This is a genomic window from Curtobacterium sp. C2H10 (genome assembly GCF_025407985.1).
GTDB lineage: Bacteria > Actinomycetota > Actinomycetes > Actinomycetales > Microbacteriaceae > Curtobacterium.
The window spans coordinates 1-55287 of the sequence record NZ_JABXGF010000004.1 but is presented as its reverse complement, the minus strand read 5'-3'; the positions used below and the strand labels follow the sequence as shown (position 1 = coordinate 55287).

At 71.8% G+C, this 55287-nt stretch carries 52 protein-coding genes and 1 other RNA gene (1 of these 53 only partly in view); 23 read left to right on the top strand and 30 right to left on the bottom strand.

Translation table 11 applies throughout. The features are described 5' to 3' along the window. Window positions 1-159 carry the 3' end of a MarR family winged helix-turn-helix transcriptional regulator gene (locus tag HWD93_RS03455; RefSeq protein WP_261646041.1) on the top strand. The gene continues 288 nt to the left of window position 1, outside the view, so 159 of the gene's 447 nt are visible here — the last part of the coding sequence; its start codon lies beyond the left edge, outside the window; the stop codon is at window positions 157-159. 63 nt (window positions 160-222) lie between these two features. On the opposite strand, the gene soxR is transcribed toward HWD93_RS03455, so the two are convergent. Then, the gene (soxR, locus tag HWD93_RS03450) at window positions 223-711 is read right to left on the bottom strand and encodes a redox-sensitive transcriptional activator SoxR (protein WP_261646040.1); all 489 of its coding nucleotides are present in this window, start codon (window positions 709-711) and stop codon (window positions 223-225) included. A 125-nt stretch (window positions 712-836) separates the two neighbouring features. Between soxR and HWD93_RS03445 the strand changes: the two genes are divergently transcribed. Then, complete coding sequence (locus tag HWD93_RS03445; protein WP_261646039.1) at window positions 837-1061, top strand: hypothetical protein; 225 nt, start codon at window positions 837-839, stop codon at window positions 1059-1061. A gap of 27 nt (window positions 1062-1088) precedes the next feature. Here HWD93_RS03445 and HWD93_RS03440 read toward each other — a convergent pair whose 3' ends face one another. Further along, window positions 1089-2117 (bottom strand): aldo/keto reductase, encoded by a 1029-nt coding sequence (locus tag HWD93_RS03440; RefSeq protein ID WP_261646038.1) that lies wholly within the window; start codon window positions 2115-2117, stop codon window positions 1089-1091. Window positions 2118-2305: 188 nt separating this feature from the next. Between HWD93_RS03440 and HWD93_RS03435 the strand changes: the two genes are divergently transcribed. Then, a complete protein-coding gene (locus tag HWD93_RS03435) occupies window positions 2306-3550 on the top strand; it encodes an MFS transporter (protein ID WP_261646037.1) in 1245 nt (414 codons plus the stop codon). Between the two features lie 60 nt (window positions 3551-3610). Here the strand turns inward: HWD93_RS03435 and mnhG are convergent, their stop codons facing one another. The 7 genes from mnhG to HWD93_RS03400 form a co-directional block, all read right to left on the bottom strand. Continuing rightward, the gene (gene mnhG / locus HWD93_RS03430) at window positions 3611-3967 is read right to left on the bottom strand and encodes a monovalent cation/H(+) antiporter subunit G (protein WP_261646036.1); all 357 of its coding nucleotides are present in this window, start codon (window positions 3965-3967) and stop codon (window positions 3611-3613) included. Next, complete coding sequence (locus HWD93_RS03425) at window positions 3964-4308, bottom strand: hypothetical protein (RefSeq protein ID WP_070417260.1); 345 nt, start codon at window positions 4306-4308, stop codon at window positions 3964-3966. Before HWD93_RS03425 ends, mnhG begins: the two co-directional genes overlap by 4 nt. Beyond that, window positions 4305-4892: a Na+/H+ antiporter subunit E gene (locus HWD93_RS03420; RefSeq protein WP_070417259.1), complete on the bottom strand. Its 588-nt coding sequence runs from the start codon at window positions 4890-4892 to the stop codon at window positions 4305-4307. Before HWD93_RS03420 ends, HWD93_RS03425 begins: the two co-directional genes overlap by 4 nt. Then, window positions 4889-6589 (bottom strand): Na+/H+ antiporter subunit D, encoded by a 1701-nt coding sequence (locus tag HWD93_RS03415; protein ID WP_070417258.1) that lies wholly within the window; start codon window positions 6587-6589, stop codon window positions 4889-4891. Before HWD93_RS03415 ends, HWD93_RS03420 begins: the two co-directional genes overlap by 4 nt. Further along, window positions 6586-6996, bottom strand: coding sequence for a Na(+)/H(+) antiporter subunit C (locus HWD93_RS03410; RefSeq protein WP_022907807.1), 411 nt, complete (start codon window positions 6994-6996; stop codon window positions 6586-6588). The genes HWD93_RS03415 and HWD93_RS03410 overlap by 4 nt, the downstream gene beginning before the upstream one ends. Beyond that, window positions 6993-9881 (bottom strand): Na+/H+ antiporter subunit A, encoded by a 2889-nt coding sequence (locus HWD93_RS03405; protein WP_261646035.1) that lies wholly within the window; start codon window positions 9879-9881, stop codon window positions 6993-6995. The genes HWD93_RS03410 and HWD93_RS03405 overlap by 4 nt, the downstream gene beginning before the upstream one ends. A gap of 109 nt (window positions 9882-9990) precedes the next feature. Further along, window positions 9991-10935: a zinc-binding alcohol dehydrogenase family protein gene (locus tag HWD93_RS03400; protein WP_261646034.1), complete on the bottom strand. Its 945-nt coding sequence runs from the start codon at window positions 10933-10935 to the stop codon at window positions 9991-9993. Window positions 10936-11008: 73 nt separating this feature from the next. On the opposite strand from HWD93_RS03400, the gene HWD93_RS03395 reads away from it, so the two are divergent. From HWD93_RS03395 to HWD93_RS03375, 5 genes are all read left to right on the top strand, one after another. Beyond that, a complete protein-coding gene (locus tag HWD93_RS03395) occupies window positions 11009-11425 on the top strand; it encodes a MarR family winged helix-turn-helix transcriptional regulator (protein ID WP_070417255.1) in 417 nt (138 codons plus the stop codon). 99 nt (window positions 11426-11524) lie between these two features. Further along, a complete protein-coding gene (locus tag HWD93_RS03390; RefSeq protein WP_083403493.1) occupies window positions 11525-12160 on the top strand; it encodes an SIS domain-containing protein in 636 nt (211 codons plus the stop codon). Continuing rightward, window positions 12135-12653 (top strand): HAD-IIIA family hydrolase, encoded by a 519-nt coding sequence (locus HWD93_RS03385; RefSeq protein ID WP_071296431.1) that lies wholly within the window; start codon window positions 12135-12137, stop codon window positions 12651-12653. The genes HWD93_RS03390 and HWD93_RS03385 overlap by 26 nt, the downstream gene beginning before the upstream one ends. A gap of 24 nt (window positions 12654-12677) precedes the next feature. After that, window positions 12678-13718: a D-alpha-D-heptose-7-phosphate kinase gene (locus HWD93_RS03380; RefSeq protein WP_071296430.1), complete on the top strand. Its 1041-nt coding sequence runs from the start codon at window positions 12678-12680 to the stop codon at window positions 13716-13718. Beyond that, window positions 13691-14401: a sugar phosphate nucleotidyltransferase gene (locus HWD93_RS03375; RefSeq protein WP_139199417.1), complete on the top strand. Its 711-nt coding sequence runs from the start codon at window positions 13691-13693 to the stop codon at window positions 14399-14401. The genes HWD93_RS03380 and HWD93_RS03375 overlap by 28 nt, the downstream gene beginning before the upstream one ends. Before the next feature lie 28 nt (window positions 14402-14429). On the opposite strand, the gene HWD93_RS03370 is transcribed toward HWD93_RS03375, so the two are convergent. After that, entirely contained in the window at window positions 14430-15242 is an 813-nt protein-coding gene (locus HWD93_RS03370; RefSeq protein WP_261646033.1) for an SDR family NAD(P)-dependent oxidoreductase, read from the bottom strand. 61 nt (window positions 15243-15303) lie between these two features. Here HWD93_RS03370 and HWD93_RS03365 point away from each other — a divergent pair, with 61 nt between their 5' ends. Both HWD93_RS03365 and HWD93_RS19420 read left to right on the top strand, forming a co-directional pair. Next, complete coding sequence (locus tag HWD93_RS03365) at window positions 15304-16026, top strand: SDR family oxidoreductase (protein WP_261646032.1); 723 nt, start codon at window positions 15304-15306, stop codon at window positions 16024-16026. Then, window positions 16023-16676 (top strand): FadR/GntR family transcriptional regulator, encoded by a 654-nt coding sequence (locus HWD93_RS19420; RefSeq protein WP_071296426.1) that lies wholly within the window; start codon window positions 16023-16025, stop codon window positions 16674-16676. The genes HWD93_RS03365 and HWD93_RS19420 overlap by 4 nt, the downstream gene beginning before the upstream one ends. A 3-nt stretch (window positions 16677-16679) precedes the next feature. On the opposite strand, the gene HWD93_RS19415 is transcribed toward HWD93_RS19420, so the two are convergent. Both HWD93_RS19415 and HWD93_RS03350 read right to left on the bottom strand, forming a co-directional pair. Next, window positions 16680-17642, bottom strand: coding sequence for a glycosyltransferase (locus tag HWD93_RS19415; RefSeq protein ID WP_071296425.1), 963 nt, complete (start codon window positions 17640-17642; stop codon window positions 16680-16682). Next, window positions 17639-18607: a GDP-mannose 4,6-dehydratase gene (locus HWD93_RS03350; RefSeq protein WP_071296424.1), complete on the bottom strand. Its 969-nt coding sequence runs from the start codon at window positions 18605-18607 to the stop codon at window positions 17639-17641. The genes HWD93_RS19415 and HWD93_RS03350 overlap by 4 nt, the downstream gene beginning before the upstream one ends. Before the next feature lie 81 nt (window positions 18608-18688). On the opposite strand from HWD93_RS03350, the gene HWD93_RS03345 reads away from it, so the two are divergent. The 5 genes from HWD93_RS03345 to sucB all read left to right on the top strand — a co-directional run bounded on the left by HWD93_RS03345 (window position 18689) and on the right by sucB (window position 24850). Then, entirely contained in the window at window positions 18689-19837 is a 1149-nt protein-coding gene (locus tag HWD93_RS03345; protein WP_261646031.1) for a glycosyltransferase family 4 protein, read from the top strand. A 61-nt stretch (window positions 19838-19898) separates the two neighbouring features. Beyond that, window positions 19899-20777 (top strand): SMP-30/gluconolactonase/LRE family protein, encoded by an 879-nt coding sequence (locus HWD93_RS03340; protein WP_071296422.1) that lies wholly within the window; start codon window positions 19899-19901, stop codon window positions 20775-20777. A gap of 71 nt (window positions 20778-20848) precedes the next feature. After that, entirely contained in the window at window positions 20849-21994 is a 1146-nt protein-coding gene (locus HWD93_RS03335) for a glycosyltransferase (RefSeq protein WP_071296421.1), read from the top strand. Window positions 21995-22001: 7 nt separating this feature from the next. After that, window positions 22002-23153, top strand: a complete 1152-nt coding sequence (rlmC, locus tag HWD93_RS03330) for a 23S rRNA (uracil(747)-C(5))-methyltransferase RlmC (protein ID WP_261646030.1) — start codon at window positions 22002-22004, stop codon at window positions 23151-23153. A 335-nt stretch (window positions 23154-23488) separates the two neighbouring features. Further along, entirely contained in the window at window positions 23489-24850 is a 1362-nt protein-coding gene (sucB, locus tag HWD93_RS03320) for a 2-oxoglutarate dehydrogenase, E2 component, dihydrolipoamide succinyltransferase (protein ID WP_306576915.1), read from the top strand. A 73-nt stretch (window positions 24851-24923) separates the two neighbouring features. Here the strand turns inward: sucB and HWD93_RS03315 are convergent, their stop codons facing one another. Further along, on the bottom strand, window positions 24924-25712 hold the full coding sequence (locus HWD93_RS03315; protein ID WP_071295245.1) for a hypothetical protein: 789 nt from the start codon (window positions 25710-25712) through the stop codon (window positions 24924-24926). Window positions 25713-25838: 126 nt separating this feature from the next. Here HWD93_RS03315 and HWD93_RS03310 point away from each other — a divergent pair, with 126 nt between their 5' ends. Continuing rightward, window positions 25839-26567, top strand: a complete 729-nt coding sequence (locus HWD93_RS03310; RefSeq protein WP_071295244.1) for a DUF4191 family protein — start codon at window positions 25839-25841, stop codon at window positions 26565-26567. Between the two features lie 445 nt (window positions 26568-27012). On the opposite strand, the gene HWD93_RS03305 is transcribed toward HWD93_RS03310, so the two are convergent. Beyond that, window positions 27013-27480 carry an RDD family protein gene (locus tag HWD93_RS03305; RefSeq protein WP_070418788.1) on the bottom strand — a complete coding sequence of 156 codons (468 nt, stop codon included), beginning with the start codon at window positions 27478-27480 and terminating at the stop codon, window positions 27013-27015. A gap of 141 nt (window positions 27481-27621) precedes the next feature. Between HWD93_RS03305 and glnA (HWD93_RS03300) the strand changes: the two genes are divergently transcribed. Beyond that, window positions 27622-29046, top strand: coding sequence for a type I glutamate--ammonia ligase (gene glnA, locus HWD93_RS03300; RefSeq protein WP_092387442.1), 1425 nt, complete (start codon window positions 27622-27624; stop codon window positions 29044-29046). 270 nt (window positions 29047-29316) lie between these two features. Here the strand turns inward: glnA (HWD93_RS03300) and HWD93_RS03295 are convergent, their stop codons facing one another. From HWD93_RS03295 to HWD93_RS03270, 6 genes are all read right to left on the bottom strand, one after another. Further along, on the bottom strand, window positions 29317-30735 hold the full coding sequence (locus HWD93_RS03295; RefSeq protein WP_070418786.1) for a UDP-glucose/GDP-mannose dehydrogenase family protein: 1419 nt from the start codon (window positions 30733-30735) through the stop codon (window positions 29317-29319). Beyond that, window positions 30732-32276 (bottom strand): glycoside hydrolase family 26 protein, encoded by a 1545-nt coding sequence (locus HWD93_RS03290; RefSeq protein WP_261646028.1) that lies wholly within the window; start codon window positions 32274-32276, stop codon window positions 30732-30734. The genes HWD93_RS03295 and HWD93_RS03290 overlap by 4 nt, the downstream gene beginning before the upstream one ends. Then, a complete protein-coding gene (locus HWD93_RS03285; protein ID WP_070418784.1) occupies window positions 32269-33867 on the bottom strand; it encodes a glycosyltransferase family 2 protein in 1599 nt (532 codons plus the stop codon). The genes HWD93_RS03290 and HWD93_RS03285 overlap by 8 nt, the downstream gene beginning before the upstream one ends. 505 nt (window positions 33868-34372) lie before the next feature. Further along, window positions 34373-37345 carry a bifunctional [glutamine synthetase] adenylyltransferase/[glutamine synthetase]-adenylyl-L-tyrosine phosphorylase gene (locus HWD93_RS03280; RefSeq protein WP_261646027.1) on the bottom strand — a complete coding sequence of 991 codons (2973 nt, stop codon included), beginning with the start codon at window positions 37343-37345 and terminating at the stop codon, window positions 34373-34375. 22 nt (window positions 37346-37367) lie between these two features. Continuing rightward, window positions 37368-38705 (bottom strand): type I glutamate--ammonia ligase, encoded by a 1338-nt coding sequence (glnA, locus tag HWD93_RS03275; protein WP_070418782.1) that lies wholly within the window; start codon window positions 38703-38705, stop codon window positions 37368-37370. A 45-nt stretch (window positions 38706-38750) separates the two neighbouring features. Continuing rightward, window positions 38751-38930 (bottom strand): SPOR domain-containing protein, encoded by a 180-nt coding sequence (locus tag HWD93_RS03270; RefSeq protein ID WP_070418781.1) that lies wholly within the window; start codon window positions 38928-38930, stop codon window positions 38751-38753. A 158-nt stretch (window positions 38931-39088) separates the two neighbouring features. Between HWD93_RS03270 and map the strand changes: the two genes are divergently transcribed. The 3 genes from map to rnpB all read left to right on the top strand — a co-directional run bounded on the left by map (window position 39089) and on the right by rnpB (window position 41221). After that, window positions 39089-39952 (top strand): type I methionyl aminopeptidase, encoded by an 864-nt coding sequence (gene map, locus HWD93_RS03265; protein WP_261646026.1) that lies wholly within the window; start codon window positions 39089-39091, stop codon window positions 39950-39952. A gap of 22 nt (window positions 39953-39974) precedes the next feature. After that, the gene (gene ppgK, locus HWD93_RS03260) at window positions 39975-40724 is read left to right on the top strand and encodes a polyphosphate--glucose phosphotransferase (protein ID WP_070418779.1); all 750 of its coding nucleotides are present in this window, start codon (window positions 39975-39977) and stop codon (window positions 40722-40724) included. Between the two features lie 136 nt (window positions 40725-40860). Beyond that, window positions 40861-41221: RNase P RNA component class A (gene rnpB, locus HWD93_RS03255), an RNA gene on the top strand. Between the two features lie 212 nt (window positions 41222-41433). On the opposite strand, the gene HWD93_RS03250 is transcribed toward rnpB, so the two are convergent. The 9 genes from HWD93_RS03250 to HWD93_RS03210 all read right to left on the bottom strand — a co-directional run bounded on the left by HWD93_RS03250 (window position 41434) and on the right by HWD93_RS03210 (window position 50816). Further along, on the bottom strand, window positions 41434-42168 hold the full coding sequence (locus HWD93_RS03250; RefSeq protein WP_070418778.1) for a zinc ribbon domain-containing protein: 735 nt from the start codon (window positions 42166-42168) through the stop codon (window positions 41434-41436). Window positions 42169-42170: 2 nt separating this feature from the next. Further along, complete coding sequence (locus HWD93_RS03245) at window positions 42171-43016, bottom strand: Nif3-like dinuclear metal center hexameric protein (RefSeq protein WP_261646025.1); 846 nt, start codon at window positions 43014-43016, stop codon at window positions 42171-42173. Window positions 43017-43119: 103 nt separating this feature from the next. Next, window positions 43120-44211 (bottom strand): hypothetical protein, encoded by a 1092-nt coding sequence (locus HWD93_RS03240; RefSeq protein WP_261646024.1) that lies wholly within the window; start codon window positions 44209-44211, stop codon window positions 43120-43122. A 106-nt stretch (window positions 44212-44317) separates the two neighbouring features. Beyond that, the gene (locus tag HWD93_RS03235) at window positions 44318-44881 is read right to left on the bottom strand and encodes an alpha/beta hydrolase (protein ID WP_261646023.1); all 564 of its coding nucleotides are present in this window, start codon (window positions 44879-44881) and stop codon (window positions 44318-44320) included. A gap of 26 nt (window positions 44882-44907) precedes the next feature. After that, window positions 44908-45867 (bottom strand): helix-turn-helix domain-containing protein, encoded by a 960-nt coding sequence (locus HWD93_RS03230; RefSeq protein ID WP_070418774.1) that lies wholly within the window; start codon window positions 45865-45867, stop codon window positions 44908-44910. Between the two features lie 116 nt (window positions 45868-45983). Next, complete coding sequence (locus HWD93_RS03225; protein WP_070418773.1) at window positions 45984-46397, bottom strand: ATP-binding protein; 414 nt, start codon at window positions 46395-46397, stop codon at window positions 45984-45986. After that, window positions 46394-46732 carry an STAS domain-containing protein gene (locus HWD93_RS03220; protein ID WP_070418772.1) on the bottom strand — a complete coding sequence of 113 codons (339 nt, stop codon included), beginning with the start codon at window positions 46730-46732 and terminating at the stop codon, window positions 46394-46396. Before HWD93_RS03220 ends, HWD93_RS03225 begins: the two co-directional genes overlap by 4 nt. A 55-nt stretch (window positions 46733-46787) precedes the next feature. Next, entirely contained in the window at window positions 46788-48008 is a 1221-nt protein-coding gene (locus HWD93_RS03215; RefSeq protein ID WP_261646022.1) for a multidrug effflux MFS transporter, read from the bottom strand. A gap of 153 nt (window positions 48009-48161) precedes the next feature. Beyond that, window positions 48162-50816: a phosphoenolpyruvate carboxylase gene (locus HWD93_RS03210; protein WP_261646021.1), complete on the bottom strand. Its 2655-nt coding sequence runs from the start codon at window positions 50814-50816 to the stop codon at window positions 48162-48164. 177 nt (window positions 50817-50993) lie between these two features. Between HWD93_RS03210 and HWD93_RS03205 the strand changes: the two genes are divergently transcribed. Next, window positions 50994-52760, top strand: a complete 1767-nt coding sequence (locus HWD93_RS03205) for a BCCT family transporter (RefSeq protein ID WP_261646020.1) — start codon at window positions 50994-50996, stop codon at window positions 52758-52760. A gap of 253 nt (window positions 52761-53013) precedes the next feature. Here HWD93_RS03205 and HWD93_RS03200 read toward each other — a convergent pair whose 3' ends face one another. After that, window positions 53014-53730, bottom strand: coding sequence for a heme oxygenase (biliverdin-producing) (locus tag HWD93_RS03200; RefSeq protein WP_261646019.1), 717 nt, complete (start codon window positions 53728-53730; stop codon window positions 53014-53016). Between the two features lie 75 nt (window positions 53731-53805). Between HWD93_RS03200 and HWD93_RS03195 the strand changes: the two genes are divergently transcribed. Both HWD93_RS03195 and HWD93_RS03190 read left to right on the top strand, forming a co-directional pair. Next, window positions 53806-54651 carry a siderophore-interacting protein gene (locus HWD93_RS03195; protein ID WP_261646018.1) on the top strand — a complete coding sequence of 282 codons (846 nt, stop codon included), beginning with the start codon at window positions 53806-53808 and terminating at the stop codon, window positions 54649-54651. Window positions 54652-54705: 54 nt separating this feature from the next. Further along, window positions 54706-55278, top strand: a complete 573-nt coding sequence (locus HWD93_RS03190; protein ID WP_261646017.1) for a GIY-YIG nuclease family protein — start codon at window positions 54706-54708, stop codon at window positions 55276-55278. The last annotated feature ends 9 nt before the right edge of the window (window positions 55279-55287 follow it).

The following is a 55287-nucleotide window of genomic DNA, read 5'->3' as shown; positions in this document are numbered from 1 at the left end:
CTGTACTCGACCGAGCTCGCCGCGGGCAGCATCGAGCGGCTGCACGCGCACTGGGCCGGCATGCTCCGGCAGGCGCTCGGGGGCGACGACGAGGGTGTGGCGACGACGTTCGCGACGCTCACGCGCATCGACGACCACCTGCGCGACGCGACGCGCTGACCGCGACGCGACCGGTCGACGGCCTGGAGGCGCGGGTCGGGCCCGCACCGTCCCTCCAGGCCGTCAGATGGTCCGGTCCGGCACCTCGTCCGCGATCGGCAGCAACCGCCGGGCTCCGTGCCCCTCGGCACCGAGCTCGTCGCCCGGGTTCATCACGAGGCAGGCGTTCAACGACACGCAGCCGCAGCCGATGCACTGCGTCATCTCCTCCTGCAGGCGCTCCAGTTCGAGCTGCCGAGCGCGGAGTCGTGCCCGCCACCGCTCGTTCAGGCGGTTCCAGTCCCGCAGCGACGGCATGCGGTCGGAGGGCAGCGTCTCGAACTGCTCGGCGACCTCGCTCAGCGGGATCCCGAGGCGCTTGGCGACCTGGATGATCGCGATGCGCCGCTCGACGTGTCGTGGGTAGAGGCGAGTGCCGCCGGCGGTGCGCTCGGGGTGGATGAGGCCCTTGCGCTCGTAGAAGTGCAGGGCCGACGCCGCGACCCCGGTCCGGGCGACGACCTCGCCGATCGTGAGGAGGTCGGTCGGGCTCGGACGCGGGATCTCCACCATGGTCGAGATCCTACGGCGCGGGGCTCGTCGAGATCGCGTGACATAACAGTTGACATGCAAACTGATGTCCAATATGTTGTGTACCACGAGCCGCGAGGGGCGGCTCCCGACCCGGAGGTCCGACCATGACCACGATCCTGCAGCCCCGCACCGCCCGCACCACGACCGCCCGTCCGATCGCTCCCGCACGGACCACCGGCACCGCCGACGCGACCGGCGCCACCCGCCACCCGCTCGCCCTCGACGGCGTGCTCGGCCGGCTCGAGCGCACGGCCGCCCGGCTCCCGCACGCACTGGCGCGGCCGGTCATGGTCGCGCACGCCGCGGTCAGCACGGTCGCGTACCGCTGATCGTCTCCCGCTGACGGGGTCCTCGTGTCAGTGGGCGAGGACGCGTCCGCGGAGCCGCTCCCGGCTGAGCCCCGGCAGCTCCACCCCCGTGTCGCGTTCCAGCACGTGCGTCCCCGGCGGCACGACCCGGTCGATCGCGTCGAGCACCTCGTCGTCGAGCACCACCTCGGCCGCCTGCGCGTACGCGTCCACGTGCGAGACCGTCCGCGGACCGATCACCACGCTCGACACGTCCGGGTGGGTCAGTGCGAACCCCACCGCGAGCTCGAGCAGGGTGAGCCCGGACTCGTCCGCGAGGTGCCCCAGGCGGTCGGCGACGTCGAGCTTCCGACGGTTCGCCGGGGCGCCGATGTCGTACGCGTGCGGCTGCTCCACCACCCGCGGCGACCGGGGCTGCACGGTGCCGTTCCGGTACGCGCCCGCGAGCCAGCCACCCGCGAGGGGCGCGGCCGCGAGCACACCGAGCCCGAACCGTCGGGCGACCGGGAAGGTGGTCCGCTCCGCCGTCCGGGTGAGGATCGAGTACGGGGCGTGCGTCGCGCTGGCACTCTTCCCGCCCGACCGGAGCCACTGCGCCTCGACGAGCTCCTCGGCCGGGAAGCCCGGGATCCCGAAGGCGCGGATCTTGCCCTGCGTGACGAGGTCGGCGAGCGCGTCGAGGGTCTCGTCGAGCGAGGTCGCCGGGTCCGGGTGTGCCGGCTGGTAGAGGTCGATGACGTCGGTGCCGAGCCGTTCGAGACTCCGTTCGACCGCGCGGAACATCCACCGCCGTCCGTTGCCGTGGTGCGACGGGTCCCGGTCGACCGGGTCCCCGAACCGCACCGCCAGGAACACGTCGTCGCGGCGGTCGCCGAGTGCGGCACCGAGGACGGTCTCGGCGAGGCCCGCCCCCTCCGCGTCGGACACGTCCACCGCGGTGACCCCGCGCACGAGCGCCTCGTGGACGAGTCGGACGGCGTCGTCCACGTCCCGCTCGGCGACCGTCGACACGGCACGGCTCCCCAGGGTCAGCGCGCTGACGGGAGCCCCCGTCCGCCCCATGCGTCGCTGTTCCATGGCGGCCACGATAGGAGGACGCCCGTGACACCGGGCCCCGGGTGACGAACCGTTACCGCTGGTACCCTGGGGCCGTTCCACCAACACGCAGTGTGTATCTACCGGCCGTCGGCACCCCGACGGACAACGGCGGCACCCGATGGGTCCGCCCCAGGAGATCCCCGGCCGGGCCGAGAAGGCACACCTCCATGCTCCACACCCGTTCCACCGCGCCCGCGCCCGCCACCACCGACGACCGCTCGCTCGTCGCCCACGCCGGACGCTGGTACTTCCCCGTCGCGTTCGTCGCCCGGCTCCCCTTCGCGATGATGGTCGTCGGCGTGCTGACGCTCGTCGTCTCCGCGCGCGACTCCGTGGCGCTCGGCGGCGTCAACTCCGCGTCGGTCGGCATCGGCGCCGCGGTCTTCGGCCCGCTGGTCGGTGCCGCCGCGGACCGCTTCGGCCAGCGGAACGTGCTCGTCCCCGTCGGGCTGGTGAACGCCGTGCTGCTCGGGGTGTTCCCCTTCGTGGTGGACGGCACCGCTCCGGACGTCGCCGTGCTCGCACTCGCGTTCTGCATCGGGGCCTCGGCGCCCCAGGTCGCCCCGATGTCCCGGACCCGGCTCGTCGCGATCATCGGGCAGCGGATGGCCCCGGCACGTCGCGGCAAGGTCCTCAGCGGCACGATGGCCTACGAGTCCGCGGCCGACGAGACCGTGTTCATCATCGGCCCGTTCCTCGTCGGGATCCTCGCGAGTGCGATCGCGCCGTGGGTCGCCGTCGCCGGTGCCTCCGCGCTGACGTTCGTCTTCGTCACGGCGTTCGCGTTGCACCCGACCGGCAAGCTCGTCGTCGGCCGGCACGAGGAGCTCGAGCAGGCACCGGCCCGTCAGCTCCTGCGGCCCCGGCTCGTCGTGGTGGTCCTCGGGATCCTCGGCGTCGGCCTGTTCTTCGGCTCGACGCTCACCGCGCTGACCGCCTTCATGGAGACCCACGGCGAGCCCTCGCAGGCGGGATTGCTCTACGGCCTGATGGGCATCGGCTCCGCGGGGCTCGCCCTTGGCTCGGCCGCGTTCCCGCGCGGGTTCGCCCTCGGGTGGCGGTGGCTCGTGTTCGGTGTGGTGCTGCTCGGCGGTGCGGTCTGGTTCTCGCAGGCCGGTTCCGTCGTCGCCGTGGGGGTCGTGCTCGCGGTGATGGGGATCGGGATCGGTCCGACCCTGGTCGCGCAGTACAGTCTCGGTTCCGACCGCTCACCCGTCGGGCGCTCGGCGACCACCATGACGATCCTCGGTTCCGCCGTGATCGTGGGGCAGTCCATCGCGTCTGCGATCACGGGCGACGTCGCCCAGCAGCACGGGGCCGGCGCCGCGATGCTGCTGCCGGCCGCGTCCGCGGCGGTCGTCGTGCTCGCCGCGGTGGCGAACCTCGTGCTGTCGCGTCGCGCACACGCGTGACCGCCTGACGGCCTGGAGGGACGGCGCGGGCCCGCACCGCGCCTCCAGTCCGTCACCTGGTCACGACTCCGTGTCGTCGACCAGCAGGTCCTCGTGGCGGTAGTCGTCCGCCCGCAGCCCGGCTCGGGCGATCATGTGCGTCGACACCGGCACGAGGAACAGCTGGAACACCATGATCGGCAGGACGACCCACAGCGCCGTCCACGTCCACACGGCGACCATGATCGCGGCGAGGGCGAACGCCAGCCCGAGCACCTGCGGCTTCGCCATCGCGTGCAGCCGGACGAGCGGGTCGGGGAACCGGACGATCCCGACGCCGGCGCCGAGCGACAGCACCGCCCCGACGAGCAGCAGCCCGACGGCGATCCACGCGCGGACCCCGGCGCCGTCGATGAACCCCTGGATGATGTCGATCACTGGGGACGCTCCTGGTCGTCGGCGTGCTCGGGCGTGGTCACGGTCAGCCCCTCGTCGGACGGATCGGAGGACGGGGTGACCGCACGGGCGACGGCGATCGTGGCGAAGACGCTCGTCGCGGCGATCACCACGAGGACGGGCACGGCGGTCAGGTCCCGCCGGATCACCATCGCGGCGCCGATCACCACGAGCGCGGTCGTCAGCACCATGTCCGAGCCGATCATCCGGTCGAGGATGGTCGGGCCCCGCACGATGCGGAGGACGGCGAGCACGAGGGTGGCCCCGAGCAGCGCGAGCACCAGGGCGATCGCGATGCCCATGACGACGACTGCGGCGCTCATCGCGTGACCTCCGGCAGGGGTTCGGACAGTTCGGAGAGGTCCTGCTTCGACCCGAGCGCCCGGATGACGAGCGTCTCGATGCCGAGGGCCTCACGGCGGGCCGCGTCGACCTGCTCGACCCGCTCGGTGTCGAGGACGTGCAGGAGCAGCCGGCGGCGTCGCAGGTCGACGTCGGCGACGTAGGACCCCGGCACGAGGGAGATCGCGAGCGTCGCCAGGGTGAACGTCATCTCGGAGGTGGTGTGGAGCTGGACGAGCGTGATCGAACTCCGCCGGACCCCGCGTGGGCGGAGCGCGACCCAGGCGACTCGGAACGAGGCGAGCACGACCAGCCCGGACCACACCACCAGGAACCACGCGGCGTGCGGGATCGAGAACCGGGCGGACAGCGGCACCGGCGGCAGCGGGAGCAACTGCGTCACGAGCAGCGCGACGACGATCCCGCACAGCAGGGTCAGCGGCGTCCACGACCCCCAGAGCAGCGCCCAGAGCACGGTCAACCCGGCGACGAGCGGGACGTCGTAGCGCCACGCGACGGCGATGCGCCGCGCGTTCGTGATCCGACGGGTGCTGTCCGCGGTCATCGCGTCCCCCCGAGCACGGCCTGCACGTAGCGGTCCGGGGACTCGAGCGACTCCGCCGCGCGGGTCGCGTAGCCGTACAGCGGGCCGGCCACGACGGTCAGGGCGACCGACCCGAGGACGGCCACGGTCGTCACGCCGACGAGCATGCGCGGCAGCTTCACGCGCGTGGGGGCTTCGCCGACGCCGTCCTGCGTGGCCGTCGGTGCGGTCTCCGGACTGGAGGCGCGACTCGCGTGCGGTGCGTCGGTGACCGTCACCGAGCCTCCTGGGTGGAACGCCTTGCCCGTGTCCTCGGACACGGTCAGCGGCGCCGGTTCCGGCGACCGCAGGTGGGCGTGCGGCTCTGCGGTGCTCGCGTGCGGGGCCGCTGCCTCGGCCGCGGGCTTCGGACGCCAGAACGCGGCGTCCCAGACGCGCATGAGCGCGTACAGGGTCAGGAGGCTCGTCACGACACCGGCGGCGATCGTCGCGTAGGCGAGGGGTGAGCCGTCGATCGCCGCGGCACGGAAGAGGCCGAGCTTGCCGATGAAGCCGGAGAACGGCGGGATGCCACCGAGGTTGAACGCCGGCACGAGGTAGAGCGCGGCGAGCAGCGGGGCGGCCTTGAGCAGCCCGCCGAGCGATCGGGTCGAGGTCGTGCCGCCGACGCGTTCCATCAGCCCGGAGACCAGGAAGAGCGTCGTCTGCACGACGATGTGGTGGACCGTGTAGAACACCGCGGCGGCCGTCCCGGCGACCGAACCGAGGCCGACGCCCATCACCATGAACCCGATGTGGCTGATGAGCGTGAAGGACAGCAGTCGTTTCACGTCGGTCTGCGACACCGCACCGAGCACGCCCACCACCATCGTCAGGATCGCCACGATGAGGAGCACGGTGTTGAGCTGCGGTCTCGGGAAGATGATCGTCTCGAGCCGGATGATCGCGTAGATGCCGACCTTCGTGAGCAGGCCCGCGAACACCGCCGTCACCGGGGCCGGCGCGGTCGGGTAGGAGTCCGGCAGCCAGAACGCCAGCGGGAACACGGCGGCCTTGATGCCGAACCCGATGAGCAGCATCGTGTGGAGGAGCAGCTGCACGTGCTCGGGCAGGGCAGCCATCCGCTCGCTGATCTGGGCGATGTTGACCGTGCCGGTGGCGCCGTACACGAGGCCGATCGCCGCGAGGAAGATCGCCGACGCGATGAGGCTCGTGACGATGTAGGTGGTGCCCGCCCGCACGCGCTGCTCGCTGCCGCCGAGGGTGATGAGCACGTAGCTCGCCACCAGCAGCATCTCGAACGCGACGTACAGGTTGAAGAGGTCCCCGGCGATGAAGGAGTCGAGCACGCCGGCGGCGAGCACGAGGTACGTCGGGTAGAAGATCGTGACCGGCGCCTCGCCGTCGTCGGCCGCGAGCCCCTGGCCGATCGAGAACAGCAGGACGACGAGGAGCACGCTCGCGCTCACGGTGAGGAGCAGCGCGCTCAGCCGGTCGACCACGAGCGAGATGCCGTACGGCGCGTCCCACCCGCCGACCTGCACCACGATCGTGCCGTGCTGGTCGACGAGCACCATGAGGGTCGCGGCGACGGCCAGGGCGACGACGAGCACCACGACGGTGATCGCGCGCTGCAGTTTCTGGTGGTTGAGGAGTCCGAGCGCGACCGCGGCGCCGAGCAGCGGGACGAGGACGAGGAGCGGGACGAGCCAGGTCATCGGGTCGCCTCCTGTTCTGCGTCGGTGGTGGTCTCGGGGTCTTCGTCGGCGGGTTCGTCGCGTTCCCGACCGATCGCGACGTCGGCCTCGTCGACCTCGACCTCGTCGGCGCGGGAGAGCTTCCACGAGCGGTGGATGAGGGCCAACAGGAACGCGCTCACGGCGAAGGTGATGACGATCGCGGTCAGGGCGAACGCCTGGGGGAGCGGGTCCGTGATGCCCTCGGAGCTCTTGCCGATCGGCGGGTTGCCGGCAGCACCGGACATCACGAGGAGCAGCAGGTTGAGGGCGTTGCCGAGCAGGAGGAAGCCGAGCAGCATCCGGGTCAGCGAGCGTTCGAGGAGCAGGTAGACCCCGCAGGAGAACAGCACCGCCATCGCGATGACGAGCACGAGGGTGACGGTCACGTGGCGCTCCCTTCCGGGGTGGGGGCTTCGGTCATGTCCTGCACGGGCGTCGAGGCGTCCTCGAGTCGCTGCCGGTCGACCTCGGCGCCGAGGCTGCGGAGGACGTCGAGCACGAGGCCGACGACCACGAGGTACACGCCGATGTCGAAGAACGTGGCGGTGACGAACTCGACGTGGCCGAGCACCGGGACGGTGGCCTCGAAGAACTCGGAGTACAGGGCTTCCCTGCCGAAGAACATCGGCACGAGGGCGGTGATCGCGGCCGTGGCGACGCCGAGCCCGAGCAGGCGTCCGGCCCGGACCGGGGCTGCGGCGCCGAGCTCGGCCGGGCCACCCGCGAGGTACCGGGCCGCGAGGGCGATGCCCGCGACGAGACCACCGGCGAACCCGCCGCCCGCCGCGTTGTGCCCGGCGAAGAGCAGGTAGACCGACAGGACGATCAGGCCGTGGAACAGCAGGCGGACGACGACGTCGAGCAGCGCCGAACGGCCGGTCGGGATCGCGGCGCTCGTCGGCAGCCAGGCGCGGGGCTCGCCGTCCGTGCGCTCGTCGCGGTCGGCGGTCAGACGAGCCGGCAGGTCGCGGAGGCGGGGAAGCGTGTCCTCGCGGGAGTTCACGAAGATCAGGCTCGCGACGCCCGTCGCGGCGGCGACCACGACGGTCAGCTCGCCGAGGGTGTCCCAGCCTCGGAGGTCGACGAGGGCCACGTTCACGACGTTCAGGCCGTGCCCGAACGAGCTCGTCAACGCCGGCAGGTCCGGCCAGAGCGGCTCGGCCGTCCGTGCCGATGCGGCGACGACGACCACGATCGCGAGGGTCAGCCCGGCGAGGCCCGCGAAGAGCGCCCGCACGACCCGGAAGCGGGACGGGTTCGCGGTGGCGATCCGCGGGGGGAGCCGGCGCAGCACGAGCACGAACGCGATGAGCGTCACCGTCTCGACCACGAGCTGGGTCAGGGCGAGGTCGACCGCTCCGTGCAGCACGAACAGGACGGACATGCCGTACCCGGTCACGCCGACCAGCACCGCCGCGGCGAACCGGGTCTTGGCGGTGAGGACGGCGATCGCGGCGATCGACATGACGAGGACGACGGGGATCTGTCCCCACGAATCGGCGAACCGGACGTGGAACGCCCACGGTCCGCCGATGACCAGGTTGACGAGCGCCCCGGCGACGAACACCGACAGGATGACGGTCAGGTAGTAGGGGAGCGAACCGCGCTGGACCCCGGCGGTGAGGCCCGTGGCCACCCGGTCGAGCCCGCGCATGAGGTGTCGGTAGATGCTCGACGCGCTGGGGGAACCCGCGAGGCGGTGCTGGAGCGCCTCGACCGGGCGGCGCAGGGCGAACAGCGCGAGACCGCCGACGAGCGTCACCGCGGAGAGGCCGAGCGCCGGCTCGAGACCATGCCAGAGCGCGAGGTGCGGGACCTCGCCGGGGAGGGCGGCGGCGTGCGCGGCCGGCTCGATGCCGTGCGCCACGAGGGGCGTCGCGAGGCCGAGCGCGAGACCCGTGAGCGCGAGGACCGACGGGACGACGCCGAGGCCGTGCAGGCCGTGCGGTTCGGTGTCGGGCACGCCGGGCTTCCGGGCGAAGGCGCCCCACAGGAACCGCAGCGAGTAGGCCACGGTGAGCACCGAGCCGATCGTCACGCCGACGAGCGCGAACCAGGCCCACCCGGCGTCGGGGCCGTGCAGCGAGTCGATGAAGCCGGTGAGCACGGCCTCCTTCGCGACGAAGCCGATCGTCGGCGGGATGCCCGCCATCGACAGCAGTGCGAGGACGGCCACGACGGTCAGCCAGGGCATCCGGCGTCCGAGGCCGCTCAGGCGCGCGAGGTCGCGGGTGCCCGTGACGTGGTCGATCGCCCCGACGACGAGGAACAGGGTCGACTTGAACGCCGCGTGGGCCACCAGCAGCGCCACCCCGCCGAGGGCGACCTCGGGCGCACCCCACCCGGCCGCGAGCACGAGGAACCCGAGCTGGGCGACCGTGCCGTAGGCGAGCAGGAGCTTGATGTCGGTCTGCCGGAGCGCACGGTACCCACCGATGAGCATGCCGAGCACCCCGAGCACGGTGATGGTCTCGCGCCACCCGCCGAGGAGCGCGAACGCGGGGGCGAGCCGGGCGACGAGGTAGATGCCGGCCTTGACCATCGCCGCGGCGTGCAGGTACGCGCTGACCGGGGTCGGGGCGGCCATCGCGGCGGGGAGCCAGAAGTGGAACGGCACGATGGCGGACTTCGTCAGCGCGCCGAGCAGGACGAGCACGACCGACACGGAAACGACGGTCCCCGAGGGCGGATCGGCGACGATCCCGGAGAGCGACGTCGTCCCGGCGGTCACCGACAGCACCACGAGACCGGCGAGCATCGCCAGACCGCCGGCAGTGGTGACCACGAGCGCCTGCATCGCCGCCGCGCGACTGGCACGCTTCACCGAGTCGTGGCCGATCAGCAGGTAGGAGAAGACCGTCGTCGCTTCCCAGAGGACGAACAGCACGATGACGTCGTCGGCGACCACGAGCCCGTACATCGACCCGGCGAAGGCGGTGAGGACCCCGGCGAACCGACCGAGTCCGGGTTCGTCCGGCCCGAAGTACGTGGCGCAGTACACGAGCACGAGGGCACCGACCACGCTCACCACGAGGGCGAGGACCCACGAGAGGGCGTCCATCCGCAGGGCGATCGCGAGGTCGAGCTGCGGCACCCACTGGAACCGTTCCGTGACCGCGCCGTGCAACGCCGGACCGGTCTGCGTGACGGTGAGGACCGCGGCTGCTGCCGGTGCGAGGGCCGCCACGGTGAAGACGCGGCGGCCGAGGACGGGGGTCAGGGCGGGGACGATCAGGGCGACGATCGCGAACGCGACGAGGACGATGACCATCGGGCACCTCCTCGGGGTCGGGCTGCAGTCCGGCTCACTGGGCCCTCACAGCCTACGGAGAAGGGGATGTGGAGTTCCTGAGTGGGCGGACAGGGAGGCCGATCGAGGATCAGGCTTCCAGCACCACTCTGCCCGTCGAAGCACCGACCTGTCCGGCCCAGGCCGCCTCGACCTCCGCCATGCGCACCGCCGTCGCGTCCACCCGGATGGTCCCGTCGGCGATCGCCGCCACGATCCCCGGGAGCTCCGCGACGAACGCCGCCCGACCGACGGAACCCTGGCCGCTCCCGACGATGGTCAGGCCGGACGCACGGAGCGCTGCGGAGGGGATCCGCGCCTCCTGGCCCGCCGTGGAGCCGATCGCCACCCAGTCGAGCCGGCGTCCGCGCTCCTGCCGCGCCGTGACGAGTGCGCGCATGACGTCCGCGGCGGGCTGGCCCCACACGTAGTCGATCACGACGTCGACGTCCGCGGCGGCCGCACCCACCGCGTCGACGTCGTCGAGCGGGACCACGACGTCCGCGCCGAGTGCCGGCAGCGCTCCGAGTCGTGCCGCGTCCCGTCCGCTCGCGACGACGTGCTCGGCGCCGAGGTGCTTCGCGACCTGCACCGCCGCGGAGCCGGAGGCACCCGTCGCGCCGAGCACGAGGACACGGCTGCCGGGCGCGAAGTCGATCCGCCGTCGGAGCGCGACCCACGAGGACATCACGGGGTTCGCGCCGGCGGCGACCGCCACCGGGTCGGCACCCTCGGGCAGGACGACGCTCGCCCGCGGGTCCACGGCGACCCGTTCGGCCATCGTGCCGCGGGTGTCGCTCGCGACGGCGAAGTAGCGGAGCGTCCCGTCCGGGAACCGCCCGACCGCGTCGACGCCCGGGACGAGCGGGAGCGCCCCCTCGCTCGTGTAGTGCGAGCCGTCGGCCTGGGACCGCACCCGTGGGTGGAGACCGGCGGCGACGACGTCGACGACCACCTCGTCGGCGGTGGGGACGGGGTCGGTGAACTCCTGCCAGACCGGGGACCGGCCGAACTCGGTGACGACGGCTGCGTGCATGACTGCCTCCTGAAAGGTTCGCGTTACGAACAAAGTAGTTCGTAACACGAAGTGAGTCAAGTAGGCTGACGGCATGCAGGAGATGACGGAGGACGAGCGGCTCGTCGACGCCCTCGGCGAGAGTGCGTTCCGGACGATGGGTGCCCTGACCGGCATCGCGGCGGATGCCGGGCTGTCGCTGACGCAGCTGCGCGTGCTCGCGATCCTGCGTGACCGACGGATGCGGATCGGCGACCTGGCGCAGTACCTCGGCCTCGAGAAGTCGACGATGACCGGGCTGGTGGCGCGCGCGTCGGCCAAGGGGCTGCTCGGGCGGGTGCCGAACGCGGAGGACGCCCGGGCGGTGGACGTCGTCATCACCGATGCCGGGCTCGACGTCGCCCGATCGCTCGAGGCGGCGATCCGGGAGTCGCTGCTGCCCCTGACCACCCGGTTGTCCGTGGGGGAGCGGGGCGCGCTGCGGGCGTTGCTGGAGCGGATGCTGCGCTGAGTCTTCGAATATGAAATGCTTGCGTGTGATATTTCGACAAGGTAGCATGGTTCCGCACCCACCTCCGGTGCGCGAACGAGAGGCAGCCCGATGCGCAGCATGGAACGAATCTTCCGCGACACCATCGCAGTGAAGGAGCGAGTGCTCCAGGATCGAACGCTGCTCGACGCGGCCGATGCAGTGGCGGACGCCATGATCGCCACCTACCGCAGCGGCGGCCGCGTCTACTTCTGTGGCAACGGTGGCAGCGCCGCCGACGCGCAGCACTTCGCGGCCGAACTGAGCGGTCACTTCATCTTCGACCGACCGCCCCTCGCAGCCGAAGCGCTGCACGGCAACGCCTCTCACATGACCGCGGTCGCCAACGACTACGACTACGAGAGCGTCTTCGCCCGGGCGCTGACCGGCTCCGCACGTCGAGGCGACCTGCTGGTGGCCATCAGCACCTCGGGTGACTCCGCGAGCATCGTCCGCGCAGCCGAGGCCGCACGGGTCCACGGGGTCTCCGTCGTCGCCATGACCGGTGCCGGTGGCGGCGCACTCGCAGCCCTGGCCGACATCGCGCTCCGCATCCCGTCGAACGAGACCGGCCGGATCCAGGAGTCGCACATCGTCTTCGTCCACGCGATCTCGGAGCGTGTCGAGCACGTGCTCTTCGCCGACGAGTACAAGCTCCCCGCCGAGCGCCCCTGCGCCTTCGAGTCCGCCGATGTGGCCGCTCTTCCTCGACCGTGACGGCGTGGTCAACCGGCGGATCGCCGGTGACTACGTCCGGAGCGTCGAGGAGTTCGAGTTCCTCCCGGGGGCGCTCGACGCGCTCGTGTCCCTCGCGTCCTGGGCACCTCGGATCGTCATCGTCACGAACCAGCAGGGCGTCGGGCGCGGGATCATGTCGGCCCGTGCCGTCGACGAGGTGCATGCCGAGATGACCGCTCGGGTCGCCGCCGCGGGTGGGCGCATCGACGACGTGCTCGTCTGCCCGCACCTCGCCGGTACCTGCCGGTGCCGCAAGCCGCTCCCCGGGATGCCGCTCGGCTGGCTCGCCGACCACCCTGAGGTGGACCCCAGCCGGTCGACCATGGTCGGTGACTCCGACTCCGACATCGCGATGGGACGAGCCCTCGCACACCATACCGGCGGGTGCCGCACCGTCCGCATCGGGGTCGGGGACCCCATGGCAGACCAGTCCTTCCCCTCCCTCGCCGCGTTCGCCGCGTCGATCGCCTGACACCCGCCCGAACGGAGACCAGCCATGCACACCATCCGCAGTCGCGCACCCCTCCGCCTCGGTCTCGGCGGTGGCGGCACCGATGTGTCGCCCTACTCCGAGGACTTCGGCGGGCGTGTCCTCAGCGTCACCATCGACCGCTACGCCTACGCGACGGTCTCCCCGGCAGCGTCCGGTGTCGAGTTCCACTCGCCGGATCGACAGTGCACCGGCCGTGCCGCGCACGCGGACCTCGACGCGCTGCTCTCCGACTTCGGGCTCCACGTCGCCGTGTACCGCCGCATGGTCCGCGACCACAACGGCGGCCACGACGTCGCGCTTCGCCTCGCCACCGAGGTCGATGCGCCACCGGGGTCCGGGCTCGGGTCGTCCTCGGCGCTCGTCGTCGCGATGGTGCAGGCGATGGCAGAGTTCCTCGGCGTGAGCCTCGGCCAGTACGAACTCGCCCGCACGGCCTGGGAGATCGAGCGCGTGGACCTGGGGCTCGCCGGCGGTTGGCAAGACCAGTACAGCGCAGTGTTCGGCGGTTTCAACTACATGGAGGCCGACCGTGAGCGCGTCGTGGTGAACCCCTTGCGGATCCCGCGTGAGGTGCACGCGGAGCTCGAGGCGTCGCTCCTTCTGTACTTCGGTGGAGTGTCCCGAGACTCCGCCGTGGTCATCGAGCAACAGCAGGGGAACGTCGTCGCCGGTCGCGAAGACGCCCTCGCCGCGACCCACACCGTCCGGGCCGAGGCTGAGCGGATGAAGAACGCGCTCCTCGTCGGCGATGTCCCGGAGTTCGCCGCGAGCCTGAACGACGGCTGGCTCGCGAAGAAGCGGACGGCGGCGAGCATCAGCAACGCCGCCATCGAGCGAGCCCACGAGGTCGCCTCACGGCACGGGATGATCGCCGGCAAGGTCTCGGGAGCCGGAGGAGGTGGCTTCATGATGCTCGTCGTCGATCCGGAACGCCGGCTCGAGGTGGCTCGTGCGCTCGAATCAGAGTGCGGCGGCACCGTGACGGGAGCCCACGTGACACACCACGGCGTCGAGTCGTGGCCCGTCACGAAGGCGGTGCGCTGATGCAGGTGGTGGTGCTCGCCGGGGGCCTCGGGACCCGGCTCCGCGGAGTGATCCCGGACAGCACCCCGAAACCGATGGCGACCGTTGCCGGTCGGCCGTTCCTCGAGTGGCTGCTCGAGGACTGTGCGCGAGCGGGCGCGACCGAGTTCGTCCTGCTCGTCGGGCACCACGCGGACGTCATCCGTGACCACTTCGGCTCCGCGTTCGCCGGCGTCCCGGTCCGGTACTCGACGGAGACCGGCCCTCGGGGGACCGGCGGAGCGGTCCGGGACGCCCTCCCCCTGCTCCGCGATCGCTTCGTCGTGATGAACGGCGACACGTACGGCGCCGCCGAACTCCCGATGCTCGTCGCCGCCCTTGACGACGCCGACTTCGCGATGACCCTCGCCACCGTCCCCGACGTCGGGCGTTTCGGCGGGGTCGACACGGACGGCGCGCGCGTCGTGGCGCTCCGCGAGAAGGGATCGACGGGGCGGGGGCGGATCAACGCGGGTGTCTACGGCATGCGCAAGCGGTTCGTCGAGACGTTCCCGGCCGACCCGTTCGTCTCGTTCGAGCGCGACGTGATGGAGGTCAGGATCCCGGAACTCCGGCCGCCCTTCGTCGTCGGGGGTGCGACCTTCTTCGACATCGGGGTCCCGGACGACCTGCGCGCGGCCGACGCCTGGTTCCGCGAGCGCTGACGGACGAACGGGCCGTGGGACAGCGCCCTCAGCGCCCGTGCGCCCGCGCCGGGATCTGGGTCGCCAACTTGCCGCCGGACACGTCCAGCAGCGTCCCCGTGACGTACCCGGCGGCGTCGCTCGCCACGAACACGAGCAGGTCGGCCACGTCGTCGGCCGTCTCCCACCGACGGAGCGACAGGGTGTCGAGCAGGCGGTCCTGGGCCTCGGCGGGCATCGTCGCGAAGCCGTTCATCGCCGTCGGCACCATCCCCGGGGCGTACGCGTTCACGGTGATGTCCCACGGGCCGAGCTCCGACGCGAGTACGCGGGTGAACGCCACGACGGCCGACTTCGACGCCGCGTAGGCAGCGCTCCCGACGCTCGGCACGATCGCCGCGAACGACGCCGCGTTGATGATCCGTCCGCGCCCGGCGGCCTGCATCACGGGTGCCACGGCCTGGCTCATCAGGAAGGTCCCGCCGAGGTTCACGTCCATGCATCGGCGCCAGTCGTCCCACTGCAGGTCGGCGACCACTCCCTCGACGTTGATGCCGGCGTTGTTCACGAGCACGTCGATCGTGCCGTGCCGGGCGACGACCTCGTCCACGGCGGCGCGGACGGAGTCGGGGTCGGCGACGTTGCAGCGCACCCGGTCGACCGGCAGCGCGGCGCCGGCGGCGGCCCCGTCCCCGGCCCCGTCCCCGGCGGCGGGCGCGTCCGCGGCAGCGGGTTCGTCGAACGCCAGGTCGAGCGCGACGACCCGGCACCCCTCCGCGTGGAACCGCGCGGCGATCGTGGCACCGATGCCGCGCGCGGCTCCGGTCACGACGACCACGCGGTCGGTCAGGTCGAGGTGCATCGTCGCTCCCGTCGTCGGTGCGGCCGTGGTCCGGTCGCAGCAATAGGCATACTATTCCCCCATGAACGACGCACGCGTGCTCTGGATCACCGGCGGCGGCAGCGGCATGGGAGCGGCGAGCGCTCGTGCGGCCGCCCGCGACGGCTGGACGGTGGTGCTCAGCGGACGCCGGGCGGACCGGCTCGCCGCGGTCGCGACCGCGATCCGCGACGACGGCGGGACGGCGGACGTGCTGCCCCTCGACGCGAACGATCCGGAGGCCGTCACCGCTGCCCGCGACACCCTGCTCGCGCAGTACGGGCGGCTCGACGGACTCGTCCTCGCCGCCGGGCTCAACAGGCCGGCGCGTCGGTGGGACGACCAGTCGCTGCCGGACTTCCGCGCCATCGTCGACACCAACCTCACCGCCGTCGTCACGGTCGTCGACGCGGCGCTGCCCGCGCTGCGCGAGTCCGGCGGGATCGTCGTGGTCGTGTCCTCGTACGCGGGCTGGTCGTTCCAACCCGGGGCCGGGGTCGCCTACTCGGCGTCGAAGACCGCGCTCGGCTCCGTCGTCCGGACGCTCAACCAGCAGGAGGCAGGGCACGGCGTCCGAGCGACCCACCTGTGCCCGGGTGACGTCGCCACCGACTTCCTCGACCAGCGCCCCTCGGTGCCGGACGCGGCCGCACGCGCGGTCATGCTCCAGCCGGAGGACATCGCCCGCTCGGTCTCGTTCGTGCTCGAGGCCCCGTCGTACATGCGCGTCGACGAGCTCGTGGTCAGCCCGGTCTCCCAGCGGTGATCTTCGACCGGGTGCTCGACGGGCTCGGCGCCGCGATCGTCGACGGATCGCTGCCGACGGGGCACCGCGACAGCATCGACGGGTTCGTCACCCGCACGGGCTCGAGCCGCAGCATCGTCCGCGAGACCGTCCGCGTCCTCGTCGGTCTCGGCCTCCTCAGCGCCGGTCGTCGCGTCGGGCTCCGGGTCCTGCCCGCGTCGGAGTGGGACGTCCTCGACCCGCGCGTCATCGGCTGGCGGCTCGCCGGTCCGGAGCGTGGGGTCGTCCTCGGGGAGTTGCGCGCGCTGCGCCGCGCGGTCGAGCCGGTGGCCGCTGCGGCAGCCGCCGGGCGCGCGTCCGACGCGTCGCACCGTGCCGACCTGGAGGCGCTGCTCGCCGCCGCCGACCGCCTCGCCGCCGCCACGGGTCCGGACGACGCGGCCACGTTCCTCCAGGCAGACCGCGAGGTCCACCGACTGGTGCTGGAGCTGTCCGGGAACGCGATGTACGGACGGCTGCACCGCGTGGTCGCGCGCGCACTCGACGAACGTGCGGGCATCCGCCCCGACGCGCACGACGTGGGCCTCCACGCGGCCGTCGCGCGCGCGGTCGCAAGCGGCGACGAGAGCGGTGCGTCTCGCGCCATGCAACAGATCGTCGACCGAGCGTGAGCGTCAGCGAACCACGCGCCAGCTCTCCGTGCACCGGGCGAAGTAGTCGCTCTGTACGGTTTCGAGTGACGGGCCTTCGCCGTCGATGACGGCCTCGATCGCACGTTCGTACGCGGCGGCGTCTCCGTCCGTCGCGACGAGACCGGGGTGCCCGGCACCGAACAGCCCGCGGAGGAAGTCGGTGTCTTCGCCGACCGTCGGCGTCCCCATCTCGACGGCTCGCAGTGAGACGCCGGACTGGAAGTACTGCCGGTACGTCAGCAGGTGCACCCACGAGCGGCCCAGGAGGTGCTCGAGCTCGTGCTCCGCGACGAACCGGTTCTCGACGGTCCAGCCCTCGATCTCCGGCCAGCCTCTCCCGACGATCGTCGTCTCCCACCCCCGCGCTCGGAGCCGCGGACCGAGAGCGGCGAGCAATTCGACGTTCCGGGCCGGCTTGTACTGACCGGCGACGAGGATCGACGGTCGGGCTGTCTTGTCGACGTGGCGTCGCGTGCTCAGCATCGGGTGCAGGACACTCTCGATCCGGTGGTGCGGAAGTGCCTGGCGCGCGATGGCGAACGCGTGGTCGTTGGAGACGAGGACGGTCGGGCGGTGCTCCGCGGGGGCGGCGGCTGCCCAGCGACGTGAGCGCTCGGAGTGCCCGTACTGGCGTCGGAGCGGAGCCGGGTCGTGCAGCATGACGTAGCGAGGGCCGTTCGGCGACGACCAGAGCCGGGTCTCGAGGAGACCGAGGCTCGGCCACGCCTGGAGGACCGGTCGCCGCTCGGCGCGCTGGCGCCGGAGGTTGTGGACCGCGTTCGCCAACATCCGCGCCTTGCCGAGGGCTCCGGGGAAGCCCTCGACCGGACGAGACCAGTGGGCCTGCGTCGCTGAGCCCCCGCCGCTCGCGAAGACGTCGTGGAGCTGTCGCTGGTAGTGGTGCTGCACGACCGGGATCGGGTCGGAGAACAGGAGGTCGATCACCGCGCACCTCGGGCGTACTGGACCTGCTCGAACGCGAGGACGTCTGCGATCGTCGTTTCGAGGCCGATCTCCGGACGCCAGGCCGTGTGCGACCGGATCTTCGACGTGTCACCGAAGATGATCGCCTCGTCCGACGGGCGGAGGAGGAGCGGGTCGACCTCCGTCGGCAGGCGACGTCCGGCCGCACGGAAGTACATCTCCAGTACCTCCGAGATGCGGTAGGCGCGGTCTGCGCAGATGTTGTACACCTCGCCGGGGCGGCCGGTCAGCGAGAGGTCACGGAGCGCCCGGACCATGTCGCGCACATCGATGATCGCGCGCTGGGTCTCGAGGTTGCCGTGGCGGACCGGTGTCCCCTCGTGCAGCGCTCGGACGACTGCACGGCCGAAGTCCGAGACCACGTCGTTGCGCTTCCGGGTGCCCGTGCAGTTGAAGATGCGCGCACGGACGGCTCGGATGCCGTGGTTCGCGTGGTACTGGTACGCGAGGAGGTCTTGGCTGACCTTGCTGACGCCGTAGGGGTGCAGCGGGAGCAACGGGGTCTCCTCGGTCACCGGGACGTTCGCGGGTGTGAGGCTCGCCCCGTACTCCGCCGACGAGCACGCCACCACGACGGTCGGGTCGTACTCGGGATCCAGACGGCGGACGTCGAGGACCGCTTCGAACACGTTGATCGTGCCCTCGGAGTTGACCCGCATCGTGGTCCACGGGTCCGTCCACGACACCGTTGGCAGGCTCTGCGCAGCGAGGTGGTGGATGACGGAGGGCCGGTGCGCCGCGATGGACCCCGTCACGGCATCGCGATCGAGGACGTCGAGTTCCCGGAACCGCACGGAGGGGTCGACGGTCGAGAGGTCGATGGTCGGGTGGAGCGAGGTCGCGACCACGTCGTCCCCGGCACTCATGAGGAGTTCGGCGAGGTGGGAACCCATCATGCCGCCGGCTCCGGTGATCAACACAGTCATCTCTGCTCCTTCGTTCCGTTCCAGTGTATTGTATATCAGTAGATATGTCATCAGCCGGTATCGCGACAGGGAGACGAAGTGATGGTCGACAAGGAACCGCGGGTCCGAACCACTCCGGCCGCGAGCATGCGGATCGTCCCGGAACTCCGGGCCGCGCACATCGAGCGACACCGACTCGGGACCCCTGCCGAGCTGCTCTACCTCGACACGAACTACGACCTCGCGGGCACGCCGCTCGTCGCGGGCATCCGACGCGTCACGATGCCGGGCGCGCTGCGGCGGTTCCTGCGCACCGGCGCCACCACGCTCGAGGTCCCCGAGCCGTACTGGATGCGCTTCTGGCCGAAGCACCTCGGGCTCGTGCTCGGCTTCAAGGCCGCGGGCGTGCTCCGGCGCCGCCGGCACCGCGTCGTCACCTACGCGATGGAGAACAACGCCCTCGCGACCCTGGTCGGCGGGCGGCGTCGGGTCCCCGGGTGGGCCGTCCGGGCCGTCGCACTCCTCATCGGCGGTGTCGCGCGCCTCACCCTGGACCGCATCTGCTTCGCGAGCGACGCCGCCCGGGTCGCGTACGCACGACTCCCGTTCCTGTCGGGGGTCGACCAGCGCACGACGCTCGAACTCCCGCGGGCGAACGACACGTCGGTGTCCGCCGAGCCGCTCTCGTGCGTGTTCCTCGGGGTGCTCGAGGAACGCAAGGGGCTGCGCGGGCTGACGGTGGCGTGGAGTGCCGTCGAGGAGGCGCTCCCGGACGCGCGGCTCTCGATCGTCGGTCCCGGGCCGCTGCAGGCCGAGCTCGAGGCGTGGGCAGCGCGCCGTCCGGACAGCCGGACGGTGCTCGGACGGTTGCCCCACGGCGAGGCCGGCGCGCTGCTCGCGTCGAGTTCCGTGCTGGTGGCCCCGTCCGTGCCCGACGGTCGGTGGATCGAGCAGATCGGCCTCCCGATCAAGGAGGCCCTCGCCGCTGGGCTGACGGTGGTCACGACGGACCAGACCGGTCTGGCGCCCTGGCTCGTCGCACACGGGCACGAGGTCGTCGACGTCGATCCGTCCGGGCTCCCGGAGCGGCTCGCAACGGCGCTCGTCCGGGCGCTGCGGAACCCGCTCGATCGTGACGAGGTCCGCGCCGCCCTCCCGGACCGTGACGGACGACTCGTGGCCGACGCGTGGTTGCACGAGCTCGTCGGTGGCACCTCGTCGGCAACCGGTGCACCCGAGGCCGACGGGTAGGGTCGATCCGCGGCCGAACTCCGACCGCGCCGCACCGCGGATCGTGTTCGAAGGGGAGCACATGTCGTTCACCGATCTCGTCCCCGACCCCGGCGCCGTCGAGCGCATCGCGACGGGCAGCACCTGGGCCGAGGGGCCGTGCTGGATCCCCGCGAGCCGGACCCTGCGGTGGTCGGACATCCCGGGCGACCGCATCCTGCAGTGGCACGCCGGCTCCGGTGAGACGTCGGTGTACGCCGAGGGGGTCGAGTTCACGAACGGCCGCACCCTCGACCGCGACGGCAGCGTCGTGCAGTGCTCGCACGGGAACCGACGGGTCGAGCGCGACCGGGACGGGGTCGTCACGCCGATCGTGGACGCGTGGGACGGCGTCCGGTTGAACTCCCCGAACGACGTCGTGGTCGCGCGGGACGGCAGCGTGTGGTTCACCGACCCGGCGTACGGCATCACCCAGCCGCGCGAGGGGCACCCGGGCGAGCGGGAGTACGGCGACCACTGGGTGTTCCGGTGCGGCCCGGACGGTGCGGACCTGCGGCCGGTCGCCACCGACCTCGACGAACCGAACGGGTTGGCGTTCGACCCGACCGAGCAGGTGCTCTACGTCGCGAGCTCGTCCGGCGACGACCCGGTCATCCGGGCGTACGACCGGCGGGGCGGCCGGGGCGACCTGCTCAAGAACGGTCGGGTGTTCGCGCGGTTGGAGCCCGGCGAGGGCGCCCCGGACGGCATCCGCGTCGACGTGCACGGCAACGTGTGGTCCTCGTCGCACCGGGGCGTGGTCGTGTTCGACCCGGACGGCACCCGGCTCGGCGACATCGCCGTCCCCGAGGTCACCGCGAACCTGTGCTTCGGCGGCGACGACGGCACGACGCTGTTCCTCGCCGCGACGACGTCCGTGTACCGGATCGCGACCACGACCCGGGACGCCGCCGCCGAGTAACCCGCTCTTCCGTCACCTGGAACTGCAATGTAGAATATCATTGCAGTCATCAGGTGAACGAGGGAGCGGGTATGTCCAAGCGTGTGGCGATCATCGGGACGCGCGGGTACCCGTCCTACTACGGCGGGTTCGAGACGGCCGTGCGGCACATCGCACCGCACCTGGCCGACGCCGGCTGGGACGTCACGGTCTACGGCCGTCCCGGACAGGAACGGGTGGACGACCCGTCCCTCGACCACCGGGTGACCCGACGCACGACCCGTGGCCTCGAGTCGCGGTCGCTCTCGACCCTCACGTACGGCATGACCGCCGTGCTCGACACGATCCGACGACGGCCGGACGTCGCGCTCGTGATGAACTGCGCGAACGGGTACTGGCTCCCGCTCCTGCGGCTCGCCGGCATCCCCACCGTGGTCAACGTCGACGGGATCGAGTGGGAGCGCGCGAAGTGGGGGCGGCTCGCCAAGGCGGTGTTCAAGACCGGCGCCCGGGCCACCGCACGGTTCGCCGATCGGCTCGTCTTCGACGCCGATGCCATCGGGGACTACTGGCGTCGCGAGTTCGGCCGCTCCGGCGTGATGATCCCCTACGGCGGCACGGAGTCCGACGTCCTGCCGCTGCACCCCGACGACGCGCACCTCGCCGGGCGACCGTTCGCCCTCGTGGTGGCGCGGTTCGTGCCGGAGAACACGGTGGCCGAGTTCCTCGTCGCCGCGGAGCGCATCGCCGAGCGCCACCCGGTCGTCATCGTCGGGTCGACGGGCTACGGCGGGGAGCTCGACACCGCCGCGCAGGACCTCGCCGACCGGAACACGGGCGTGTCCTGGCTCGGCCACGTGTCCGACGACGACCGGCTCTTCGCACTGTGGCAGCATGCCGGCGCCTACTTCCACGGGCACAGCGTCGGCGGCACGAACCCGGCCCTCGTGCAGGCGATGCACTGCGGGGCGCCCACCGTGGCCCGCGACACCGTGTACAACCGCGAGGTCCTCGCCGGCACCGGCGTCCGGTTCGTCCAGCCCGACCCCGGCGCGATCGCCGATGCCGTCCTCGACCTGCTCGCCGACCCCGTCGAGCAGGAGCTGCTCCGGGGCAGCGTGCGTGACCGGGCCCGCTCGGCGTACACGTGGTCGGGCGTCTGTGGCGCGTACGAAGACGCCCTCGAGCAGCAGACCCGCGGCGTCACCGTCCGGAAGGCGGCCGCTGCCGTATCCTGACTCGGCCATGCAGTGCGACTACTTCGACCGCGGGGTGTGCCGCTCGTGCACGCTCATGCGGCAGCCGTACGCCGGGCAGGTCCTCGACAAGGAACTCCGGACGCGCGAACTCCTGCACGACGCGGTCGAGGCCGCAGGGGGTCCGGGCTCGGTCGAGTGGCTGCCCGCGATCACCAGCCCCGAGTCCGCGTACCGCAACAAGGCGAAGATGGTGGTCGGCGGGACCGTCCAGCACCCGACGGTCGGCATCCTCGACCACCGGCAGCGCGGGGTGGACCTGCGGCACTGCGGCATCTGCACGCTCGGGATCCAGCACGCGCTCCCGATCCTCGCCGGGTTCATCGCGGACGCCGGACTCATCCCGTACGACGTCGCCACCCGCCGGGGCGAGCTGAAGTTCGTGCTCGTGACGGAGTCGCCGGACGGGGAGCTCATGGTGCGGTTCGTCCTGCGCTCCGAGGGACAGCTGGCGCGCCTCCGGCAGCACCTCGACGCGCTCCACCGGGTGCTGCCGAACGCCGTCGTCGTCACCGTGAACCTGCTCCCGGAGCACAAGGCCGTCACCGAGGGGGAGCGGGAGATCGTGCTCACCGAGCGGGAGACGCTCTCGATGCGACTCGGTGACGTCACGATGCACCTCCGCCCGCAGAGCTTCTTCCAGACGAACACGCACGTGGCCACCGAGCTGTACGCCCAGGCCTCGGCGTGGATCGACGAGGTGGCGCCGGCGTCGATGTGGGACCTCTACTGCGGCGTCGGCGGCTTCGCCCTGCACGCCGCCCGCCCCGGTCGCGCGGTGACGGGCATCGAGACCAGCCGCGAGGCCGTGCGGTCGGCGGGGCAGTCGGCGCGCGAGGCCGGCCTCGAGGGCGTCCGCTTCGCCGCGGACGACGCGACCGAGCACGCGCTCCGTGCCCGTCCCGACGCCGTCCCCGAGCTCGTCGTCGTCAACCCGCCGCGGCGCGGGATCGGCGAGACGCTGTCGACCTGGCTCGAGGAGTCGGACGTCCGGCACGTCGTCTACTCGAGCTGCAACCCGGTGACCCTGGCGAAGGACCTCGCGCGGATGCCGTCGCTGCGCCTGCGGCGCGCGCGGGTGCTCGACATGTTCCCGCAGACCGGCCACCTGGAAGCGGTGACGCTGCTGTCCCGAGGGTGACCGACCGGCGGACGGGAGGCGCGGGTCGGCGCCGCCACGTGCCTCCTGGCCGTCATTGCCAGGGAATTGCCAAGGTGGCGTACCCGGGTCCGCCGCGATGACCATGCCCATGGGGATCCACGCGTACAGGTTCCGTCCCCGGAGACATAGCACCAACGGGTAGAACCGTTTGTCTCGGTTTGATAACGGTGAAGAGTTTCCTATGGTGGCCGACCGAGGCGCCCCCGGCACGAGACCACTGCCCCCGGTGGCGCACCCCACGACACGACCGCGATCGGTCGGGACGGGCAGTGGCGATCGGCTCTCGATCCGTGGTCCCGGTGGAGCAATCAACCATGAAGAAGCTTTCTCGTACCCGCACCATCGTCGGTGGCCTCGCCTTCGCAGGCATCGCCGCGACGGGTGTCGGCCTCGCGGCGGCGCCCGCGAACGCAGCATCCGGCTCGACCTGGGACGCCCTCGCGCAGTGCGAGTCCGGCGGCAACTGGGCGATCAACACCGGCAACGGCTACTACGGCGGCCTCCAGTTCAACCTCGGCACCTGGCAGGCGAACGGCGGCACGGGCAACCCGGCCTCCGCGAGCCGTGCGACCCAGATCGCCGTCGCCGAGCGCGTCCTCGCCTCCCAGGGCTGGGGCGCATGGCCGGCCTGCTCCGCCCAGCTCGGGCTGAGCGGCACGACCGGCGCCGCCCCGCAGGCCGCCGCTCCGGCTCCGGCTGCCGCCTCAGGTGGCTCGGCCGCCAGCGCCTCGGTGCCGAACCCGACGCAGGACGCCTCGGCCTCCGGCTACGTCACCCCGCTCGTGCGGAAGCTCGCGAACGAGCAGGGTGTCGACCTCTCGACCGTCACCGGCTCCGGCGTCGGCGGACGCATCCGCAAGGAAGACGTCCTCGCCGCTGCCGAAGCCGCTGCGAAGGCCCCGGCCGCCGGTGGTTCCGCCGCTGCGGCCCCGGCCGGCCCCTTCGTCGCCGAGGTCTCGCCGCTGCGTGGCACCCGCGAGAAGATGACCCGCCTCCGCAAGGTCGTCGCCGAGCGCGCCGTGCAGTCGATGACCTCGACCGCGCAGCTCACCAGCGTCGTCGAGGTGGACGTGACCAAGGTCGCGCAGTTCCGTGACGCGCACAAGGCCGAGTTCCTCGAGAAGACCGGTTCGAAGCTCTCCTTCATGCCGTTCTTCGCCCTCGCGGCGTCCGAGGCGCTCAAGGCGCACCCGAAGATCAACTCGACCGTCGAGGGCGAGGAGATCGTCTACCCGGAGACCGAGAACGTCTCGATCGCGGTGGACACCGAGCGCGGCCTGCTCACCCCGGTGATCAAGGACGCGGCGTCGCTGAACCTGGCGCAGTTCTCGCAGTCGATCGCGGACCTCGCCGAGCGCACCCGCAACAACCAGCTCAAGCCGGACGAGCTCGCGGGTGGCACGTTCACGCTGACGAACACCGGTTCGCGTGGCGCGCTGTTCGACACCCCCGTGGTGTTCCTGCCGCAGTCGGCGATCCTCGGCACGGGCATCGTGACGAAGCGTCCGGCGGTCGTGAAGGTCGACGGGCAAGAGGCCATCGCGATCCGTTCGTTCGTCTACCTCGCGCTGTCGTACGACCACCGCATCATCGACGGCGCCGACGCGTCGCGCTACCTCGTCGCGGTGAAGAACCGCCTCGAGGAGGGCAACTTCGGCCCGAACCTCGGGTACTGAGCCCAGCGCTCGTCGTACTCCGGACGGCCCCGATCCCACTGTGGATCGGGGCCGTTCCCCGTTTCTGGCGTGTTCAGCCGATCGTGAAGGCCACCGCCGCGGTCAGCCCCGCCGCGACCACCATCCCCACCAGCGCTCGTCGGAGCGGCAGCCGTCTCCCACCGCCGATCGGGAGGCCGTGCTCGACGACCCCGCGCAGCGCCGTCTCGAGGGAACCAGCCGGCCCCGGTGGCATCGACGTGCGCTCGGGCAACCCGACGAGCAGGTCGTCCGACGGCCGTTCCCAGCGGATCGGGCGCGGCGCCGCGGCGGCCCGGACCACCGCCAGCGCCGCACGCAGCGCCGTCGTGTCGCCGTCGAGGGCCTCGGCGAGAGCGCCATCGACGGCCGGACGGTCCGGCGCACCTGCCTCGGTCCGCTCCCACACCAGCCGGGCCGCGAGGACCAGGACCCTCGCGCCGCTCTGGTCGGACCGACGGACGCCGTCCGACCCGGGTGGCCGGTCGCACAGCACGACCGCACCGGCATCGTCCACCAGGACGTCGTCGAGCCCCGCGGAGCCGATCTGGACCGCGCCGGACCGTTCGGTCACTGCGAGCTCGAGCATCGGCACGGTGAGCGTCACGGCGACACCGGTGGTCGGCGTGCCGAGGGTGTCGAGTGCCGCGGACAGCACCGTCCCCGCGGGACGGAGGACGTCGACGGCGAGCCGTCCGTCCGCCAGCCGGCCGACGCCGACGACCGGGACGAGGTGCCGCGCCGAGGGATCCGGGGCGACGGCGGCGCGGTCGGCGAACCAGGCGAGCAACGGCTGCTCGTCGTCCACCGCGTGCCACCGGACGTGATCGGAGAGCGTCTGCATCCGGACAGCCTGGCCGGGCCCGCCCAGCCTCCGGCGGACGGGACGCCGTCCTGTGGAGAACGCTGTTCGCCCACAGCCAGAGCATCGACGGTCCTCGGAAGTCGGGACAGGCCGTATCCTGGTCGCATGGCACGCAGCAGTTCTCAAGGTACGACGGCGAAGGAGCCGGGTCGTCTCAAGCAGATGTACCAGGTCTTCACGATGACCCGTCGGGCGGACCCGAGCTCCGTCTGGTGGTTCGCCCTGGCGTTCGTCGTCCCGGTGGTGCTGGGCGTCCTGCTCGCCCTGCTGCTGCCCGGGCAGAACTGGCTCGCGATCATCCTCTGGATCGTGGCCGGCGTGCTGCTGGGTGTACTGCTCTTCCTGATCGTCCTCGGTCGGCTGGCCGAACGTGCCGCCTACTCGCAGATCGAGGGGCAGCCCGGTGCCGTGGGTGCCGTGCTGTCGAACTCGCTCCGCCGTCAGTGGCGCTCGAGCGAGATGCCGGTCGCGGTGCACGGTCGTTCGCAGGCCGCTGTCTACCGGGCCGTCGGCACCCCGGGTGTCGTGCTCATCACCGAGGGCCAGCGCGGCAACCTCAACCGCCAGGTCGACGAGGAGCGCCGCAAGGTCCAGCGCATCGTCCCGAACGTCCCGGTGCACGTCGTGCACGTGGCCAGCGGCAAGGACGGCGACGGTGACGACTCCGTGACGCTGCACAAGCTCCCCCGTGCGATGAACAAGTTCAAGAAGGCGCTCAACCGCAACGAGGTCCTGGCGGTCGCGAACCGGCTCGACTCCCTCACGCAGAGCCCGGCCGCGGCGATCCCGAAGGGGATGGACCCGATGCGGGCCCGCGCGGGACGTCCGCGCTGACGGACTCCCCCACAGACGACGAACGCCCCCGACCGTGCCAGGTCGGGGGCGTTCTGCGTCGGCGGGCCGCGTGGCGGGGTGGGCGGTGGCGCGGTGGGGTCAGCGGCGTCGCGCAGTACGGCTCTCGCCTGTCGGTGCGAGGTCGACCACGCGGTGCGGGCTCGAAGTGCGGCACCGAGTGGGCAACTTCATGCCCGGCGAAGCACCTCGCACCGTGCAGCGCGGGTCCCGTGCGCTGGCGGTCCGAACGTCGGCGATGGGTCGATCGCGCACCGTGCGAGGTTCGGCGCACCGTGGGACGGGCGCCTGCTCGCACGGAGGACGGAACCTCGCACCGTGCTGCGCCGCGCTCTCACGCCGCCCGCTCCGCGCCGCTGCGCGCTCAGCGCCCCGCGCCGCCGCGCTCTCGCGCCGCCCGCGCCACGCGCTCCGCGCCGCAGCCCCCTCAGCGCCGCACCAACACCGTCCCCGCGATCCGGTCGTGCGCCCCACGGCTGTCGCGGTCGATGATCAGCGCCGGCACGACCAGGCACAGCAGCACCGTCCGCACCACCGGCCGCCAGACCCCGACGTACCCGCCGCGCATCGGCACCACCCGGAGCCCGACGCACACGTGCCCGAACGACCCCGACAGCAGGCAGATGAACAGGATCTGCAGCACGGCGAAGATCGCGATCTGGATCCACGAGTGCGCGATGTCCCCCGAGCCGTTCACGGGCGACCACACACCGGTCACGTACGCCACGAGGTCGGCCAGCGCACCGTCGATCAGCAGGGCCACGATCCGGCGGCCGATCCGCCCGACGCTGCGGGGCCCCTCTTCCGGCAGACCGAGGTCCTTGCCCGGCCAGCCGTCAGGATGCCCCGATCCCCCGGAGGACGACGCGGACGACGAACTGGTGCTGCGGGCCATGGTCCCAGCGTAGGCGAACGGGTCGACGTAACACGCACGAAACAATCCAGTCATGTCCGGGAAACTCGGTGTCAATAGCCTCGTCGGAGGGTGCCGAGATGGACCCTCCGACATCACCCAACCCATTGGAGATCGGCCCACATGTTCAGCGATTCCTCCGAGGTCCTGGCCTTCATCAAGGACACCGACGTCAAGTTCCTCGACATCCGGTTCACGGACCTGCCGGGTGTGCAGCAGCACTTCAACATCCCGGCCTCCACCGTCGACGAGGACTTCTTCTCGGTCGGCCAGCTCTTCGACGGCTCCTCGATCCGCGGCTTCGCGTCGATCCACGAGTCCGACATGCAGCTCATCCCCGACGTGACGACGGCGTACATCGACCAGTTCCGCGCCGAGCGCACGCTGATCATGATCTTCGACATCTACAACCCGCGGAACGGCGAGATCTACGGCCGTGACCCGCGTCAGGTCGCCAAGAAGGCGGAGAAGTACCTCGCGTCGACGGGCATCGCGGACACCGCGTTCTTCGCCCCCGAGGCCGAGTTCTACATCTTCGACGACGTCCGCTACTCGGTCACCCAGAACAAGTCGTTCTACTCGGTCGACTCCGAGGAGGGCGCCTGGAACACCGGTCGCGAGGAAGAGGGCGGCAACCTCGCCAACAAGACCCCCTACAAGGGCGGCTACTTCCCCGTGTCGCCGGTCGACAAGACGGCCGACCTCCGCGACGACATCACCCTCAAGCTGATCGAGGCGGGCTTCGAGCTCGAGCGCTCGCACCACGAGGTGGGCACCGGCGGCCAGCAGGAGATCAACTACAAGTTCGACACGATGGTCCACGCCGCGGACGACATCCTGAAGTTCAAGTACATCGTCAAGAACACCGCCGACCAGTGGGGCAAGGTCGCCACGTTCATGCCGAAGCCGCTCTTCGGTGACAACGGTTCGGGCATGCACACCCACCAGTCCCTCTGGAGCGACGGCAAGCCGCTGTTCTACGACGAGAACGGCTACGGCGGCCTGTCCGACCTCGCCCGCTGGTACATCGGTGGCATCCTCAAGCACGCCCCGGCGCTGCTCGCCTTCACGAACCCGTCGATCAACTCGTACCACCGTCTGGTGAAGGGCTTCGAGGCCCCGGTCAACCTGGTCTACTCGGCCGGCAACCGCTCCGCCGCGATCCGCATCCCGATCACGGGCACGAACCCCAAGGCCAAGCGCATCGAGTTCCGCGCGCCGGACGCCTCGGGCAACCCGTACCTCGCGTTCGCCGCGCAGCTGATGGCGGGCCTCGACGGCATCCAGAACCGCATCGAGCCGCACGAGCCGGTCGACAAGGACCTCTACGAGCTCCCGCCGGAAGAGGCGAAGGGCATCCCCCAGGTCCCCGGCTCCCTCGACGAGGCGCTCGACGCGCTCGAGGCGGACCACGAGTTCCTCACGAAGGGCAACGTCTTCACCGAGGACCTCATCCAGACCTGGATCGACTACAAGCGCGAGAACGAGATCCTCCCGCTCGCGCAGCGCCCGCACCCGTTCGAGTACGAGCTCTACTTCGGCGTCTGACACGCACCGCACCACGAACGCCCCCGCACCGGTTCTCCGGTGCGGGGGCGTTCCGCTGTGTCTCGGCGGCGGACCCGGCCACCGGGTGCGAACGTGCCTGCCTGGAGGCGCGGCGCACGCCCGGCGGGCCGGCACCGCGCCTCCAGGCAGGCACGTCCACTGCCGAAGCGACGGATCGTGCCGGACCGCGCCGAACGCGCCAGGTCCGCCGGGCACACGAGAACGGGGCCCGTGCCGCCCCGGCACAGACCCCGCTTCGCGTCCGGGCGACTACCGCGCGGTGGCCACCGCGTCGTTCGTCCCCGCAGCGACGCTCACGGGTGCACCCGTGACCGGAGTGGGCCGTCCCAGGGAACGGACGGTCCAACCCGCCTTGACCCAGTCGGCGACCGGGAGGCAGTTGCGGGCGTCGATCACCGTGCGACGCCCCACGATCGAGGCGAGCGCCGCGGGGTCTGCGGCGATGACCTCGTCCCACTCGGTGAGGACGAGCACGACGTCGGCGTCCTCGATCGCACCCTCCATCGACGACGAGTAGGTGAGCGTCGGGAAGGAGCGGCGGGCGGTCTCCATCGCCTCCGGGTCCCACAGGGTGACCTGGGCGCCGCGGAGGTGCAGCGCAGCGGCGACGTTGAGCGCCGGCGAGTCGCGGACGTCGTCGGTGAGGGGCTTGAACGCCGCCCCGACCACGGCCACGCGACGGTTCAGCACGGAGCCGCCGAGCGCGTCGATCGTCATGTCGATGACGCGCTCGCGCTGCCCCATGTTGATCTCGTCGACCTGCTGCATGAGGCCGACGACACGACCGGCACCGAGCTCGTTCGCGCGGTGCATGAGCGCCCGGATGTCCTTCGGCAGGCAGCCACCGCCGAAGCCGAGGCCGGCGTTCAGGAACTTGCGGCCGATGCGGGCGTCGTGCCCGAGCGCGTCCGCGAGGGTGGACACGTCCGCACCGGTGATCGCGCACATCTCGGAGATCGCGTTGATGAACGAGATCTTCGTGGCGAGGAACGCGTTCGCGCTGACCTTGACGAGCTCCGCCGTGGCGAGGTCGGTCGTGATGACCGGGGTGCCCTCGGCGATGGGTGCGGCGTAGACCTCGCGGATCACGGCGTCGGCCGACGCGGAGGCACCGCCCCAGACGAGCCGGTCCGGGTGCAGCGTGTCGTCGACGGCCTTGCCCTCGCGCAGGAACTCGGGGTTCCAGATGAGCTCGGCGTCGATGCCCGACGGGGTGAACTCGCGGACGATGCCGCGGAGCCGCTCGGCCGTGCCCACCGGGACCGTCGACTTGCCGACGATGAGGCCGGGGTGCGTGAGGTTCTCGGCGACACCGCGGGTGGCGTTCTCGACGTAGGTGAGGTTCGCGGCGTGCGACCCGGCGCGCTGCGGCGTCCCGACGCAGACGAAGTGGACGTCGGCCGCGGCCACGGCCTCGGGCAGCGACGCCGTGAAGCGGAGCTTGCCGCTCGCGACGTGCTTCGTGATGAGCTCCGGCAGGCCGGGCTCGTAGAACGGGACCTCGCCGGCCGACAGGGCTGCGAGCTTGGCGGGATCGACGTCCACGCCGATGGTCTCGAAGCCCATCTCGGCCATGGCGGCCGCGTGGGTGGCACCGAGGTAGCCGGTGCCGATGACGCTGATGACGGGTGCCGGACGGGAGTCTGCGGTCTTCTTCTGAGCGGTCACTGCTTGACCTCCTGCAGGTCGTAGTCGGTGTCGGTGCGCGAGATGCCGGCCACGAAGGCCTGGAGGCTGTCGGCGCGGGAGTTGAGTCGCCAGTCGTTCGTGGTGCGGACGCCGTCCACGACCGTGGTCGCGGTCTCGCTGAAGTACGAGAAGCCGATGACGTCGTCGTTGGCCGGTTCCGCGAGGCCGTCGAAGAGCGAGGTGATCCACTCCGCCTTCTGCCCGTTGGTCACGCTCGTCCCGGTCTCGGTCGCACCGATCTCACTGAGGAGGATCTTCTTGTCCGGTGCGATCTGGCGGAGCTGGGCGAGGGTCTTGCCGAACGTGTTGTCGAAGGTCGGCGACTCGGAGGCGGTGCGGTAGTACCCGCTCATCCCGACCCAGTCGACGTACTTCGACTCCGGGTAGTACTCACGCAGGTACTCGAGCTGCATGTACTTGTCGTTGCCGAGCTTGTCGATGCGGCTCGGCGCCCAGTTCCAGATGACGTACTTGTTCGCGCCGCTGGCCTGGAAGACGTCGTGCACGTGCTGCCACATCGCGACGTAGGACCCGGCCGCGTTCTGCTGCGCCGTCCCCTCGGACCAGTTGTACCAAGAGCCGTTCATCTCGTGGTCGAGCCGGATGACCATCGGCTGCACGTTCGCCGCGAGGGCCTTCGCGTACTTCGTGAGGTAGGCGTCGAACTTGCCCGAGACGATGTCCTCGTTCGTGTACCCGGGGACGTACTTCGCGTCGTTGCCCGTCTTGGCGGGTGCGGACTCCCAGGTCATGAGCGGCAGGCGGCCGTTCGCCCACGCGCGCTGGACGGCGGTGGCGTTGAAGTCCTGGTCGAAGCCCTGGAAGAAGCCGACCATGTTCGTGGCCTTGCCGACCTGCTGCGAGACCTCGTCGTACTCCGCCCAGTTGAAGGGCGACTGCGCGGTGTAGAGGCCGTACCAGCGAGCCGGCTGCGCCATGATCTGCGCCTTGGTGGGGACGGAGACCGGGGTCGTGCCGGGGTCCTTCGAGGGGCCGCCGTTCGGGTTCGTGACGCCGTGGTTGCCGGAGCCGGAACCGTTGCCGGAGCCACCGGAGCCGCTGCCCGAACCGGAGCCGCCGGAGCCGCTGGACCCGCTGCCGGAACCGTCGCCCGACCCTCCCGAACCCGACGCGCCGTCACCGGACCGTGCCCCGGCGGCCTTGGCGGCCCCGAGGTCGGACTGCAACGACGCGATCTGCGCCTTGAGCTCGGCGATCTGGTCGGCACGCGAGCCGGACTGCGCGGTCGAGGAGTCGAGCTTGCCCTCGAGCGCCCAGATCTTCTCCTGGGCGGCCGTGAGCTTCGTCTGGAGCTCGGCCGCCGAGATCTTCTTCTTCGGCGGCGTCACACCGAGCGCCTGGTGGACCGCGGTGGACACCGAGCCCGCCGGGGACACCCAGACGTTCCAGGTGATGAGTCCGAGGACGAGGACGATGGCGGTCGTCCCGACCGCGGTGAGACGTGCGTGCTTGCTGGACTGGGCCCACCAGGCACCTGAGGAGCGGATGAGGTCAGACAATGAGGAAGGCCTCCAGGGCGAAGATCGCGAAGCCGATGCAGTACGGGATCGCGGCGTACGGGTTGTACCGACGGACGCGTGCCGGGGCGGGGGCCGCCGCGGTCGCCGACTGCGACTGCGCTGCAGTGGCTGCCGAGCGGCGGGTCGCGAGCACCGTCGCGGTGGAGTTGGTGGTGGCGTCCGGGCCGAACAGGTCGTCGAACGCCCGGTCCACGGCGCGCTGGTCGTCGCCGTAGCCGGCTCCACCGGCCGGGGCCGGGGCCGCCGCGTCGATCGGGCTCACCGGGGTCTGGGTGGCGACGGCCGAGGGCTGCACCGCGTCCGCGGGGTCCTCCTCCATCGGTCCACCGGCGTACGCACCGGCACGGGTCCCCCAGCCGGACGCGTGCGCCAGGCGGAAGAAGCCGATGAGCCGGATCGGCATGAGGAAGAACGTCGACACGATGATGAACATCGGCAGGCGGAAGAAGTCGCTCGGCTTCTCGGCGAGGTGCCGCATCTGCCGGATCGCCATGCTGAGCACCGACGAGACGACCATGAGGGCGGCGACGTAGACGAAGCCGGTCGAGAAGCCGTACTGCTGCAGGATCCCCTGGTAGAGGTTCTCGCCCTGCCCGGTGAAGGCGCGGTAGATCCAGCCGGCGATCACGCCGAAGAGCATGAACGGCAGGATGATGTCGGTGAGGAAGAACACCGCGAGGATCGGCGCGTGGCCGAGCATCCACGGGAGCATCCGGAGCGTGTTGTACTGCGAACCACGGGCCCAGCGGAGCTGCTGCTTGAACAGCTTCTTCACCTGCAGCGGAGCGTCCGTGTAGACCAGCGAGGTGTACTGGTAGACGGTCCGGTACCCCTCCTTGAGCGTGAGGTTCGTCAGGGTCCGGTCGTCGGACACCTCGAGGAACACGCCCATGAACTTCTCGTGCATGAAGCGATCCATGACGCGCACGAGGATGTCACGGCGGAAGGCGATCGTGCGCCCGGGCAGGCAGCCGATCTGGCCGAGGACGCTCTGCGCGGGCATCGAGTACAGCGCGCGGGAGTTCTCCAGCCAGTCCGCCCAGCGGGTGATCCAGCTGCGGGTCGGCTCGAGGATGCGCTGGCGCGTCGTCACGCCACCGACCGAGGCGTCCGCGAACGGCTTGAGCAGCTCGTCGAGGGTGCCGGGCGTCCACACCGTGTCCGAGTCGACGAGCACGGTGATGTCGCCGTTGGACATCTCGGTGCCGACCTTGACGGCGTTGCGCTTGCCCGGGATGGGCGTGTGCGTCCAGCGGACGAGTGGGGCGAACTCGTCACAGACCGCTTCGAGGGCCTCGTTGCGGGCGCCGTTGATGACGACGATGATCTCGCCGGGACGCTGCTCGACCATGCGGCCGATCACGTCGCGGAAGAGGTCGAGCGGTTCGTCCACGACGGGGACGACGACGCTCGTGGTGCCGGTGTAGGTGCCGGTGTAGGGGCGGTAGCGGGCGGACAGGATGACCTTGAGCAGCCAGAGCAACCAGATCACCGCGGAGTACACGGCGAACAGGTAGAACTCGGGGTGCCCTTCGACCATCTGCCTGATCTGCAGAATGAAGGTGAACATCGATCCCTGCTTCAACGTTCGAGGTGGAGATTCCGCGTCGTTGGGGAATCAGGGCCGGTTCGGGTGACCCCATTGATGCAGAACCGTGACCCGGTGCGCAACGCGACCCCCGACCGGGGGCGTTACGGGCACGTTACGGGGTACACCACGGTCCCCCTCCGCGTGTGGTCATCGTGTCCGCACTGGTGCTGACAGCACTCCGGTGGACCGCGTTCACCCTGCCACTCACCCTGTACGGGTGGTGGACGGCCCAGGAGGCGCGGCTCGACCCCCAGCGAAAGCCCTGTTCAGGTCGTGGTCGCCGGGCGCGCCGCGAGCAGCTCCGGCCGTCGCCTCGCGTCGACGTGGCCAGCAGGATCACGTCCCGGTAACGGACGCCGGAGTTCGACCGGCCGGGGTACAGGCAGATGTCGAACGGGGGACGCTGCACGTTACGGGGAATTCACTTCCGAGGACGTGTCAACTCGCTGCGAAACACGTCGGTCCGGGCGTGTCGCGAAGGGCGTCAGGCGCCGTAGAACTCGCGCTCGAAGACCTGACGTGCCCGGCGGGTGACCCCGAGGTAGTCCTCCTCGAGCTCCGAGGCGGACCCCGGCGGGTACTCCATCAGGCGTGCGATGCCTTCGAGCTGCACCCGGTCGACGGGCAGCACGTCGGTGGTCTTGCCCGACCAGAGCACCAGCGCGCTCCGGGTCCGCGAGGCGAAGCGCCAGGCGGCACCGAGACGCTCGGCGTCGTCGGGGGCGACGAGTCCGGCGTCGCGGGCGGCGTCGAGCGCCTCGAGCGTGGACGTCGTCCGGAGGCCGGGGATCGTCAGCGCGTGCTGCAGCTGGAGGAGCTGGACGAACCACTCCACGTCGCTCAGGGAACCGCGGCCGAGCTTGAGGTGCCGGGCCGGGTCCGCACCGCGCGGGAGGCGTTCGGACTCGACGCGGGCCTTGATGCGTCGGACCTCGCGCACCTGCTGGTCGTCGATGTGCTCGGGGTAGCGCGTGCGGTCGGCGAGGTGCTCGAAGTCCCGGAGGAGATGCGCGTCCCCGACCGCCCCGCGGGCCCGGAGCAACGCCTGGGCCTCCCACGTGAGCGACCAGCGGGCGTAGTACGCGCCGTAGGAGTCGAGCGTGCGCACCACGGGGCCGTTCTTGCCCTCGGGGCGGAGGTCGATGTCGAGGTCGAACGGGTGGATCGCGTCGTCGGTCAACCGGGCGAGCTCCCGCACGATGGTCTGCGCCGCTCGCGAAGCCTGTTCGGACGGGACGTCCTCGGTCGCCCGGTACACGTAGAGGACGTCGGCGTCCGAGCCGAAGCCGAGTTCACGGCCGCCGTACCGCCCCATCGCGATGACGCCGAACTCCAGGCCTGCCGGGGCGTCCCGTCGCGCGAGCGTGAGGGCACCGGCCAGCGTCGACTCCGTGACGTCGCTCAACGCCGGGCCGAGGGCATCGACGTCGAGGTGGCCGAGCACGGCGGCCATGCCGAGCCGGAGCGTCTCACGCCGGCGGGCGGACCGGACGAGAGCGGCCGCGCCGTCCACGTCGTCCCCGTGCCGTGCCGTCGTCGCCGTGACCTCGGCGAGCAGCGACTCGATCGGCCGGGGGCGCAGCAGCGCCTCCGGTTCGTCGAGCCAGGCCACCGCCTCGGGGAAGCGTTCGAGCAGCCCGGACAGGAACGCCGACTCCGAGAGCACGGTGGTGAGCGAGTGCGCCGCGCCGGAGGAGTCCCGGAGCATGCGGAGGAACCAGCTCGACTCCCCCAGGGTGTCGCTCAGCCGGCGGAAGGCCAGGAGCGCCCGGTCCGGTGCCGGTCCCTCGGCCATCCAGCGCAGGAGCACCGGCAGGAGGTTCCGCTGGATCGCCGCCCGGCGGCTCGTGCCCTGCGTCAGGGCCCGGATGTGACCGAGTGCCCCGGCGGGGTCCGCGAAGCCGATCGCGCCGAGCCGGTCGACCGCCTGGACGCTGGTGAGCACGATGTCGCCGTCGCTCGCGGCCACCGCGGACAGGAGCGGTCGGTAGAACAGGCGCTCGTGCAGGCCGCGGACCTCGAGCTTCACGGCGCGCCACCGTGTCTCGAGCGCCGCAGCGGACCGTGCGAGACCGCTCGACCGGGCGAGCACCCGGAGCTCGTCCTCGTCGGAGGGCATCAGGTGGGTGCGCTGCAGGCGGCGGAGCTGGATGCGGTGCTCGAGCAGGCGGAGCAGGGCGTAGTCCGGCCCGAAGCGGGCGGCCTCGGCACGGCCGACGTAGCCGGCGTCGGTGAGCGCGTCCATCGCCTCGAGCGTGGACCGGACCCGCACGGTCTCGTCGTCGCGGCCGTGCACGAGCTGCAGCAGCTGCACGGTGAACTCGACGTCGCGCAGACCGCCCGGCCCGAGCTTGAGCTGCCGGTCGACCTCGTCGTCGGGGATGTTGTCGGTGACCCGCTGCCGCATGCGCTGCACGGACTCGACGAACCCCGGTCGCTGCGCGGACGTCCACACGAAGCCGGCGACCGCGGTGGCGTAGCGCTCCCCCAGGTCGACCGAACCCGCGATCGGCCGCGCCTTGAGCAGGGCCTGGAACTCCCACTCCTTCGCCCAGCGCTCGTAGTACGCCACGTGGGAGTCGAGCGTCCGGACGAGTGCGCCGTCCTTGCCCTCCGGCCGGAGGTTCGCGTCGACCTCCCACAGCGCCGGTTCGGCCGCGAGGTCGGTGATGGCGTGCGTGGCCGCGATCGCCAGCCGCGTGGCGATGAGCACGGCGCGGTCGGTCCCCACGCCCGTACCCGCTTCGTCGTCGCGGGTGGGTTCGGTGACGAAAATGACGTCGACGTCGCTGACGTAGTTGAGTTCGCGGGCGCCGGCCTTGCCCATCGCGATGACGGCGAGCGGCGTCGCCTCGACGTCGGCCGCGGGGAACGGGACCTCGCGCCGGGCGACGTCCACCGCGGCCTCGAGCGCGGCACCGGCGAGGTCGGCCAGCCCGGCCGCGACGGCGGGGAACGCCTCGGTCGGCGCGGCGTTCAGGACGTCGAACAGCGCGATCTGGGCCAGGTGCCGGCGGTAGCGCACCCGGAGCCGGAGTCGGGCGTCCTCGCCCGTGGCACCGTCGATCGCGGCGAGCAACGAGTCGGTGTACTCCTGCTGCGACCACGGCGCCGTCACGGGCGCCAGGAGCAGGTCGATCTCCGCCGGACGGCGGTGCAGGAACTCACCGAGCCCGACCGACGCCCCGAGGAGCCGCACGAGCCGTTCGGTGGCGGCGTCGTCCGCGAGGACCGGACGCAGTTCGTCCGGCGCGCGCTCGAGCAGCCGCTCGAGCGCGCGGAGTGCGCCGTCCGGATCGGCCGTGGACTCCCACAGTGCCGGGGACCCGCTCACCGGCACCTGCAGGTCGGGGCCGAACCGCGCCTCCAGGTCGGCGATGCGTTCCAGGCTCTCCGACAGCTCCGCGAAGCCCAGGCGGGCCAACTCGGAACGCGACGTCGTCGTCCGACCGGTCATGTGGTGCGTGCCCCCGGTACCGTCAGAGCGCGCCGAGGTTCGTGTCGAGCTCGAACGGCGTGACCTGGTCGCGGTAGGCCTTCCACTCCTGGCGCTTGTTCAGCAGCACGAAGTTGAAGACCTGCTCGCCGAGCGTCTCCGCCACGAGTTCCGAGTCCTCCATGAGGCTCAGCGCGTGGTCGAGGCTCGCCGGCAGCTGGCTGTACCCGAGGGCACGGCGCTCGGAGTCGGACAGGCTCCAGACGTTGTCCTCGGCCTCCGGCGGGAGCTCGTAGCCCTCGTCGATGCCCTTGAGCCCCGCGGCCAGCAGCAGCGAGTACGCGAGGTACGGGTTCGCCGCCGAGTCGATGCCGCGGTACTCGATGCGGGCGGACTGACCCTTGTTCGGCTTGTACAGCGGGACGCGCACGAGGGCCGAGCGGTTGTTGTGGCCCCAGGTCACGAACGACGGGGCCTCGTCACCGCCCCAGAGGCGCTTGTACGAGTTCACGAACTGGTTCGTGACCGCGGTGATCTCCGGCGCGTGCTTGAGGACACCGGCGATGAAGTGCTTCGCCGTGTCGGACAGCTGGTACTGGCCACCCGCCTCGTAGAAGGCGTTCTGGTCGCCCTCGAACAGCGACACGTGCGTGTGCATGCCCGAGCCCGGCTGGCCGGAGATCGGCTTCGGCATGAACGTCGCGTAGACGCCCTGCTCGATCGCGACCTCTTTCACGACGGTGCGGAACGTCATGATGTTGTCCGCCATCGTCAGTGCGTCGGCGTAGCGGAGGTCGATCTCGTTCTGGCCGGGGCCGGCCTCGTGGTGGGAGAACTCCACCGAGATGCCGAGGTCCTCGAGCATCCGGACGGACCGGCGACGGAAGTCGTGCGCGCTGCCGCCGGGGACGTTGTCGAAGTAGCCGGCGCGGTCGACGGGCTGCGGGCCGCCGTCCTTCCAGTCGCGGCTCTTCAGCAGGTAGAACTCGATCTCGGGGTGCGTGTAGAACGTGAAGCCGCGTTCGCTCGCCTTCGCCAGCGTGCGCTTGAGCACGTTGCGCGGGTCGGCGACGGCGGGCTGGCCGTCCGGCGTCGTGATGTCGCAGAACATCCGCGCGGTCGGGTCGATCTCGCCGCGCCACGGGAGGATCTGGAACGTCGACGGGTCCGGGTGGGCCAGGACGTCCGCCTCGTACGAGCGCGTGAGGCCCTCGATCGCGGAGCCGTCGAACCCGATGCCCTCGGCGAACGCGCCCTCGACCTCGGCCGGGGCGATCGCCACGGACTTCAGGGTCCCGATGACGTCCGTGAACCAGAGTCGGATGAACTTGATGCCCCGCTCCTCGATGGTGCGGAGCACGAAGTCCGTCTGCTTGTCCATTGACGCCCTTTCCGTGGTGCAGCTGGTCCAGCTGGGAGTCTCAGCCTATTGGTCTTCGTCGTCCCAACGCTCGTTGTTCGCCTTGATCCGGTCCAGGGCGTGTTGCGCTTCCTCACGCGAGGCGAACGGGCCGATCCGGTCGCGCTGCGGCGACTGCGGGCCCTGCTCGACGGCGTGCGTCTTCTCGTTGAACCACCACTGGGACTCGATGCGTTCGTCACTCATGCCGCCACCGTACCCAGGTGGGGCGGCCGCGGTGTGGCCACGCCGCGCCCCGCGCGCTGGGTGACCGCCTGGAGGCGCGGTGCCCGTCCGTCGGGCCGGCACCGCGCCTCCAGGCCCTCGCGTCCGCGCGACACGCGGCCCCGGCTAGAGTGGTCCGCATGCCCCGGGACGAACACGGACACCTGACCGCCGGCCGCATCTCCCCGCTGCGGTCCGTCCCGAAGGAGATCGAGCGTCCGGAGTACGTGGGCAAGGCCGAGCCGCACGAGCACGGACTCGGCGACACGTACACCCCGGACGAGGTCGAGCGGATCCGGACCGCCGGGCGCATCGCCTCCCAGGCCATCGACGCCGTGGGCGCGGCGATCCGGCCCGGTGTCACGACGGACGAGCTCGACCGGATCGGCCACGAGTTCGTCGTCGCGCACGGCGCCTACCCATCGACGCTCGGCTACCGCGGCTACCCGAAGTCCCTCTGCTCGAGCCTCAACGAGGTCATCTGCCACGGCATCCCCGACGACACCGTCCTGCAGGAGGGCGACCTCGTCAACATCGACATCACCGCCTACAAGGACGGGATGCACGGCGACACGAACCGCACCTTCATCGTCGGGCAGGCGTCGCAGGAGGTCGAGGACCTCGTGACCCGCACGCGACTCGCCCTCGAGCGCGGGATCAAGGCCGTCGCCCCGGGCCGGCAGGTGAACGTCATCGGCCGTGCCATCGAGGCGTACGCGAAGCGCTTCGGCTACGGCGTCGTCCGCGACTACACCGGCCACGGCGTCGGGCGGGCGTTCCACTCCGGGCTGATCATCCCCCACTACGACGCCCCGCGCTTCGACGACGTCATGGAGCCCGGCATGGTCTTCACGATCGAGCCGATGCTCACGCTCGGCGGCATCGACGCCGACATCTGGGCCGACGACTGGACCGTCTCCACCCGGGACAAGTCGTGGACCGCACAGTTCGAACACACCCTCGTCGTCACCGAGCGCGGCGCGGAACTCCTCACGGTCTCCTGACCTCCACACCGAAAGGCTCCTCATGACCTCCCTCGCAGTCGGCGTCGACATCGGCGGTACGGGCATCAAGGGCGCGATCGTCGACGTCTCCACCGGCGAACTCACCACCGACCGGATCAAGAAGGCCACGCCGGAGGGCGGGAAGCCGCACGACATCGTCGCCGTGGCCGCGTCCATCCTCGACGAGCTCGCTCCGGCGTCGGACGTGCCCGTCGGGGTCTGCTTCCCGGCGATCGTCCGCGACGGCAAGACCATGTCCGCGGCGAACGTCTCGAAGAAGTGGATCGGTTTCGAGGCCGAGGCGCTCTTCGAGAAGGAGCTCGGCCGCTCCATCCACTTCGTCAACGACGCCGACGCCGCCGGGTTCGCCGAGCAGCAGTTCGGTGCGGCGAAGGGCAAGGACGGCCTGGTCGTCGTCACGACGCTCGGCACGGGCATCGGCACGGCGCTCATCAACGACGGCGTGCTCATCGTGAACTCGGAGCTCGGGCACCTCGAGATCGACGGGCACGACGCCGAGTCCCGCGCCTCGTTCGCCGCCAAGGAGCGCGACGACCTGTCGTGGAAGCACTGGGCGAAGCGGCTGCAGAAGTACTACTCCACGCTCGAGGCCCTGCTCTCCCCGGAGCTCTTCGTCGTCGGCGGCGGGGTGTCGAAGCAGTACGAGGAGTTCCTGCCGCTGCTCGACCTGCAGGCGGACATCATCCCGGCGACGCTCCGGAACAACGCGGGCATCATCGGCGCCGCGACCCTGGCCGCGCGGAGCGCCTGACGCGTCGACGCGCCGTCGTCGCGGCCTCGCCGCGGGTCGAACCACGAATCCGACATCGAACCGGCCCACGCCGCTGGTTCGATGTCGGATTCGTGGTTCGACGTGGCCCCGTGCCCGGTAGACTCGTGCTCGCGAATGGGTCGGTGAGACGGTCGCGTCACTCCCCCGGGAGTGCCGAGGAACGTCCGGGCTCCACAGAGCAGGGCGGTGGGTAACACCCACCCGGAGCAATCCGCGAGACAGTGCCACAGAAAGCAGACCGCCGGCGGCGACGTCGGTAAGGGTGAAACGGTGGTGTAAGAGACCACCAGGGGTCCGGGTGACCGGATCCGCTCGGTAAACCTCGCCCGGAGCAAGGTCAGACAGAGGACGCTGAGGCTGCTCGCCGAGTCCTCGGGTAGACCGCTGGAGGCCGACGGCAACGTCGGTCCGAGAGAGATGGCCGTCACCGCCGCGCGAGCGGCGGGACAGAACCCGGCGTACGGCCGGCCCATTCGCACCCCACGCTCGGCGTGCAAGCGCGGCGCGCGCGCCGACCGCGGCACTGTGCGAGGTTCCGTGCTGCGTGCGACGCCAGCGCCCTCGCACGCAGCACGGAACCTCGCACACTGCGCCCACGTGCGACGTGACGCGACCAGCGCACGCACGCGACGGACGGGAGGCGCGGTGCCAGCCGGCACCGCGCCTCCCGTCCGTCGTCTGGTCGCGCCTAGAGCCCGGACTCCGCCGTCCGCACCAGGATCGCGTCGCTGTCGGGGCAGAGCACGACCTCGTCGGGCGCTGCCCGCCGGATGGTCTGCAGGTCGGAGTTCGTGAGCGTCACGCCGGACGCCGTGGACACCCCGCCCTGCAGCAGCGAGGCGCCGAAGCCGTACCGTGCCCGCTGCCGGTCGTACAGCGCGAGGAGGTCCGCCGGCACCTTCGCGGCGACGGCGGCACGGCTCTGCGTGGCCGATTCGCGGTCGGACTCGAGCCGGGCGATCTCGGCGTCGCGCTCGGCCACCAGCCCGGCACGTGCGGCCTCGACGTCGGCGAGCTGCGCCTCGATGTCGCCCACGCGGGCACGGAAGCCGTCGAGGTTCTCCATGACCTCGAGTTCGGCCGTCTCGAGGTCCCCGATGCGGCGCTGCAGCGACTCGAGCTCGCTCTGGAGACCAGCGGCGTCCTTCGCGCTGGAGACGTTCTGGAGCATCGTGGTGTCACGCTCCACGCGGGCCTGCGCCGTGGCGGTGTCGGACTCGAGGCGGGCGAGTTCGCGCTCGGCGTCCTCGACCTCGCCGGTGGCCGCCGCGAGCTGGGCGCGCAGCCCCGCCGCCGTGGTGCCGAGCTCGGTGAGCCGATCGCCCTTCTGCAGCGACGTGATGCGGTGCGCGATCCGGGTGACGTCGTTGTCGAGACGCTGGACGTCGAGGAGGATGACCTGGTCCTCGGGTGCTGCCTTCATGGTCAGACTCCTTGTGTGTCGGTGGTGGGTTCGGCGGCCGGCAGGACGGCGAAGTCCCACGGGTCGGTGCGGAGGTCGCTCACGGTGACGCGGACGCCCGCGGCGCGGCGGAGTTGCTCGGCGGCGATGTCGAGCCAGAGCCACTCGGTGGCCCAGTGCGAGGTGTCGATGAGGGCGGGCCCGCCGACGAGCATCGCCTGCTCGCGGAACTCGGACGCCGGGTGGTGTCGGAGGTCGCTCGTGACGTAGACGTCGGCACCGAGCACGTCGGGGTGCCCGAGGTACGCGTCGCCGGCGCCGGCGCAGAGCGCGACGGAACGGACGGGCCGGTCGAACTCCCCCGAGACCCGGACGCCGGTCGCGGTGCCGGGCAGGAGGTCCACCAGCGCCCGGGCGAGCGCGCCGAGCGTGGTCGGTTCGGCGAGCACCCCGACGCGGCCGATGCCCGTCGACGGGTCCGCACCGGGCTCGAGCGGGCGCTGGTCGGTCAGGCCGAGCCGGTCGGCGAGGACGGCCGAGGTGCCCGTCGTCACGACGTCGGCGTTGGTGTGCGCGGCGACGAGGGCTGCCCCGCCGCGCACGAGGGTGGCGAGCACGCTGCCCTTGTAGGTCGACTCGGCGATCGTGGTGACGCCTCGGAGCAGCAGCGGGTGGTGGGTGAGCAGCAGGTCAGCGCCGAGCTCGACCGTCTCGCGGGCGGTGGCCGGGACGGCGTCGACTGCGAGGTGCACGTGCTCGACCGTCTGGTCGGGGTCCCCCGCCACGAGCCCGACGGAGTCCCAGGACTCGGCGCCGGCGGCGGGCCACAGGTCTTCGATCACGGCCTGGAGTTCGCGGAGCGTCGGCATCCCGTCAGTCTACCGAGCCGCCCGGGTCGGTCCGGGCGCCCTGTGGACGATCACGGGACCGAGCAGCGCTGTGGACGACGGGCGACTCCGGCTGCCCGGTGGATCAGCGGCGACCGAACGCGCGCATGACGACGGCGACGAAGCGCGTCCACCACCCGGCGGAGGCACGGTCCTCGGACGCGACGTCGGCTGCGTGGGCCGGGTGCCCGGCGGGCGTGTGCGCGGCGTTCTCGGCGGCGGCGGTCTCGGCGGTCGTCGGGACGACGGCCTCCGGGAGCACGACGGGCGTGCTCGCCGTCGCGCCGGCGTGCGCCGTCAGCGCGGCGGCGAACGCGGCACGGTCGATCGCGGTCGGCCCGGTCGCGGGCTGGACCAGCGGCGTGGGTCGCGTGTTCGCGGACACCGGTGAGACGACCGGGAGGGACAGCACCGGTCGAGCGGGCTCGTCGCGTCCCGGCGTGGTCGCCTCGGGGGCGTCGATCGCATCCACGACCTCGGTCGCGTCCACGAGTGCGGGAGCGGGTGCGGAGCCCGTCGGGGTGACGACGGCGGTGACGACGGCGGGTGCCGGGACGGCGGCCGACGCGGGCACGCCGGCGACCGGCACGCTGCCCGTCGCCGCACGCCGCGCCGCGGCACGGTCACGACGATCGGCCTCGAGCGCGGAATCGGCCAGCAGGTCCGCGAAGACGGAGTGGGCGAACGCCCGAGCGGCTTCGACCTCGGGGTCGCGCTGTCCGGCGACGGTGGCCTCCCACGCGGCGAGGCGAGCGAGGTCCTCGTCACGACGACGGACCTCGTCCTCGAGGATCACGATGCGCTCGATCGTGGTGCGCCCGCTGGCCGAGGACACCTCGACGGCGAGGTCCTCGATGCGGAGGGCGAGGCGCTCCGGCGGTTCGGGGAAGGACGGCGCGCAGACCGCGGCGTGCCGAGCACGGTCGCGGGGGCGACGGAAGGCGGAGTCGTCGGCCGGCACGCCGGCGTCGACGACGGCCGCGGCGCCGCTGGTCGTGGCGGGCTCGACGGGGGCGTCCGACGCTGCGTCCGGACGCTGCACGGGCCCGGTGACCGGCGGGACCACGAGGTCCGACAGGTACGGGGCGCGCGTCGCCGGGGCGTCACGGAGCCACTCCTCGAGCTCGCGACCGAACGGGTCGACGAGGGGGGTGCGTGCACCGGACTGCGTTTCCATGATCGAAGGATAAATATCGCAACGCTCATCTCGGCGGACATCCCCGGTGTGTCGCCGGAGTCCCTGCCATATCGCCTCGAAGGTGAACGGCGTGTCGCGGACGGTGTCAGAGCGTGCGCTCGAGGTCGTCCACGAGTGCACGGCCGGCCGGCCAGGCACCGACACCACTGGCGACGTTCACGTGGCCGAGCGTGCCGACCCGGACGACTCCGGCACCGAGGACGTCCGCGAACGCCAGGGCCCGGTCGAGCGTGCAGTACGGGTCGTCGTCGCTGACCACCAGACGCGTCGCGACCGCAGGGGCCGCCTGGGCCACCGGCTCGACGAACCCGGCCGCTGCGGCGGGGAACCCCGGCGCGAGCGGGTCCGGCGGCGCCACGAGGAAGGCACCCGCGACCTCCGCGTGTCCGCGCTGACCGAGCCACGCGGCGACGGCGAGGACGCCCAGGCTGTGCACGATGAGCACCGGCGGTTCGTCGACGGCGGCCACGGCGCTGGTGATCGCGCGGGACCAGTCGTCCGGGTCGGGTTCGCTCCACGACGCCGGTGCGATCCGGACGACCGCGCCGGGGTCGTCGGCCGACCGGTCGTCCTGCCACAGCGACTGCCAGTGGTCGGGGTCGGAGTTCCAGATCCCGGGGACGATCACCCACGGTCGAGGTCTGCGCACCCTCGAAGCGTAGCGGGGGGGTCGGTTCAGGCGTGCAGCGTGTCGCGCGGGTACTCGCCGAAGCGCGAGGCGTACGCCCCGGAGAACCGGCCGAGGTGGGCGAAACCCCACCGCACGGCGATCGCGGCGACCGTGACGTCACCGGGCGACGAGCGGCGGAGTTCCTCGCGGACGCGGTCGAGCCGGATGCCGCGCAGCATCGCGTTGGGCGCCGTACCGACCTGCCGCTGGAACGCCTGCTGGAGCCCGCGCACACTGAGCCCGACGTGCTCGGCGACGTCGGTCGTGCTGATCGGGGTGTGGGCGAACGCGTGCATGTACTCGACGGCCTCGCGGACCCGGCCCGTGGCGCCCTGCGGCAGGGTGATGTCCGGCGCGAGCACGGTGTGCGGGAAGGTGCGGAGGAGCGCGAGGGCGGTGTCCCGGGCGGTCTCCGCGAGGACCAGCTGCGACACCGGCGCCTCGCCGAGCACGGTCTCGGCGGCCCGGCGGACCTGGGCGTTCCACCCGCGGAGGTCCTCGCGCCGCGGCGGCTGGGTGTGGTCGAACACGAGCGGGGCCGGCTGCGTGCCGTGCTCCTCGGCCGCCACGCCCTCGAGGAACGTGCGATCGAACTGGACCAGGCTCTGCCGGAGGTCCTGCAGGTCGAAGGCGAACGGTCGACCGGTCGGGAACATCATCGGCGTGCCGGGCGTGAAGGCGACCTCTTGCCGCCCGACGTCGACGGTGCCCCCACCGTCGGCGAGCCACATCACGACGTACTCGTCGCCGGACTCGAGCTCGCCCTGCATCCGGGCGTCGAACCGCGTGGAGCGGAAGGACATCGTCTCGTCGCCCGTGACCCGGAAGCGGTAGCTGAACGGGCGTTCCGTGCGCTCCGCCTGGAAGCCCACGCTCTCGTACGCGTCCTCGTACATCTGGATCGCCGCCTCGAGGTCGGCCCCGGACGTCTCGAAGCTGATCCTGGGGTCGGGCTCGACGTTCATCGACTGGATCGTGACACGGCGGCGCGGACCCCACGGGATGTATGCGCACGCATTGCGGATACCGGCCCACGGGCTGCGCGAAGCGGACGAACCGGTCCGTCAGACACGAGCGGCACTCAGTGGCGCCCGCGCCGGACCGTCCACAGGTTCCGGTCCGCGACCCGTTCGTAGCGCAGGTCGTCGACCACCATCTGCACGAGCGCAAGGCCCCGCCCGCTCTCGGCCAGCGCGTCGGGCAGCTGCGCGGCGGACGGGTCGACCGGCACCGGCACACCGTCGTCGGTCAGCTGCGCCTCGACCGCGTCCGAACCGACGTCGAGGTGGAGCGAGCACGAGACGCCGCGACCGGCCGCCCCGTGCTCGATCACGTTCGAGGTGAGTTCGACGAGCGCGAGCTCGAGGGCCATCCGGTCCTCGGCCGAGACGGTGGGCTCGGTGTCCCACACCGTCGCGAGGAACGCGTGCACCGCAGTGACGTCGTCCGGCGGGCACGCCAGGTCGAGGCTGTGCCCACCCACCGCGGCGTTCATGCCCAGTCGGTCACCGCGGCGTCCCCGTCCGGGTACGTGCGGAGGATCTTGTCCATGTTGGAGAGCTTGAGCACCATCTCGACCTGGTCGGACGGCGCCGCGATGCGGAGGTCCCCGCCGGCCTGTCGCGCGGCCTTGAGCGACCCGACGAGCGCGCCGAGACCGGAGGAGTCCATGAACTCCACCCCGGACAGCTCGACGACCACGCGGGGCCGTCCGTCGCCGACGACCTTCGCGACGGTCTCGCGGAACGTCGGGGCCGACACCATGTTGAGTCGGCCGCTGCACTCGAGCACGGCGGCGCCGGCGTCCGCTTCGTGTACGACGATGTCCATCTCGGTGCCTCCTGGGATCGGTGCGGGGTGCACCCTGCAACCTACCGGGTCCGGGTCACGAACCCGTCGAGGCGCGTCCGGTCCGTCGCGTCGCCAGCAGCTGCACGACCACGGCGGCCGCCATGAGCACCGCCATCACCGACCCCATCGCGACGGCCGTCTCGCCGAGCGCTCCCGCGAGCGGCGTGCCGAGGCCGCCGAGCCCGAACGTCAGCCCGCCCTGCAGTGCCGCGGCGGTCCCCGGGTGCGCGGCACCGACGTGCTGCGTGCGGGTCATCGCCGCCGGCAGGACGAACCCCCACGCCGCGGTCACGACGGCGAGCGAGACCCAGACCGGCACCGCGCCGGCCCCGAGCAGCGCGGACACGAGGACGCCCGTCGCGCCGAGGGTCCCGAGCGCCAGGCCGAACGACAGCAGCGCGTCCTCCGAGAACCGACCGACCACGCGGCGGAACACGAGCGTCGTGACGATCATCATCGAGGCGTTCGTGGCGAACACGAGGGTGTACATCCCCTCGGAGAACCCGAAGCCGGTCTGGAACACGAACGAGCTCGTGGCGATGTACGCGAAGAACCCGATGGTCGAGAGCACCCCGGTCAGCACGTACGCACGGAACCGCGGGATGCCCATGAGCTCGCGGATGCGTCCCCAGTTCGCACCGAGGCCCACCCCACCGCGGAACGCCCGCGGCAGGGTCTCGTGGAACCGGACGACCACGGCGACGAAGAACGCCGCACCGAGCACCGCGAGGACGACGAACATGAGTCGCCAGGTGCCGACCGTCAGCACCGCTCCCCCGGCCAGCGGGGCGACGACGGGGCCGATCGCGTTGATGGCCGCGAGGGTCCCGAACACCTTCGCCATCCGCGGCCCGTCGACCACGTCCGAGACCATCGCCCGCCCGGCGACCGCCCCGGCCGCACCCGCCAGACCCTGGAACACCCGCGCCACGACGAGCGTCACGACGTCCGGCGCGAGCGCGCACCCGACGGAGGCGACGGCGAAGACCGCCGTGCCGACGAGCATCAGCGGACGCCGCCCGATGCCGTCGCTCACCGGTCCGGCGAGCAGCTGCCCGACGGCGAACGCGACGAGGAACGCCGTCAGGGACAGCTGCACGGCACCGGGCGTCGTGCCGAGGTCGCGTGCGATCGCCGGCAGGGCCGGGATGTACATGTCGGTCGCGAACGGTGAGACGCCGACGATCAGGGCCAGCGGCAGGATCGGTGGGAGGGCGGTCGTCCGGCTGGTCGGTCCTGTGCGCTCCGTCGTCACGTCGGCCACGCTACGCGCCCCCGAATCGATTCGACAAGGGCGGTGGTGTCGCGTTGCGCACACCGAGACGGCCAGGAGGCGCGGTGCCAGCTGGCACCGCGCCTCCTGGGCCCGAGACGGTCGCGTCGACGACCGACGGCCGGTCCGCGCGGATCAGCCCGTGTTCTGCAGGCCGGCCGCGATGCCGTTCACGGTGAGGAGGAGCAGCCGGTGGTCACCGTCCGTCGGGTCCGTGCTGCCCGAGGTGCGGATCGCGCGGAGCGCCCGGAGCTGCAGGTGCGAGAGCGCGTCGACGTACGGGCTGCGGAGCCGGACGGCGCGTGCGAGGACGGGACGGTCCTCGAGGACGTCGCTCCCGCCCGAGACGCGCAACACCCACTCGCGCGTGCGGAGCATCTCGTCGAGGACCTTCGCGGCGAGGTCGTCGCGGTCCGCGAGTTCGAGGTACCGGCGGGCGATGTGCTCGTCGGTCTTCGCGAGCGACATCTCGACGTTCTTGATCATCGCGCCGAAGAGGGGCCACTCGGCGTACGCGGTGCGGAGGAGCTCCACGTCGCCGACGGCCTCGAGCGCGGAACCGAGGCCGTACCACCCGGCGAGGTTGATGCGCGCCTGCGTCCACGAGAACACCCACGGGATCGCCCGGAGGTCCTCGAGCGACTCGACGCTCAGACCACGGCGGGCCGGGCGGGAGCCGAGCGGGAGCAGACCGATCTCCTCCATCGGGGTCACGCGCGCGAACCACGGCGCGAAGCCGTCCGCCTTCACGAGGCCGTAGAACGCCTCGCGCGAGACGTCGTCGAGCTGCTGCGCGAGGTCGGCGAAGCGCGTGGCGGCGACGGCCGTGCGGTCCTCGTTCGACGGCGAGGACGCGAACAGCGTGGCCGAGGCCATCTGCTCGAGGTGCCGCGCGGCGATGTCCTTGTCCCCGTACTGGGCGAAGATGACCTCGCCCTGCTCGGTGAGCTTGAGGCGTCCGTCGATGGAACCGCGGGGCTGCGCCAGGACGGCCTCGTTCGCCGGGCCACCACCGCGGCCGAGCGAGCCGCCGCGGCCGTGGAACAGCGTGAGCTCGACGTCGTTGTGCTTCGCCCAGTCGGCGATCCGGGCCTGTGCGTCGTAGAGCGCGAGGTTCGCCGACACCGGACCGACGTCCTTGGAGGAGTCGGAGTAGCCGAGCATGACCTCGAGGCGGCGACCGGTCGCTGCGAGGCGACGCTGGAACGGCTCGGTGCGGACGGCCTCGTCGAGGATGTCGACACTGGCGTGCAGGTCCGCGAAGGTCTCGAACAGCGGGATGACGTCGAGCACCGGGGCGGCCTCGGGCGACCCGAGTGCGGCGACCGCGAGCTCGTGGACGTTCGCGAGGTCGGCTGCCGACTGTGTGAACGACACGATGTAGCGGCTGGCGGCGCGGACGCCGTAGCGGGCCTGCAGCGCGGCGATCGTGCGGAACACGGCGAGGACCTCTTCCGTGGTCTCGCTCAGCTCCCCACCGGCGCGGATCTCTGCGAGGGCGTTCCGGTGCACCTGCGAGTGCTGCCGGACCTCGAGCTCGGCGAGGTGGAACCCGAAGGTCTCGACCTGCCAGACGAGGTTCTGCAGCTCGCCGTTCGCGGGACGGGTGGCCCCGGCCGCGACGAGCGAGGTCTGGATCTTGCGGAGGTCGGCCAGGAGTGCGTCCGGCCCAGGGTAGGCGAGCTCGGCCTCGCCCCGGCGCGTGGCGTCGATGCGGGCGGCGACGAACAGCAGCGCCCGACGGTGCGTCTCGTTCGGCGCACGGACCCCGATGCGCTCGGCGATCCCGGGGTCGAGGGACTCCTGCGCGGCGACGAGCGCGGTGAGCCCTGCGTCCGCCGGGGTCTCGCTCGCGTCGAGGGTGAGGGTGCTGCCGATGCGGGTGGCGGCACGGGAGAGCCCGAGCAGGATGTGCTCGGCCGCGATCTCCGCCGCCTGGCGGGTGACGTCCGCGGTGACGTGCGGGTTGCCGTCGCGGTCGCCGCCGATCCAGGTGCCGAAGCGCACGAAGGCGGGTGCGGTGACCGGCACGCAGCCGGCGTCGTCACCGAGCAGCCGGTCGTCGAGCAGGCGGTAGACCTGCGGGACGATCTCGAACAGCGTCTGGTCGAACACGCTCATCGCCGTGCGGACCTCGTCGAGCGGGGTCGGGCGGGTCGTACGGAGCGGCGAGGTGCGCAGGAGGGTCGTGATCTCCTCGAGCAGCCGGCGCTCGTTCTCGGCGAGGGCCGTGGCGTTCGTCGTCCGGTCGCGCTCGTCGATGAGGTCGGTGATGCGCCGCACGGCCGTGGTCACCGCGCGTCGGCGGGCCTCGGTCGGGTGCGCCGTGAGGACCGGGTGGAACCGGAGTTCGCGCAGCCGGGCCGCAGCGGCCTCGTCGCCGACCTGCTCGACGAGCGAGGCGTACGTCGCCGGGAAGGAGTCCCCCGCGAGTCCGCCGTCGTCGCCGCGGTGCCGGAGCACGCGCACGCGGTGGTGCTCCTCGGCGAGGTTCGTGAGGTGGAAGTACGTGGTGAACGCCTGGGCCACGGCCTCGGCCCGCTCGGCGGACAGGTCCGCGACGATGGCCTCGGCACGCGCGGCGCCCTCGGCCTCGCCGCCCTCGTACGCGTCGATGACCGCGGCACGGAGGCTCTCCACGTCGTGCAGGAGGTCCTCGCCGCCGGTCTCCCGCAGGACGCGTCCGAGCAGCTCGCCGAGGTACCGCACGTCGGAGCGCAGGTCGCTGTCGACCGCGCCACTGACGTCGTCCCGCGCCCGTCCGTGGCGCGTCTGACCGTCGATCGTCATGTGGTCCTCTCCGGGTCTCGGCCGGGAAGGTCGTCCCGGTATCCCAGCAGCGTATCGGCCCGTCGGGACCGGTGACGACAACCGTCCGGACGGACCGCGGCGGGCGGGCGCGCGGCTTCGCCCGTTCCCATCGCACCCGGACGGACCACGGCGAGCGTTCGTAGAATCCGGCCAGGGATGCTCAGCATCCGTGGGTGGAGGGACGCCATGGACGAGACGGCCGAGCCGGCAGACCGCGAACCCGCCACGGGGCGGACGCAGGACGACGTGGGGACGGGAGTCGCGCCTCCTGGCCCACCGACCGACACGGCGGTCCGGAAGCCGCCCGTCGAGCGCTGGGTCTTCTGGCCGGCCGCGGGGATCGTGCTCGCGTTCGTCGCCGTCGCGCTCGCCGCGCCGCGTGCCACCGAGGACGTCTTCTCGGCCGTCCAGGGGTGGATCGTGCGGGACTTCGGCTGGTACTACGTGATCGCCGCGGCCGCCTTCGTCGTCTTCGCGATCTGGATCGGGTTCAGCCGGTTCGGCGACATCGTGCTCGGCCAGGACGACGAGGCGCCGGAGTTCTCGACGCTCTCGTGGCTCTCGCTGCTGTTCGCCGCCGGCATGGGCATCGGGCTCGTGTTCTACGGCGTCGCCGAGCCGCTCAGTCACTTCGCCTCACCACGGCCGGGGGTGACGGGCGACGACGACGCCCTCGCGCAGCAGGCGCTCACGCAGACGTTCCTGCACTGGGGCCTGCACGCGTGGGCGATCTACGTCGTGGTCGGGCTCGCCCTGGCGTACGCGATCCACCGGCGGTCGCGCCCGGTGTCGATCCGCTGGGCGCTCGAGCCGCTGCTGGGCAAGCGCGTGGTGGGCGGGTGGGGCAACCTCATCGACGTCCTCGCGCTGATCGGCACGCTGTTCGGCGTCGCGACGTCGCTCGGGCTCGGCGTGCTCCAGATCGGGTCGGGGCTCGAGTACACCGGCGCGGCGGAGAACACCCGGGGCCTGCAGATCGGGTTGATCGTCGTCGTCACGCTGATCGCCGTCGGGTCGCTGCTGAGCGGTGTCGGCAAGGGCATGAAGATCCTGTCGAACATCAACCTCGTGCTGGCGGCCGTGCTGCTCGTCTTCGTCCTCTTCGTCGGGCCGACGCAGTTCCTGCTCGGCGAGTTCGTGCAGTCGATCGGGCAGTACGTGCAGGGCTTCGTCGGGCTGGCGTTCGACACGAGTGCCTTCGCGGGTCAGGCCGGGCAGGAGTGGCAGGGCGCGTGGACGACGTTCTACTGGGGCTGGTGGATGTCGTGGGCGCCGTTCGTCGGCATCTTCATCGCGCGGATCTCCCGCGGACGGACCGTTCGGCAGTTCGTGCTCGGCGTGCTGTTCGTCCCGACGCTCCTGACCTTCCTCTGGTTCGCGATCATGGGCGGGACCGCGCTGTACGACCAGCTGCACGGCACCGGCGACCTCGTCGGGGCGGACGGCAGCGTGTCCGTCGAGCAGGTCCTGTTCCAGCTGCTCGGCGGGATGCCCGCCGGGTCCGTGCTCGTGATCGGGGCGATCATCCTGATCGGGGTGTTCTTCGTGACCTCGGCGGACTCGGGTGCGCTCGTGATGGGCATGATCGCGACCGGCGGGCAGATCGAGCCGAAGAACTGGATCCGGGTGTTCTTCGCCGGGGTCACGGCCCTCGTCGCGGTGGCGCTCCTGCTCGCGGGCGGGCTGAACGCGCTGAAGACCGCGGCGATCACGACGGCGCTCCCGTTCAGCATCGTGATGGTGCTGATGTGCTGGTCGACGGTGATCGCCTTCACGCGGGAGCGTCGGGCGTACGCGCGGGCGGAGCGTCGGGCGTTGATGGCGGACCTCGCGGACTTCTACCAGCAGGAGGTCGTCGAACCCGCGGAGCGCGCGCCGAAGACCGGCCCGATCCAGAAGCTCGCGCGCCGCATGCGGCACTGAGGCGGGGGGCGGCGCGGGCGGCGGGGGTGGCGGGCGGCGGGGTGGCGGGCGCGCTTCGTGAGCAGAAATGGTCGCCTGGGCTGCCCGCACCCGACAGCTTCTGCTCACGAAGCGCCCGCGGCGCGGCGCGGCACGAACGAAGGGAGCGCCGGGATCGCGGCGCGTGGCGGAAGCACCCCTGCGAAGCGACGCGCTCCGCGATCCCGGCGGGTCTGGTGGGCGGCACGTGGCCGCTCGGGTCAACTCGGCTCGGTCACGCGATCACGGCCACGTCGTCGCCCGCGCCGTGCGGCCCGTCGTCGTCGGACCACGCCCCGGGACGGCCGAGCACCGGCCCCCGCGTCGCGTCGAGCCCCGCGAGCAGCCCGCTGTCGAGCCGGTGCGCCAGCTCGACCTCGGCGATCACGCGTTCGCGTTCCTCGGCCGACCACGGAGCCGCGTCGAGCTGCGCCCGGTAGGTCTGCTCGAACGCGCTCGGGTCGGCGACCTGGTCGAAGATGTAGAACAGGACGCCGTTCGTCTCGAAGCCGAACTGCTCCGCGAGCAGCCGCCCGATGAGTCGCCCGCCGGACAGGTCGCCGAGGGACCGCGTGTAGTGGTGGGCGACGAACCCGCCGGGCCACGTCGCCGCGATCTCGTTCAGTCGTCGGACGTACGCGGTGGTCTCGGGCAGCGGGCACACGAGCTCGGACCAGTCCGGACCGATGAGGTACTCGAGGTCCGCCCGGATCGCCGGCATCCGCGTCAACTGCGACGTGACGAAGGGGGCAGCCACGGGGTGGTCCGCCATCCGCTCGGCCGCGCGCTCGAGGGCGTCGTACACGAACGCGTACTGTCCGAGCAGGGCCGCGTACTCGCCGACGTCGCACCGCCCGGCGAGCAGGTCCTGCATGAACCCGTCGCCACCCGACCCCTGCGAGCGACGCGTGCGCCGACGCAGCAGCTCGGAGAACGGGATGACGGTGTCCATGGAGGTAAGGCTAACCTTACTGAGCGGTACGTCAAGCACAGCGCACCCAGAAGTCGAGAGAGGAAGCTCGCACCGATGAGCTCGAAACCCAAACGCCCCCAGCACGTCTTCGTCGTCGACCGCACGGAGCGTCTCTCGCCGCACATGGTCCGCGTCCACCTCGGCGGTCCCGCCTTCGACGAGTTCGTCGCGGCAGCGGACCCGGAGCGGCTCGCCACCACGGACAAGTACGTCAAGCTCCTGCTCGCGAAGCCGTCGCTCGGGCTCACGCCGCCGTACGACCTCGAGTCGCTGCGCGAGTCGCTCCCGAAGCACGACCGGCCGGCGCGCCGCACCTACACCGTGCGCGCCGTCGACCACGAGGCGAAGACCATCGCCGTCGACTTCGTCGTGCACGGCGACGACGGCCTCGCGGGTCCCTGGGCGGCCTCGGCGCAGCCCGGCGACCTCCTCGCGCTCTCCGGTCCCGGCGGCGGGTACGCCCCGTCCACCGACCCCGCCGTCACCCACGTGCTGCTCGGCGACGACAGCGCGCTCCCCGCGATCTCCGCCGCCCTCGAGGGCATGGCCGACACCGCCACGGGCGTCGCCCTCGTCGAGGTGGCGGGTCCGGCCGACGAGCAGGACGTCGCGCACCCGGCCGGGGTCGACCTGCGGTGGCTGCACCGCGACGCCACCGGCGCCGAGCCGGGCACGCTGCTGCTGGAGGCGGCTCGCTCGCTGGAGCGCGCCTCCAGGCCCGTGCAGGTGTTCGCGCACGGCGAGCGGACCGCGATGAAGGCGATCCGTCGACTGCTGCAGGACGACTGGGGACTCGAGAAGTCCGAGATGTCGCTGTCCGCGTACTGGGCGCTCGGGCGCGCCGAGGACCGGTTCCAGGAGGAGAAGCGCGAACCGATCGGCGTCATCTTCACCGAGTAGCGCTCGGGCCTGGAGGCGCGGCTGACGTCGGTGGGTCGGGCTAGCGTTCCCGGCATGGTCGCCCTCTCGTGCTGCGCGCCCGGTTGCGACGCCGGTGCGGTCGCCGGGTCGGCGGTGCCCGCGGTGCCGCTGTGCGCCGGACACGTCGCCCTCGTGGTCGACGCCGCCGCCGAGCACGTCGGCGTCGAGGACGTGCTGCCCGGCCCGTGCCCGGTGTGCGGGTCGCGGGTCGGGGTGCGCTTCCCGTCGGGTGCGGTGTGTGCGGCGTGCGAGTGGCGCTGGGGCGACGTGCCGGACGGGGACCTCGCTCCCCCGCGGGTCGACGTCGTGTACTACCTGCGGATGCGGGACGACTTCGGCGACCGGATCAAGATCGGGACGACGGCGAACCCGCGGCAGCGGCTCGCGGCGATCCCGCACCAGGACCTCCTCGGGTTCGAGCGCGGCGACCGGACGCTCGAGCGGCGGCGGCACGCGCAGTTCGCCGGGTCGCGGTACCCCGGTACGGAGTGGTTCCGGGTGACGCCGGAGTTGCTCGAGCACGTCGCGGTCGTGGCCGCGGGCGTGAGTGACCCGTGGGAGCTGCACGCCCGGTGGCGGAGCGAGGCGCTGGCGCTGTGCGGGTGAGGCGCGGCG

Excerpts from the sequence above, each read along its gene's own strand:
- HWD93_RS03345 (WP_261646031.1), top strand. The coding sequence starts at position 18,689 with ATGGTCGACAAGGAACCGCGGGTCCGAACCACTCCGGCCGCGAGCATG.
- glnA (WP_070418782.1), bottom strand. The coding sequence starts at position 38,705 with ATGGACAAGCAGACGGACTTCGTGCTCCGCACCATCGAGGAGCGGGGC.
- soxR (WP_261646040.1), bottom strand. The coding sequence starts at position 711 with ATGGTGGAGATCCCGCGTCCGAGCCCGACCGACCTCCTCACGATCGGC.
- HWD93_RS03315 (WP_071295245.1), bottom strand. The coding sequence starts at position 25,712 with ATGCAGACGCTCTCCGATCACGTCCGGTGGCACGCGGTGGACGACGAG.
- HWD93_RS03435 (WP_261646037.1), top strand. The coding sequence starts at position 2,306 with ATGCTCCACACCCGTTCCACCGCGCCCGCGCCCGCCACCACCGACGAC.
- HWD93_RS03395 (WP_070417255.1), top strand. The coding sequence starts at position 11,009 with ATGCAGGAGATGACGGAGGACGAGCGGCTCGTCGACGCCCTCGGCGAG.
- HWD93_RS03210 (WP_261646021.1), bottom strand. The coding sequence starts at position 50,816 with ATGACGATCGACGGTCAGACGCGCCACGGACGGGCGCGGGACGACGTC.
- HWD93_RS03440 (WP_261646038.1), bottom strand. The coding sequence starts at position 2,117 with ATGGAACAGCGACGCATGGGGCGGACGGGGGCTCCCGTCAGCGCGCTG.
- HWD93_RS03225 (WP_070418773.1), bottom strand. The coding sequence starts at position 46,397 with ATGAACGCCGCGGTGGGTGGGCACAGCCTCGACCTGGCGTGCCCGCCG.
- HWD93_RS03230 (WP_070418774.1), bottom strand. The coding sequence starts at position 45,867 with ATGAACGTCGAGCCCGACCCCAGGATCAGCTTCGAGACGTCCGGGGCC.
- HWD93_RS03400 (WP_261646034.1), bottom strand. The coding sequence starts at position 10,935 with ATGCACGCAGCCGTCGTCACCGAGTTCGGCCGGTCCCCGGTCTGGCAG.
- rlmC (WP_261646030.1), top strand. The coding sequence starts at position 22,002 with ATGCAGTGCGACTACTTCGACCGCGGGGTGTGCCGCTCGTGCACGCTC.
- HWD93_RS03420 (WP_070417259.1), bottom strand. The coding sequence starts at position 4,892 with ATGACCGCGGACAGCACCCGTCGGATCACGAACGCGCGGCGCATCGCC.
- HWD93_RS03365 (WP_261646032.1), top strand. The coding sequence starts at position 15,304 with ATGAACGACGCACGCGTGCTCTGGATCACCGGCGGCGGCAGCGGCATG.
- HWD93_RS03350 (WP_071296424.1), bottom strand. The coding sequence starts at position 18,607 with ATGACTGTGTTGATCACCGGAGCCGGCGGCATGATGGGTTCCCACCTC.
- HWD93_RS03385 (WP_071296431.1), top strand. The coding sequence starts at position 12,135 with ATGTGGCCGCTCTTCCTCGACCGTGACGGCGTGGTCAACCGGCGGATC.
- HWD93_RS03390 (WP_083403493.1), top strand. The coding sequence starts at position 11,525 with ATGGAACGAATCTTCCGCGACACCATCGCAGTGAAGGAGCGAGTGCTC.
- HWD93_RS03305 (WP_070418788.1), bottom strand. The coding sequence starts at position 27,480 with ATGGCCCGCAGCACCAGTTCGTCGTCCGCGTCGTCCTCCGGGGGATCG.
- HWD93_RS03250 (WP_070418778.1), bottom strand. The coding sequence starts at position 42,168 with ATGAAGGCAGCACCCGAGGACCAGGTCATCCTCCTCGACGTCCAGCGT.
- HWD93_RS03190 (WP_261646017.1), top strand. The coding sequence starts at position 54,706 with ATGGTCGCCCTCTCGTGCTGCGCGCCCGGTTGCGACGCCGGTGCGGTC.
- HWD93_RS03270 (WP_070418781.1), bottom strand. The coding sequence starts at position 38,930 with ATGAGTGACGAACGCATCGAGTCCCAGTGGTGGTTCAACGAGAAGACG.
- HWD93_RS03195 (WP_261646018.1), top strand. The coding sequence starts at position 53,806 with ATGAGCTCGAAACCCAAACGCCCCCAGCACGTCTTCGTCGTCGACCGC.
- HWD93_RS03205 (WP_261646020.1), top strand. The coding sequence starts at position 50,994 with ATGCTCAGCATCCGTGGGTGGAGGGACGCCATGGACGAGACGGCCGAG.
- ppgK (WP_070418779.1), top strand. The coding sequence starts at position 39,975 with ATGACCTCCCTCGCAGTCGGCGTCGACATCGGCGGTACGGGCATCAAG.
- HWD93_RS03370 (WP_261646033.1), bottom strand. The coding sequence starts at position 15,242 with ATGCACCTCGACCTGACCGACCGCGTGGTCGTCGTGACCGGAGCCGCG.
- HWD93_RS03240 (WP_261646024.1), bottom strand. The coding sequence starts at position 44,211 with ATGGAAACGCAGTCCGGTGCACGCACCCCCCTCGTCGACCCGTTCGGT.
- HWD93_RS03405 (WP_261646035.1), bottom strand. The coding sequence starts at position 9,881 with ATGGTCATCGTCCTCGTCGCGTTCGCGATCGTCGCCCTGATCGTCCCC.
- HWD93_RS03245 (WP_261646025.1), bottom strand. The coding sequence starts at position 43,016 with ATGCCGACGCTCCGCGAACTCCAGGCCGTGATCGAAGACCTGTGGCCC.
- sucB (WP_306576915.1), top strand. The coding sequence starts at position 23,489 with ATGAAGAAGCTTTCTCGTACCCGCACCATCGTCGGTGGCCTCGCCTTC.
- HWD93_RS03335 (WP_071296421.1), top strand. The coding sequence starts at position 20,849 with ATGTCCAAGCGTGTGGCGATCATCGGGACGCGCGGGTACCCGTCCTAC.
- HWD93_RS03340 (WP_071296422.1), top strand. The coding sequence starts at position 19,899 with ATGTCGTTCACCGATCTCGTCCCCGACCCCGGCGCCGTCGAGCGCATC.
- HWD93_RS03445 (WP_261646039.1), top strand. The coding sequence starts at position 837 with ATGACCACGATCCTGCAGCCCCGCACCGCCCGCACCACGACCGCCCGT.
- HWD93_RS03415 (WP_070417258.1), bottom strand. The coding sequence starts at position 6,589 with ATGACCTGGCTCGTCCCGCTCCTCGTCCTCGTCCCGCTGCTCGGCGCC.
- HWD93_RS03220 (WP_070418772.1), bottom strand. The coding sequence starts at position 46,732 with ATGGACATCGTCGTACACGAAGCGGACGCCGGCGCCGCCGTGCTCGAG.
- HWD93_RS03285 (WP_070418784.1), bottom strand. The coding sequence starts at position 33,867 with ATGTTCACCTTCATTCTGCAGATCAGGCAGATGGTCGAAGGGCACCCC.
- HWD93_RS03380 (WP_071296430.1), top strand. The coding sequence starts at position 12,678 with ATGCACACCATCCGCAGTCGCGCACCCCTCCGCCTCGGTCTCGGCGGT.
- HWD93_RS03200 (WP_261646019.1), bottom strand. The coding sequence starts at position 53,730 with ATGGACACCGTCATCCCGTTCTCCGAGCTGCTGCGTCGGCGCACGCGT.
- HWD93_RS03425 (WP_070417260.1), bottom strand. The coding sequence starts at position 4,308 with ATGAGCGCCGCAGTCGTCGTCATGGGCATCGCGATCGCCCTGGTGCTC.
- HWD93_RS03280 (WP_261646027.1), bottom strand. The coding sequence starts at position 37,345 with ATGACCGGTCGGACGACGACGTCGCGTTCCGAGTTGGCCCGCCTGGGC.
- map (WP_261646026.1), top strand. The coding sequence starts at position 39,089 with ATGCCCCGGGACGAACACGGACACCTGACCGCCGGCCGCATCTCCCCG.
- HWD93_RS03310 (WP_071295244.1), top strand. The coding sequence starts at position 25,839 with ATGGCACGCAGCAGTTCTCAAGGTACGACGGCGAAGGAGCCGGGTCGT.
- glnA (WP_092387442.1), top strand. The coding sequence starts at position 27,622 with ATGTTCAGCGATTCCTCCGAGGTCCTGGCCTTCATCAAGGACACCGAC.